General features: G+C 45.7%; 58 protein-coding genes and 1 riboswitch (2 of these 59 running past the window's edge). Of the genes, 7 read left to right on the top strand and 51 right to left on the bottom strand.

Translation table 11 applies throughout. The annotated features are described in order from the left end of the window. The 12 genes from fni to MTR82_RS02045 all read right to left on the bottom strand — a co-directional run. Positions 1–656 carry the 5' portion of a type 2 isopentenyl-diphosphate Delta-isomerase gene (gene fni, locus MTR82_RS02100; protein ID WP_246807529.1) on the bottom strand. 400 nt of this gene lie to the left of the window's left edge, so 656 of the gene's 1,056 nt are visible here — the first part of the coding sequence; it begins with the start codon at positions 654–656; its stop codon lies beyond the left edge, outside the window. A gap of 1 nt (position 657) precedes the next feature. After that, complete coding sequence (gene rpsA, locus MTR82_RS02095) at positions 658–1,803, bottom strand: 30S ribosomal protein S1 (protein ID WP_052651387.1); 1,146 nt, start codon at positions 1,801–1,803, stop codon at positions 658–660. 68 nt (positions 1,804–1,871) lie between these two features. Next, positions 1,872–2,462, bottom strand: a complete 591-nt coding sequence (locus MTR82_RS02090; protein WP_246807528.1) for a lysophospholipid acyltransferase family protein — start codon at positions 2,460–2,462, stop codon at positions 1,872–1,874. A gap of 1 nt (position 2,463) precedes the next feature. Next, positions 2,464–3,138, bottom strand: coding sequence for a (d)CMP kinase (gene cmk / locus MTR82_RS02085; protein WP_235196468.1), 675 nt, complete (start codon positions 3,136–3,138; stop codon positions 2,464–2,466). Between the two features lie 362 nt (positions 3,139–3,500). After that, positions 3,501–4,181: a glutamic-type intramembrane protease PrsW gene (gene prsW / locus MTR82_RS02080; RefSeq protein ID WP_052651384.1), complete on the bottom strand. Its 681-nt coding sequence runs from the start codon at positions 4,179–4,181 to the stop codon at positions 3,501–3,503. 81 nt (positions 4,182–4,262) lie between these two features. After that, the gene (locus MTR82_RS02075) at positions 4,263–5,231 is read right to left on the bottom strand and encodes an asparaginase (protein ID WP_246807527.1); all 969 of its coding nucleotides are present in this window, start codon (positions 5,229–5,231) and stop codon (positions 4,263–4,265) included. Positions 5,232–5,371: 140 nt separating this feature from the next. Beyond that, positions 5,372–6,340, bottom strand: a complete 969-nt coding sequence (locus tag MTR82_RS02070; RefSeq protein WP_246807526.1) for a YpdA family putative bacillithiol disulfide reductase — start codon at positions 6,338–6,340, stop codon at positions 5,372–5,374. Positions 6,341–6,358: 18 nt separating this feature from the next. Then, complete coding sequence (locus tag MTR82_RS02065; RefSeq protein ID WP_246807525.1) at positions 6,359–7,123, bottom strand: metallophosphoesterase; 765 nt, start codon at positions 7,121–7,123, stop codon at positions 6,359–6,361. A gap of 77 nt (positions 7,124–7,200) precedes the next feature. Continuing rightward, complete coding sequence (locus MTR82_RS02060; RefSeq protein ID WP_246807524.1) at positions 7,201–7,830, bottom strand: CBS domain-containing protein; 630 nt, start codon at positions 7,828–7,830, stop codon at positions 7,201–7,203. A gap of 71 nt (positions 7,831–7,901) precedes the next feature. After that, positions 7,902–8,648 carry a LysM peptidoglycan-binding domain-containing protein gene (locus tag MTR82_RS02055; RefSeq protein WP_246807523.1) on the bottom strand — a complete coding sequence of 249 codons (747 nt, stop codon included), beginning with the start codon at positions 8,646–8,648 and terminating at the stop codon, positions 7,902–7,904. Positions 8,649–8,727: 79 nt separating this feature from the next. Next, the gene (locus tag MTR82_RS02050) at positions 8,728–10,152 is read right to left on the bottom strand and encodes a RecQ family ATP-dependent DNA helicase (protein ID WP_246807522.1); all 1,425 of its coding nucleotides are present in this window, start codon (positions 10,150–10,152) and stop codon (positions 8,728–8,730) included. Beyond that, on the bottom strand, positions 10,149–11,174 hold the full coding sequence (locus MTR82_RS02045; protein WP_246807521.1) for a YpbB family protein: 1,026 nt from the start codon (positions 11,172–11,174) through the stop codon (positions 10,149–10,151). Before MTR82_RS02045 ends, MTR82_RS02050 begins: the two co-directional genes overlap by 4 nt. A gap of 106 nt (positions 11,175–11,280) precedes the next feature. On the opposite strand from MTR82_RS02045, the gene MTR82_RS02040 reads away from it, so the two are divergent. Next, positions 11,281–11,532, top strand: a complete 252-nt coding sequence (locus MTR82_RS02040; protein WP_052654464.1) for a ferredoxin — start codon at positions 11,281–11,283, stop codon at positions 11,530–11,532. A 96-nt stretch (positions 11,533–11,628) separates the two neighbouring features. On the opposite strand, the gene MTR82_RS02035 is transcribed toward MTR82_RS02040, so the two are convergent. The 11 genes from MTR82_RS02035 to MTR82_RS01985 all read right to left on the bottom strand — a co-directional run bounded on the left by MTR82_RS02035 (position 11,629) and on the right by MTR82_RS01985 (position 22,885). Further along, a complete protein-coding gene (locus MTR82_RS02035) occupies positions 11,629–12,210 on the bottom strand; it encodes an ECF transporter S component (RefSeq protein ID WP_052651376.1) in 582 nt (193 codons plus the stop codon). Positions 12,211–12,357: 147 nt separating this feature from the next. Continuing rightward, positions 12,358–12,491, bottom strand: a riboswitch (FMN riboswitch). 131 nt (positions 12,492–12,622) lie between these two features. Continuing rightward, entirely contained in the window at positions 12,623–13,825 is a 1,203-nt protein-coding gene (locus MTR82_RS02030; protein WP_246807520.1) for a hypothetical protein, read from the bottom strand. After that, complete coding sequence (gene sigX, locus MTR82_RS02025) at positions 13,815–14,348, bottom strand: RNA polymerase sigma factor SigX (RefSeq protein WP_052651374.1); 534 nt, start codon at positions 14,346–14,348, stop codon at positions 13,815–13,817. Before sigX ends, MTR82_RS02030 begins: the two co-directional genes overlap by 11 nt. 45 nt (positions 14,349–14,393) lie before the next feature. After that, positions 14,394–16,175, bottom strand: a complete 1,782-nt coding sequence (locus tag MTR82_RS02020; RefSeq protein WP_246807519.1) for an ATP-binding protein — start codon at positions 16,173–16,175, stop codon at positions 14,394–14,396. Next, positions 16,168–16,884 carry a response regulator transcription factor gene (locus MTR82_RS02015; RefSeq protein WP_052651372.1) on the bottom strand — a complete coding sequence of 239 codons (717 nt, stop codon included), beginning with the start codon at positions 16,882–16,884 and terminating at the stop codon, positions 16,168–16,170. The genes MTR82_RS02020 and MTR82_RS02015 overlap by 8 nt, the downstream gene beginning before the upstream one ends. 145 nt (positions 16,885–17,029) lie before the next feature. Next, positions 17,030–18,226 carry a c-type cytochrome biogenesis protein CcsB gene (gene ccsB, locus MTR82_RS02010; RefSeq protein ID WP_052651371.1) on the bottom strand — a complete coding sequence of 399 codons (1,197 nt, stop codon included), beginning with the start codon at positions 18,224–18,226 and terminating at the stop codon, positions 17,030–17,032. Beyond that, positions 18,223–19,872 carry a cytochrome c biogenesis protein ResB gene (gene resB, locus MTR82_RS02005; protein WP_052651370.1) on the bottom strand — a complete coding sequence of 550 codons (1,650 nt, stop codon included), beginning with the start codon at positions 19,870–19,872 and terminating at the stop codon, positions 18,223–18,225. Before resB ends, ccsB begins: the two co-directional genes overlap by 4 nt. A gap of 14 nt (positions 19,873–19,886) precedes the next feature. Further along, on the bottom strand, positions 19,887–20,441 hold the full coding sequence (gene resA / locus MTR82_RS02000; protein ID WP_407674801.1) for a thiol-disulfide oxidoreductase ResA: 555 nt from the start codon (positions 20,439–20,441) through the stop codon (positions 19,887–19,889). 85 nt (positions 20,442–20,526) lie between these two features. Beyond that, complete coding sequence (locus MTR82_RS01995; RefSeq protein ID WP_246807518.1) at positions 20,527–21,258, bottom strand: pseudouridine synthase; 732 nt, start codon at positions 21,256–21,258, stop codon at positions 20,527–20,529. A gap of 285 nt (positions 21,259–21,543) precedes the next feature. Next, positions 21,544–22,131: an SMC-Scp complex subunit ScpB gene (scpB, locus tag MTR82_RS01990; protein WP_425023866.1), complete on the bottom strand. Its 588-nt coding sequence runs from the start codon at positions 22,129–22,131 to the stop codon at positions 21,544–21,546. Next, the gene (locus tag MTR82_RS01985) at positions 22,112–22,885 is read right to left on the bottom strand and encodes a segregation/condensation protein A (RefSeq protein ID WP_246807516.1); all 774 of its coding nucleotides are present in this window, start codon (positions 22,883–22,885) and stop codon (positions 22,112–22,114) included. Before MTR82_RS01985 ends, scpB begins: the two co-directional genes overlap by 20 nt. Before the next feature lie 121 nt (positions 22,886–23,006). On the opposite strand from MTR82_RS01985, the gene MTR82_RS01980 reads away from it, so the two are divergent. Continuing rightward, the gene (locus MTR82_RS01980) at positions 23,007–23,513 is read left to right on the top strand and encodes a DUF309 domain-containing protein (protein ID WP_052651366.1); all 507 of its coding nucleotides are present in this window, start codon (positions 23,007–23,009) and stop codon (positions 23,511–23,513) included. 194 nt (positions 23,514–23,707) lie between these two features. Here the strand turns inward: MTR82_RS01980 and MTR82_RS01975 are convergent, their stop codons facing one another. The 7 genes from MTR82_RS01975 to MTR82_RS01945 all read right to left on the bottom strand — a co-directional run bounded on the left by MTR82_RS01975 (position 23,708) and on the right by MTR82_RS01945 (position 30,309). Next, positions 23,708–24,064, bottom strand: a complete 357-nt coding sequence (locus MTR82_RS01975; protein ID WP_052651365.1) for a GNAT family N-acetyltransferase — start codon at positions 24,062–24,064, stop codon at positions 23,708–23,710. A gap of 183 nt (positions 24,065–24,247) precedes the next feature. After that, entirely contained in the window at positions 24,248–25,567 is a 1,320-nt protein-coding gene (gene lysA, locus MTR82_RS01970) for a diaminopimelate decarboxylase (RefSeq protein WP_246807515.1), read from the bottom strand. A gap of 69 nt (positions 25,568–25,636) precedes the next feature. Continuing rightward, entirely contained in the window at positions 25,637–26,941 is a 1,305-nt protein-coding gene (locus MTR82_RS01965) for a pyrimidine-nucleoside phosphorylase (RefSeq protein ID WP_246807514.1), read from the bottom strand. An 18-nt stretch (positions 26,942–26,959) separates the two neighbouring features. Further along, positions 26,960–28,144, bottom strand: a complete 1,185-nt coding sequence (deoB, locus tag MTR82_RS01960) for a phosphopentomutase (protein ID WP_246807513.1) — start codon at positions 28,142–28,144, stop codon at positions 26,960–26,962. A 73-nt stretch (positions 28,145–28,217) separates the two neighbouring features. Beyond that, complete coding sequence (gene xerD, locus MTR82_RS01955; protein ID WP_052651361.1) at positions 28,218–29,120, bottom strand: site-specific tyrosine recombinase XerD; 903 nt, start codon at positions 29,118–29,120, stop codon at positions 28,218–28,220. 72 nt (positions 29,121–29,192) lie between these two features. Continuing rightward, positions 29,193–29,654: a ferric iron uptake transcriptional regulator gene (fur, locus tag MTR82_RS01950; protein WP_052651360.1), complete on the bottom strand. Its 462-nt coding sequence runs from the start codon at positions 29,652–29,654 to the stop codon at positions 29,193–29,195. A gap of 103 nt (positions 29,655–29,757) precedes the next feature. Continuing rightward, positions 29,758–30,309: an NUDIX hydrolase gene (locus tag MTR82_RS01945; RefSeq protein WP_246807512.1), complete on the bottom strand. Its 552-nt coding sequence runs from the start codon at positions 30,307–30,309 to the stop codon at positions 29,758–29,760. A 79-nt stretch (positions 30,310–30,388) separates the two neighbouring features. On the opposite strand from MTR82_RS01945, the gene MTR82_RS01940 reads away from it, so the two are divergent. The 3 genes from MTR82_RS01940 to MTR82_RS01930 all read left to right on the top strand — a co-directional run bounded on the left by MTR82_RS01940 (position 30,389) and on the right by MTR82_RS01930 (position 35,122). Next, positions 30,389–31,291, top strand: coding sequence for an aldo/keto reductase (locus tag MTR82_RS01940; RefSeq protein WP_246807511.1), 903 nt, complete (start codon positions 30,389–30,391; stop codon positions 31,289–31,291). A 730-nt stretch (positions 31,292–32,021) separates the two neighbouring features. Then, positions 32,022–34,526, top strand: a complete 2,505-nt coding sequence (locus MTR82_RS01935; protein WP_246807510.1) for an S-layer homology domain-containing protein — start codon at positions 32,022–32,024, stop codon at positions 34,524–34,526. A gap of 137 nt (positions 34,527–34,663) precedes the next feature. Further along, entirely contained in the window at positions 34,664–35,122 is a 459-nt protein-coding gene (locus MTR82_RS01930; RefSeq protein ID WP_246807509.1) for a hypothetical protein, read from the top strand. Positions 35,123–35,169: 47 nt separating this feature from the next. Here MTR82_RS01930 and MTR82_RS01925 read toward each other — a convergent pair whose 3' ends face one another. The 17 genes from MTR82_RS01925 to MTR82_RS01845 all read right to left on the bottom strand — a co-directional run bounded on the left by MTR82_RS01925 (position 35,170) and on the right by MTR82_RS01845 (position 52,476). After that, positions 35,170–36,108, bottom strand: coding sequence for a sugar-binding transcriptional regulator (locus MTR82_RS01925; RefSeq protein ID WP_246807508.1), 939 nt, complete (start codon positions 36,106–36,108; stop codon positions 35,170–35,172). Between the two features lie 158 nt (positions 36,109–36,266). Next, complete coding sequence (gene lpdA / locus MTR82_RS01920) at positions 36,267–37,649, bottom strand: dihydrolipoyl dehydrogenase (protein ID WP_246807507.1); 1,383 nt, start codon at positions 37,647–37,649, stop codon at positions 36,267–36,269. Positions 37,650–37,662: 13 nt separating this feature from the next. Then, positions 37,663–39,021, bottom strand: a complete 1,359-nt coding sequence (locus MTR82_RS01915) for a dihydrolipoamide acetyltransferase family protein (protein WP_246807506.1) — start codon at positions 39,019–39,021, stop codon at positions 37,663–37,665. An 18-nt stretch (positions 39,022–39,039) separates the two neighbouring features. Beyond that, positions 39,040–40,023: an alpha-ketoacid dehydrogenase subunit beta gene (locus tag MTR82_RS01910; protein WP_246807505.1), complete on the bottom strand. Its 984-nt coding sequence runs from the start codon at positions 40,021–40,023 to the stop codon at positions 39,040–39,042. Between the two features lie 25 nt (positions 40,024–40,048). Next, positions 40,049–41,032 (bottom strand): thiamine pyrophosphate-dependent dehydrogenase E1 component subunit alpha, encoded by a 984-nt coding sequence (locus MTR82_RS01905; RefSeq protein WP_246807504.1) that lies wholly within the window; start codon positions 41,030–41,032, stop codon positions 40,049–40,051. Between the two features lie 137 nt (positions 41,033–41,169). Next, positions 41,170–41,511 (bottom strand): hypothetical protein, encoded by a 342-nt coding sequence (locus tag MTR82_RS01900; RefSeq protein WP_052651350.1) that lies wholly within the window; start codon positions 41,509–41,511, stop codon positions 41,170–41,172. A gap of 79 nt (positions 41,512–41,590) precedes the next feature. Next, entirely contained in the window at positions 41,591–42,916 is a 1,326-nt protein-coding gene (locus tag MTR82_RS01895; protein ID WP_246807503.1) for an NAD(P)H-dependent oxidoreductase, read from the bottom strand. Between the two features lie 18 nt (positions 42,917–42,934). Further along, the gene (locus MTR82_RS01890; protein WP_246807502.1) at positions 42,935–43,300 is read right to left on the bottom strand and encodes a PTS glucitol/sorbitol transporter subunit IIA; all 366 of its coding nucleotides are present in this window, start codon (positions 43,298–43,300) and stop codon (positions 42,935–42,937) included. Positions 43,301–43,330: 30 nt separating this feature from the next. Further along, positions 43,331–44,383, bottom strand: coding sequence for a PTS glucitol/sorbitol transporter subunit IIB (gene srlE, locus MTR82_RS01885; RefSeq protein WP_246807501.1), 1,053 nt, complete (start codon positions 44,381–44,383; stop codon positions 43,331–43,333). A 39-nt stretch (positions 44,384–44,422) separates the two neighbouring features. Further along, complete coding sequence (gene srlA, locus MTR82_RS01880; protein ID WP_052654459.1) at positions 44,423–44,950, bottom strand: PTS glucitol/sorbitol transporter subunit IIC; 528 nt, start codon at positions 44,948–44,950, stop codon at positions 44,423–44,425. Between the two features lie 33 nt (positions 44,951–44,983). Continuing rightward, entirely contained in the window at positions 44,984–45,370 is a 387-nt protein-coding gene (locus tag MTR82_RS01875) for a transcriptional regulator GutM (protein WP_246807500.1), read from the bottom strand. Positions 45,371–45,607: 237 nt separating this feature from the next. Then, positions 45,608–46,591, bottom strand: a complete 984-nt coding sequence (gene guaC, locus MTR82_RS01870) for a GMP reductase (RefSeq protein WP_052651345.1) — start codon at positions 46,589–46,591, stop codon at positions 45,608–45,610. A gap of 138 nt (positions 46,592–46,729) precedes the next feature. After that, positions 46,730–47,764, bottom strand: a complete 1,035-nt coding sequence (locus tag MTR82_RS01865) for a zinc-binding alcohol dehydrogenase family protein (RefSeq protein WP_246807499.1) — start codon at positions 47,762–47,764, stop codon at positions 46,730–46,732. Positions 47,765–47,797: 33 nt separating this feature from the next. After that, positions 47,798–49,402: a pyruvate oxidase gene (locus tag MTR82_RS01860; protein ID WP_246807498.1), complete on the bottom strand. Its 1,605-nt coding sequence runs from the start codon at positions 49,400–49,402 to the stop codon at positions 47,798–47,800. Positions 49,403–49,522: 120 nt separating this feature from the next. Next, complete coding sequence (gene ilvA, locus MTR82_RS01855) at positions 49,523–50,812, bottom strand: threonine ammonia-lyase IlvA (RefSeq protein ID WP_052651342.1); 1,290 nt, start codon at positions 50,810–50,812, stop codon at positions 49,523–49,525. 257 nt (positions 50,813–51,069) lie between these two features. Further along, positions 51,070–51,279: a YqkE family protein gene (locus MTR82_RS01850; RefSeq protein ID WP_052651341.1), complete on the bottom strand. Its 210-nt coding sequence runs from the start codon at positions 51,277–51,279 to the stop codon at positions 51,070–51,072. A gap of 12 nt (positions 51,280–51,291) precedes the next feature. Further along, complete coding sequence (locus MTR82_RS01845; protein ID WP_246807497.1) at positions 51,292–52,476, bottom strand: acetyl-CoA C-acetyltransferase; 1,185 nt, start codon at positions 52,474–52,476, stop codon at positions 51,292–51,294. A gap of 78 nt (positions 52,477–52,554) precedes the next feature. Between MTR82_RS01845 and MTR82_RS01840 the strand changes: the two genes are divergently transcribed. Both MTR82_RS01840 and MTR82_RS01835 read left to right on the top strand, forming a co-directional pair. Then, entirely contained in the window at positions 52,555–53,454 is a 900-nt protein-coding gene (locus MTR82_RS01840; protein ID WP_246807496.1) for a hydroxymethylglutaryl-CoA lyase, read from the top strand. 12 nt (positions 53,455–53,466) lie between these two features. Beyond that, a complete protein-coding gene (locus tag MTR82_RS01835; RefSeq protein WP_246807495.1) occupies positions 53,467–54,420 on the top strand; it encodes an alpha/beta hydrolase in 954 nt (317 codons plus the stop codon). Between the two features lie 38 nt (positions 54,421–54,458). Here the strand turns inward: MTR82_RS01835 and MTR82_RS01830 are convergent, their stop codons facing one another. The 4 genes from MTR82_RS01830 to MTR82_RS01815 form a co-directional block, all read right to left on the bottom strand. After that, the gene (locus MTR82_RS01830) at positions 54,459–54,701 is read right to left on the bottom strand and encodes a YneF family protein (RefSeq protein ID WP_052651337.1); all 243 of its coding nucleotides are present in this window, start codon (positions 54,699–54,701) and stop codon (positions 54,459–54,461) included. A 130-nt stretch (positions 54,702–54,831) separates the two neighbouring features. Then, positions 54,832–56,832, bottom strand: a complete 2,001-nt coding sequence (gene tkt, locus MTR82_RS01825) for a transketolase (RefSeq protein ID WP_052651336.1) — start codon at positions 56,830–56,832, stop codon at positions 54,832–54,834. A gap of 171 nt (positions 56,833–57,003) precedes the next feature. Then, entirely contained in the window at positions 57,004–57,237 is a 234-nt protein-coding gene (locus MTR82_RS01820) for a DUF896 domain-containing protein (protein WP_052651335.1), read from the bottom strand. 57 nt (positions 57,238–57,294) lie between these two features. Continuing rightward, positions 57,295–57,671, bottom strand: the 3' portion of a protein-coding gene (locus tag MTR82_RS01815) for a YneB family resolvase-like protein (protein WP_246807494.1). 277 nt of this gene lie beyond the right edge of the window; only the last 377 of its 654 coding nucleotides appear in the window; the start codon falls outside the window, past its right edge; it ends in the stop codon at positions 57,295–57,297.

Raw genomic sequence — 57,671 nt, 5'->3', positions numbered from 1 at the left:
ATCGAAGCAAAATTCGTTCCGCCGAAGCCGCTGACATCAATCGCTGCGATTTGTGTGGCAGCTAACAATTCTGCTGTTTCTTTCGAAATGCCGAACCCGGTTTCTTTGACGATGACCGGCACTTTGACGGATTCCGCAATCAGGCCGATGCGATCCAGCGCACCTTTAAAATCCCGGTCGCCTTCTGGCATGGTCAGCTCCTGGATAACATTCAAATGAATTTGGAGTGCATTTGCCTCAAGCATATCAATCGCTTCCTGCGCTTGTTGGAGGCTCGCTTCACTCCCTAAATTGCCCATGATAAAGCCTGAAGGGTTTTCTTTGCGGACAATTTCATAGCTTGCCCTCTCGCTTGGGTCTTTTAAAGCAGCCATTTGCGAGCCGACTGCCATCGCCAAACCCGTTTCTTTTGCAGCTCTTGCAAGCATGCCGTTTAAATTTGCAGTTTCACTGCCGCCGCCGCCTGTCATGGCATTAATAAAAACAGGTGATTCAAATTGCAAATCACCTGTTTCCATATGAATGCTGACATCCGACAGACCGATCCCAGGCAAAGCTGAATGGACGAAGCGAATATCTTCGAACATCGTCTTGCTGCTTTGGCCAGTGGACAGTGCAAATTGAATATGGTCCATCTTTCTTTCTGCCCTCGACATATTATTCAGATTTAAATCCTTTTAATTTGTCGCCGATCACATCACTGATAGAGAACCCGCTTGACTCCTCAGGCATTTCGTAATTGGAAAAATCCTGTTCCCGCTCTTTTTCCTGGAGTTCCTTGATGCTAAGAGATAGGCGTTTATCCTCTTTATTGACATCAAGGACTTTCACTTGGACTTCCTGGCCTTCAGACAGCACTTCATGCGGCGTTCCGATGTGCTTATGGGCAATTTGAGAAATATGGACAAGGCCTTCTACCCCTGGCAATACTTCTACGAATGCTCCATAACTCACCAGACGCTTCACTTTGCCGTCATGGACAGAACCTTTCGGAGCTTTGTCTTCAATCGAATCCCACGGTCCAGGAAGCGTGTCTTTAATTGATAATGAAATCCGTTCTGAGTCACGGTCAACAGAAAGCACTTTTACTTGCACTTCTTGGCCTTCTGTTACAACATCAGAAACTTTTTCGACATGCTCGTGCGACAATTGAGAGATATGGACAAGGCCATCTACTCCTCCGATGTCCACAAAAGCGCCGAATGAAGCGATGCGCTGGACTTTGCCAGTCAGTACATCCCCAGCATGGATGGTTTCCATCACTTCAACTTTTTGGGATTCTTTTTCAGACTCTACTACCGCGCGGTGGGAAAGGATCAAACGGTTATTTTCCTTCTCCATTTCAACAATTTTAAAAGTCATGACTTTTCCTTTATAGTCCTCGAAGGACTCAACGAAATAATCTTCAACCAGTGAAGCTGGCACAAATCCGCGGACGCCAAGATCCACGACCAATCCGCCTTTTACGACATCCTTCACTTCCGATTCGATGATTTCGCCGGATTCGAACTTTTTCTCCAAGTCGTCCCACGCCTGTTCGGCATCGACTTTGCGCTTGGACAATACGAAGTTCTCATCTTCGACTTTTGTAATGACCAATTCCAGTTCATCACCTACTTGTACTGAATCTGATGCTTTTTCAATGTGGAGGCTCGACAATTCGCTAATCGGTATAACCCCATCAAAAGGTGCTCCTTCGATTGTCACGGTTACTGCTTTTTCTTCGATTTTAGCAACTATCCCTTTTACATGACTTCCGACTTGGAAATCACTGTTTTCCATCATATTCATTTCCTCAGACATAAGTAGCCCTCCTTCACAAACTATCCACTTCCTATTTTATTCGAATTCTCTAATAAAAACAAAAATAATCACTTATTTTTACTGTATTCATTCAGAATATCTTGGATGCTTGCCATAATCACTTCGGTCACTTCATCAGCAGAAGCTTTTCTCTCCCGAAATGGAGCCATTTGAATCGGATCACCGTAGACCACTTTCACTTTTCTAAACGTTTTATAGGGGCCGATAATCGCACACGGCATCACGTCCGCCCCGCCTCTCAAGGCAAAGAAACCCGCCCCGCTCAAACCTTTTTTCAAAACTCCGTCAGTTGATCGGGTGCCTTCCGGAAAAAGGCCGACCACTTCTCCGCTTTTCAGCACTTTTAATGCTGTCCGCATCGCTTCCCGGTCGCTCATTCCGCGCTTCACAGGAAAAGCATTCACTTTCGGCAAAATGCCGCCGAGCACCGGCAGCTTAAATAATTCTTCCTTAGCCATGAAATGGACAGTTCGTGGAGCTGTCATGCCAACGACCGGCGGATCCAGTGCATGAATATGATTCGAGCAAAGCAGGATTCCACCTTCTTTAGGGAATTTTTCAGCACCGATCACTTCAAATCGGTACAGAGGAGTTAATGCTGTTTTAACCAATGCTTTACCAAATGCATATAAGTTCACTTTAACTCAACCTTTCTTCTGCCAGTTTCAATATTTCTGAAGCCGCTTCTTGAATCGTTAACGTGGTAGTATCCAAAAAAATAGCATCTTCCGCTTTTTTCAAAGGCGCCACTTCACGTTCGCTGTCCATTTTATCGCGTTTGGCAATTTCAGCCTGAAGCTCATGAAGCGGCGTTTCGATTCCGCGCGTTTTGTTTTCCTTGAATCTTCTCGCTGCACGTTCTTCTACACTTGCTGACATGAAGATTTTCAGCGGAGCATTTGGCAGCACGTGTGTGCCGATATCACGGCCGTCCATTACGACACCGCGACCTTCAGCCAATTGCTGTTGCAACTCAACCATGCGCTCACGTACAAGCCCGTGTGCAGACATCTGCGATACGGCTTGTGTCACAACTTGTGTCCGGATTTCTTCCGTCACATTTTTTCGATCTAAAAATACTAGCTGTCCGTTCGTTGAAGGCTGAAGATCAATTGCCGTTTCTAAAAGCAAAGCCCCCGCCTCTTCATTGCTCGAAAGATCAATCCCTTGATTGATCGCTTTCAGCGTAATCGCACGGTACATCGCTCCCGTATCAATATATATATACCCTAATTTCTCTGCCACAATTTTAGCAATCGTACTTTTCCCTGCCGCTGCAGGTCCGTCGATCGCAATTTGTATCGGTTTAGCCAAAACAGTCACCTCATCATATGTATTCGATTTATTTTAACATATGAAAAGCGCAAGCGCCCGTGTAGATTCGACGAGCATAAGACAATTGCTCGAAGCGGCGTCTCTTCAGCCGCACAGAGGAATTGGCTTATGCCCTAGAGAATCTGGGCGCTGGAGCTAGACAAGAAAAGCGAAGGCGCCTATCCAGCACCGACAAGCGCTGGAGGGCTTTCAGCGAATGGCGCTTTTTGCCATTTGCCGAAAGGCTGAAGCGTCTCGAGGTGCTAGGCGCCCTGAGTCTGGAGAGATAAAAAGCGAAGGCGCCGAAGCCACTCGCGTGCTAAACCAACTCACCTAAAAATAAAAAATCGCTGCATCCATTGTTAAGGATGCAGCGACGTATGGTCGTGGTAATGGGTCAATGACAATTGATGCGCTTGTTTGACTTTCCGAAGGCCGAACCACCAAAGGAACAGCATGAACGGAATGACTCCATACGACCAACTTGTATTCGAATACAAGATCGAATTATAAAGAATGTGGAGCACCAATGAAGCCAATAAACTCCAGAAAAGCCATTTGCGGCCATCATTAGAATTTGTAAATTTTGCTCTTCCTAAATAATAACCCATTACTACTCCAAATAGCGCATGGCTTGAAACCGGAAGGAAAGCCCGGATAAAAGCTGTCTGTAGTCCGAATTCCAATAGGTAGAGCACATTTTCAACCGTCGCGAACCCAAGAGACACACTTGCCCCGTAAAGAATTCCGTCGTATGGGTCTTCAAAATCAATATGCCGATAAACTGCGATAATCAATACCAGCCATTTAAAAAACTCTTCTACAGTACTTGCAAAAAGAACATTTTGAGCAAACAAATGGGTAAAAACGCCTTCAGTCTGGAAAACGTATTGGATAAACATGATTGGAAAAGTTAAGACCGCCCCGTAAATAAAGCAATTTAGCAAGAGCCGGGAAGGTTCACTGGAAAATTGATCGCGAAGATAAAAATAACTAAACAAGGCTAAACTGGGAGCAATTGCAACTGTGAGTAAAATGATCATACGCCTGCTCCTTTGCTTAGAGTCTCTTTAGTATAACACGATTCACTGGAAAATTTTAGCCGAATCTATTGTCTTTAAAATTCAATAAGTAAAGCTATTGACATCGATTTCTTTCTTCTCCGACAACATGACCGCTAGTTTAATTCTTGCTTTTTTGCTGTCGTAATCGCTTCCCAAAAGAACGCCTTTCAGCAGCAAATCGTGCGCGCTGCCCGGATAGCCATAGCTCGGATACGCATTCCCTTCCTCAGCGCTCGTCGTTAACACGATTGTTACGCCATTTTTCACGGCGCGTTCGATAGCCTCGACCATATGCGGCGAAACCTGGCCTCTGCCTGCTGCTTCTAAGACAATCCCTTTAGAACCGCTTTCTGCCAGCAAATCGATCAGGCGGCCGTCTTGTCCGGAATAGCATTTCACAATATCCACTTTCGGAAGATCGCCGTTTAACGAATGGACTTCCCGTGAAATCGGCTTTTGATAAACACTCACCACATCATTATCGATAATCCCCAAATAGCCGTGGCCAAAAGAGTCAAAACCTTGAAGGTTGCTCGAGTGGACTTTCTTCACGTATTTCGCAGAATAGATCCGTTCATTGAAGACGACTACCGTTCCGACGCCGCGCAGCGTCTCATCGACTGAAACATAGATTGAATTCCGCAAATTTGAATAGACATCTGTCCCAACGTCATCTGGCGAACGCTGCGAACCCGTAACGACTACCGAACGGTCATCATCCACTGTCAAATCCAAAAAGTAAGAAGTCTCTTCCAGCGTATCCGTACCGTGGGTTACCACAATGCCATCGACGCTTTCGTCCTGCATTTCTTTATCGATCGCTTGTTTAATTATTTTCATTTCCTCGAAGCCGATATGCATGCTCGGCAATTGGAAAACATCGATCACTTTTACTTCGATTTCTTCCGGCAATTGGCACAATGCTGCCAATTCCCTTCCGGAAATCGCACCGGACTTCAACAACCCTTTCGAAATTTCCTTACTCGCGATTGTTCCCCCTGTAGTAATCAAAGAAACTTTTTTATTCATCGTATATACACCCTTTCCCCCCTATATTTTACACTATTCCAGATGCCAAAAAAGGCTTTCTTCATGAAATAAATAGAAAAAGGTTCTGGATAATTCCAGAACCTTAAAGCTCATCCTAAATTTAAGTAGCAAAGAAAGTTTTAAATGAGGTTTTCTTTTCTCGCAATGGACTCGGCAATCTGATCGCCGTGGAATCGCCCGTTTTCAATGAAGATTTCATTGGCATTATTGCCAGCTGCAATGACACCCGCGATATAGAGATCTGCCACTCCGGTTTCAAATGTTTCTTCGTTGATTTCGGGGCGGCCCGTTGCCCCGTCAATTGTAATACCGAGTTTCGTCAAAAATTCATGATCCGGATGATAGCCGATCATCGCAAAAACGAAGTCGTTTGGAATCACTTCTTTTTGGTCGTTTACTGTAAGCTCGACTTCCGTTTCTGAGATTCGGTCCACAATCGAATCAAATAGCATCTTAATTTCGCCTTTGCGTACTAAACTATCGAATTCAGGCAAGATCCAAGGCTTGATGCTTTTCGAGTAACTGGTCCCGTGATAAGACACCGTAACATGGCTGCCCGCTTTATGCAGTTCAAGCGCCGCGTCAACGGCAGAGTTTTTGCCCCCGATCACCAGCACGTTTTGGTCAAAATACGGATGGCCTTCTTTGAAATAATGCATGACTTTCGCCAACGCTGCCCCTTCTACGTCCAGTTGGTTCGGCTGGTCATAATAGCCTGTAGCGGCAATAACATATTTCGCTTCGTAAACACCTTTCGTCGTTTCCACTTTAAAGAGCCCGTCTTTAGTAACGCCCAACACTTTCTCAAAGGGTCGGACATCAATGCCACTTCGTTTTACAACTTCCCGGTAATAGACCAGCGCCTGGTTGCGCTTCGCTTTTCGGTCCTCCGTGATAAATGGAATATCGCCGATTGAAAGTTTTTCGCTGGAACTAAAAAAAGTCTGATGGGTCGGATAATGATAAATGGCATTGACAATATTGCCCTTTTCAATGACCACCGGCTGCAAGCCGATTTTTTGTATCGCAATAGCTGCAGCGAGCCCGCAAGGACCTCCACCAATAATTACAACATCTTTCGTTTCCACATCTAACATCTCCCAGATTTAAATCAATTTGGTGCTTTCTTTTGGTTTAATGGTCAATACATGATATTCAGCTTCGGCGCCTAAACGCAGCGGCAGATGGGTCGTGCCGTAGCCGTTGCTGACAAGCCGGTAAACTCCATTTTCTTTTGTAAGGCTCCCTTTTTTATAAAGCCCCCACTTCCCGATTCGGATCTGGCCTCCATGGGTATGGCCCGCGAGCACAAAGTCAACCGGATAATGTTCCATCACACGCGGAAATATGAAAGGCGTGTGCGAAACAAAAATGACTGTGTCATCAGCAGCTACGCCAGCAAACGCCGTATCCAACGGGTTTTCCCTGAAAGCGAAATAATCCAAGCCTACTAATTTAAGGCGGCTATTTCCGAAAAGTTCAATTGAGTCATTTTCAAGCAACTGGACGCCGTACCGGGAAAATAGGCGCCTCAACTCCATCTCATCCACTTCCCGGTCATTGTTGCCCCAGATGAAATATACCGGCGCAACAGCGCTTAACACCTTTAAATTATGTTCCACTTTTCTTAAAGGTACACCTTTTTCAGCTATATCGCCACCGATGATAATAAAATCGACTGGAAAGTCAATCAGATTTTCCGGAAGGACCCGATGGTGAATATCTGATATAAAAACCATTTTAAATGGTTTAAACGGCTGTATGGCTTCTAGGTGAAGGGTTTGGCGCTTTAACGTATGGACATGGGCATTCCTGAACATAAAAAGAAGCAGCCCGATAGCCGCCAACCCGAATTTCAGAATCAGTTTCAATTAAAGAATCCTTTCTAATCAATAAAGAGGCACAAGCAAAGCTCTGCTTCCGCCTCTTCGACTATTATTTAATGAGTTCAGTCTTCTGATACGTCGAGCACCCGGAATCCGGATTTCTCCAACTCTTTTCTAAATTTATCGACGTTGTCTTTTTTGCGTACTTTCAAGACGATCCGGCGGACCAACTTGTCCGTTTCGTCAAATGTCACCAAGGAGATGACCGACTCTTTATATTTTTCAATGATTTCACCGAGACGCCCGATTCTTCCTTCTGACTCAACAGACGTAAACGTGATGCGGACACCTTCTTTGTTCATGCCGAATGCGCTTTGCAGCTGATTCATCACATCATACCGTGTAACGATTCCGAGAAATTCTGATTTTTCAACTACCGCAATAATCGGAAAGTCATTCAATTCAAGAATCGCTTTTTCGTACACATCGTCTATCCCTAAAAATACATTTTGATTAACGACGACGTCGCGGACTTGAGCCGTCTTCATAAATTCTTCTTTCGTCTTGCCTGAGTGGAAATAAGCACGGTACGCATGGTACCACGTAAAGATTCCTTTATATTCTACTCCATCAATGACCGGAAGTGCATCTATTGTATGCTTTTCGAGTAGATCCATCCCTTTTTCAATGGAATCATCCATTGTCACTGTAATGCATTTTTCTCTTTTGACCATGACACTTTTCACAAACATGCAGTTCACCTCTACTTTAGATTCTTGACACTCTTAACTGTATTTCGACGTGCACCGCTGGATTTCCTTTATTAAGGCAAGACTAAAGTCTGGCCTACGCTGATTTCGTTCGAAGGCAATCCATTCGCCTGTTTGATCTTTTCTACTCCCGCGCTGGCTCCAGCTGCTCCATACGTATTCACAGCTATGCGGTAAAGCGTTTCGCCTGCTTGGACTGTGTGGGTTTTTCCGGATGCCGGAGGGGTTTGCTTTTGAGCTGCTTCTTTTTCAGCTTGTGCTTTTGCCGCCGCTTCTTTTTCGGCCTGTGCTCTTGCTGCTGCCTCTTTTTCAGCTTGTGCTCTTGCCGCTGCTTCTTTTTCAGCTTGCGCTTTCGCTGCTGCCTCTTTTTCAGCTTGTGCCTTTGCTGCCGCCTCTTTTTCAGCCTGGGCTTTCGCTGCCGCTTCTTTTTCAGCCTGTGCTTTCGCTGCTGCTTCTTTTTCCGCCTGTTCATCGGCCGCAGTTTCATCCTGTTCTTCATCTTCACCAGGAATCACAGCCACATCCGGCGAAGCCGATCCTGATTCCACACTTACTTCGTTCGCAGTTTCATCTGTCGGCAAGGTATCATCGGGTTCAAATAAGAAGGCCACATAAAACAGAATGGTAACAGGGATTAAAATGAAAATGAAAAATAAAGCCGGCAATAACATGTTCTTGGTTTTCTTCGGTTTTTCTTTTACTGCATTCCGCTGCGCTCTTCTTGACGGAGCGGCACTTCGTTCTACGGCAATTTCCTGTCGGTCTTTTTCAACTGATTCACGATAATTCTGTTTTCCCATAGTAGATTACCCCTATCTTAACTAATATCTTTATTATGCCGAAAAATATCCAGTTTGTAAACGAGGCTTCCATAGTTTGTCATAATGGCAATAGTGCATTTAGCCGATTTTGCCAACTCAGCAGATCCCGCTTTTTACCCGTCTCATTGCGCAGCTCGAAAACCTCATAATCGATCCAGTCGTTCACACAGCAGCTCTCCGGTTTTTGGTCCAGTTCCTGGTCAAAACTCTCTATAAGATATTGACGTATGCAGGAAGTAATGGTTACGAGTTTTTTTATTTTTCCGGCTTGCTTCATTTTTTCCTGTTGAAGCATCTCTATTTGCTTGTACGTCTCTTCAACAGTTAATTGTTTTAGCCAATAGTCAACGACCCGGTAAGCCGTTTCACGCACAATTCCATCGCTGATTAACCGTTTCGGGTCATGCGACTGGTGGACTTCGTAGATTTCATTTTTTGTCGGAAGGTCCTCCAGGACGATGCTTTCCATAAGCCCTTCGTCGCCTGGCGCCAGCAAAAGAGTGGCGAGGGCCCGTTTCCCATCGCGTCCCGCCCTTCCGACTTCCTGTACGTATCCTTCGATCGAAGTCGGCAATTGATAATGGATGACGTGGCGAATATCCGGGATGTGGACGCCCATGCCGAATGCATTTGTTGAACAGACCCACTCCAATTCCTTATTTTGAAATTGCTGCTGGACAAATATCCGGTCCTGGTGCTCCATGCCCCCATGATAATAAGCAGCTGAAATCCCGGATTCATTTAAAAGAGCAGCGAGTTCCTGTGATTTTTTTCGCGTTCCGGCATAGATGATGCCCGGCCCTTCAAACTTCCGCACAAACTCCTGGAGCCATTGAAGCTTTTCTCCCGTATTTTCAAAACGCTTGATATCATAGGCGATATTTTTCCGGTCCATCGGATGGGTATAGATAAACGGGTCGCTGATTTTTAAATACGTTTTTATTTCGTTCGTGACTTTGGCTGTAGCTGTGGCAGTTAATGCCAAAATTTGCGGATGGCCTAATGCGGGCAGAATTTCAGAAATCCGCAAATAATCCGGACGGAAATCGAAGCCCCATTGAGAAATGCAATGCGCTTCGTCAGCCACTAAAAGTGAAATCGTCAGCTGCTCCAATTGCCTCTTGACAAAAGGCTGTACGAGCATTTCCGGCGAAATGAAAATAAACCGGTATTGGTTTAGCGTCTGCCAAATTTTCTCTTTGTCTTCACGCTTCAAAAATGAATTGAGCGCCACCACGGATTTTTCGCCCATTTTCTTCAACTGCGCGACTTGGTCCTGCATAAGGGACAGAAGCGGCGACACGATCAGCACACTGCCAGGCAGCACATAAGCCGGCAATTGATAGCACATCGACTTGCCCATGCCGGTAGGCAGCAAAGCGATTACATCTCTTCCCGCTATAACTTGTTCAATGATCTCTTTTTGGCCAGGCCGAAAAGATGTAAATCCGTAAGTTTGATGGAGCAATTCTTCCAGTTTCATTGCGCGTCCTCCCTTATGGCCAATGCGAGGCGGATTTGGAAATAACTGGCCGCCGGAACTTTGTCTTTGATGTTCCGCAATCGTTTCGTCTGCTCGGCTTGGCTGATTTTTATGATTTCGCCGTACAATTCAGGACTGAGGAATGCCGAATAATCAAATAGGGGATCGTTCATGGCAAGTTCGACGAAATGGTCTTCAATCGTACTGGATTTTAAGTGCCGGATTGAAGAGATTTCAGCCAATGAATATCCTTCTTTGAAAAGTTTTTCTGTTCTTCGGGTGGATTCTGTCAATGAAGATAATTCGACGATATTTACTTTCATCGCATGTAAAAAGGGATAGCGTTTTTCTTCTATCACTTCCAGCCAGGCATGTAAGGCTTCAATCACACGCAATTGGGCATCCAAGACCTGTATCCCTTGAACATCCGCTATTTGCTCCCACGTCATCCCGCTCCGGCCAAAACCGCTTAGACGCTGCATCAGCGTATTTTTATGGTCATCGCTTAACGCCACAGCTAGCAGACTATCCAGAATTTCCGACTTGAATTTTGAGACTGAAGCCAACTTCCGAAACTGGATGGCCTTTAAATATCTTTTTACCCATGCCTGAATGACATCGGAATTATCGATCGGATCGAATTTATTGACCGATTGGCTCGTATGGGATAGGGTTTGAACCACTAAAGACAGGCGATTGAAAAATATCATTTCATTTCCCCTGTATTTCCAGCCGTTTAAGTTTGAGGAAGGTATGGGCATCGCCAACGCTTGCTCCGTCAAATCTATGACATCTTCATTGAAGCGTATGTATTTTTGGTCGATCAAGCTTCTAACCGTCTGATCGTAGACCTTTTTTTCCAATTTCGGCATCAGCGCAAAATAAGGATGCAAATGATAATACCCGATATCCTGGATGGTCTGGCCGGATTTTTTCCCTTTGATGATGTGATAAGGAGCCGACAATGTCCGCTCCAGATTTATGCTTTTCATGATGGTGATGACGAGTTCATCAAATAACAAGAGCGGTCCCCCTAGCTTTATTGGTTGAAAATCTCAACAAACTTCTTTAGAATGAATACGATAGTATAACTGAACTTGTTCGGAGATAAAGGAGAGGAAAATGATTATGGCTAAGTATACCATTGTCGATAAGGATACTTGTATCGCTTGCGGCGCTTGCGGAGCTGCTGCACCTGATATCTATGACTACGACGACGAAGGAATTGCATTTGTTATCCTAGATGATAACATGGGGACTGAGCAAGTTCCAGACGAATTGGAAGAAGACATGGAAGATGCATTCGAAGGCTGCCCGACTGACTCCATCAAAGTTGCAGATGCTCCGTTTGAAGGCAATCCGTTAAAATACGAAGATTAATTTACCATATGCGCATGCTCGGCTTTCCGCCTGGCATGCGTTTTTTGATGCCAAAATAAAAAAGCGGCGAAGGTCTCCCTTCGCCGCTTTGGTCATTTATGATTGATAATAAAGCCGCTGTTTTTCAATCCAGGAATACATGCTATTGAAGATCAATAAGACCACAGCAGCAAGTGCAATTCCTTTAATCAGATTGAACGGCAGGATGCCAAGAACGATTGTGCCAAACAACGCACTGCCTGTTTCAGCCGGCATATTTAAGAAATAAGTGTACATCGGCAAGAACACCAAGTAATTCAAGACGCTCATCCCGATTGCCATCGATAATGTTCCGGCAGTTAAACCGAGGATCATGCCTTTTTTAGAAGCGATTCTGCGATAGATCACGTAAACTGGCGTGATAAACAAGAGGCTTGTCGCAAAGTTCGCTAAATGCCCTACCGGCACTCCAGTCGGGCTTCCTGCAAATAGCCAGTCCAATACGTTTTTAAAGAATGCTACTAGGACACCGGCCACCGGCCCCATTGTAATGGCGGCGATTAACGCAGGCACGTCACTGAAATCCACTTTCAAAAACGCTGGCAATGCCGGCAATGGGAAGTTAAAGAGCATTAAAATAAATGAGATGCTGCTCAACATTCCGATTACAATCATGGATTGTAATTTTTTGTTCTTCATATTCCTCTCTCCTTGTCGTGATTCACCAGAAGAAAGGCTTGGACCATGCTGCTCCATATAAAATCCCTTAAGCGAAAAATCACTTAAGGGAGAAAAGGCACACTTAAAATAGCGTTCCGTTTATATGAAAACGATACACGTCCGCACCTTCACCTTCTCCCATCCAGACTATACTGTCGGCTTTGGAATCTCACCAAATCCTGCTTTTTACGGCTCGCGGGCTTAAGGACTGCTGTCCAATTACCGCCGGTAGGGAATTGCACCCTGCCCCGAAGATGAATCGATATTTTGTTATGTCCTAATATTAGTAGAAAAAAGGCATAATGTAAACAGAAATGCTTCACATTATGCCTAATAATTATATTTTCTTTTTATTTTTGTCCGCTGCCCCCATTTTCAAAGCAATCCAGACTTAATTCAAGGGCCACTGAAGCTGGTTAGGAGCTACCGGCACAGGAAGCGGTTCCTGCAAATTAAATTCTTGCCATTCGGTTTGCTCCATTCCGGAGAATTCGACCGGTTTTCCAAACGATTTCGCCGTCAATGAAACATTCTCAATCATTTGACGAACGGCCTGTTCATCAAAGCCGTTTAAATCCAACGGCTCAGAAAAAGTAACCGCCACTGATTCTTCTTTCTCCAAAACTTCAAATTCCAGCTCTTGCAAAATTGGATTTTCGAGAAAATCATTGGGCGAATTTTTCATTGCCAACAGTGCTTCAGGAGCAGATTCATAGTCCATTCCGTAATCCGGTACTGAATACGTGTCGCCGCCTGCAGTTGTATAGGAATAAAAAGCATGCTTTTCCGGAGCCGGTTTAACCGGCTCAAGGATCCCTACCTGACTGAATTCAGCCCGATTTCCCTGTTCATCGGCCACTACGATTTCATCCATGTCTTTGAACGTTTCCTTAAGGGTTCTGGTATAGACTTCAATGCTTGCTGAAGCCAAATCGTATTGATGGTCCTCCGGCAGCATATGTTCTGCTATGCGGCCATTTGCGGAAAGCCTTCCAAGCATAGGATGGTATTCTTCGAATCCGTAAGCCTGCTCATCCAATTGGCCCGCATAGCGATTGTATAAATCAACGGACGTCGGGTTTTCCTGAGAAAAATCACGGGCAATCTGAGCATCCGGAATTAAGAAAGAAACCGGAATGACAAAGGCATTTTCGGTTAATCCCATAGTGAACAGCGTGTTGCCCGCCAAATCCTCTTCGTAAACTGCCTGGATTCCGGCAGATGCGGCACTTTCTTCGGTTCCGAAACTTTCAATTGAATTAGCGTCATTTGAACTTTCCGCTTCCGGCGAGGCCTGATCATTCAGTCGACTCGTGTCTGAAGTAGCCGCTTCGTCTTTGGCACTTTCCGAACCGCTGGAATCGGACGCGGAGTCCATGCCATTTTGGCTGATAATAGATGCGATTAAAACACCGACTGTGATAAACGCCAAAGCCGCCACCAATAATGGCAGCCAACGTTTGGTTTTTGTTTTCACAGGTTTTTTTTCGTTTAGCCGCATGTACACTTCTTCCTTAGGCCGTTCATCCTTAATTTTTGGGAACTCTCTCAGCATACTTTCAATCTGGTCGTCGTCCCATTGCTTATTCGGCATGCGCTTCTCCCCCTTCCATAGAGGATAATTTTTCACGTAGCGACTTAATTGCACGGTGTTGCGTCGTCTTTACTTTCCCTTCGGTCCATCCAAGGACTTCTGCTGTTTCAGCAATCGATAAATCTTGGAAAAAGCGCATGATGATGACCATTTTTTGGTCACCTGTACACAAATCCAGCGTTTTATAGAGCAGAATTTTGTCTTCATTCAATAACGAAACTTCTTCCGGTATTTTCTCAGAAGAAACCAGTTGCTGGGTCTCCCAGTCAAAATAATCCATCGAATGCTTTTGGCGCACCGCTGTTTTCCGGAAATGATCAATTGCGACATTTTTCGCAATGGAAAAAAGCCACGTTTTTTCAGAGCTCTTCCCTTCAAACCGGTCGTATGCTTTAAACACGCGTATATAGACTTCATGCATCAAGTCTTCCGACAGATGCCGGTTTTTCACTAAGTATATTAGAAACTGAAAGACGTCCTGGTGATACTCATCGTAAAGCCGATGGAAAACGGAGTCATTCATATGCTCCCCCCGTTCTTAGATTCGTCGTTTTTCAGACCCGCAAAGTTACATCTTTTTCAAAGGCAACAAGAAAATGAAGGAAGTGCCTTCGCCTACTTTGCTCTCTGCGTAAATCTTGCCCCCGTGGGAGTCAATGATGTTGCTGGCAATCGCCAATCCGAGGCCGGTTCCGCCTTTTCCTAGCGTCCGAGCTTTATCGGCTTTGTAAAACCGTTCAAAGACATATTGAAGGTCTTCTTCAGGAATTCCGACTCCGGTATCATTGACGGAAATTTTGGCATATCCCTGCTCTTGTTCGACTTTCACCATGACTTCTCCGCCTTCTGGCGTATGGCGCATTGCATTGTCGATCAAATTCGTCATGACCTGTTCAATGCGGTCTTCATCAAGCTCGGCGGCAGCCCAATCATCCATCTCCGTTTCAAACGATAAGCGGATACCGTTTTCTTTTGCCGCTTGAGAAAACTTCATCGTCATTCTTTCCACAATCCCATTTAATTGGACCAATTCTTTATACAAGCGCATATGGCCGGATTCCATCCGGGCCAAATTTAGAAGGTCTGTCACCAGCCGGCCCATCCGCCGGGATTCTTCGTAAATGATTTTCGTCATTTCGCGGCGGTCTTCCTCAGAAGCTCCGACATCATCCAAAATGGCTTCGCTATAGCCTTGCAGCATGGCAATCGGCGTACGCAATTCATGGGAGACATTGGCGATAAAATCTTCTCTCAGCTTTTCCAGCCGGTGCTGCTCCGTCATATTGTGCAAAACGGCAACGGCACCCCGGATCGAGTTGCCGCTGTAAAGCGGGCTGAAAGAAACGCCGTAATAAGCACCTTTGATTTCCAGTTCCTCTTCGATTTCTTCTTCGAAATCGAGGACATGCTCAAGCATATGGAGAAGCTCTGCGGGAAGCGGCTGCCCTTTATCAGGGCCGTTTTTAAAGAGCCATTGCTGCAATAATTTCTCCGCCGGCGGATTGCTAAGCAAGATCGTCCGGTCCTGGTTAAAGGTGATGACCGCATCCGCCATCGAAGTTAAAATACTCGACAATTGCTCTTTCTCTTGCCCGATCACTTCCAGATGATGCTTTAACTGTTGGCCCATCTGGTTGAAGGCGGTTGCCAATTGGCCGATTTCATCCCGAGATGCAGCTTCGACTTTTGTATCAAAATTCCCTTTCGCAAGTTCAAACGCACCTTCACGCATTTTCCGCAAAGGGGACGTGATTCTCGAAGATAGAAAAAAAGCAAAAACTGTCGTTAAGATAAAGGCAATAAATGCGGAAAGAAAAACAATATTCGTGGTGCGGCTCGCTGTCCGGTCCATCACTTCCAGCGATTGATAGATAAAGACCGTACCGTGGACTTGATCCCCTGTTTGAAGCGGACTCGCCAATACAATAAAGGACTCCATCCGTTTTTCTTCAGTCAGCGAAGGCAAGAGCATTTCCTTCATGACGGTTTCATCCGTTTCAAAAACTTTTTGGAATGCAGGCTCATTCAGGATTTTCTCTCTTGTTTCATCGCCATTTTTGCCGTCATGGATATAATAGGAACTTTCAAAAGGCACTTCCGCGATGACGGCATTCGTTTCTGGACCCAGGATATCTTCGATGACCGTCAGCGAGATATTCAAGTTCCCGTGGTCATTAAAAATCCTGGCTATGGTAGCCGCTTCTTTGTTCAAAGTTTCTTCCACTGCTTCGCTGTGGTAATTCCCCAGAAATTCAAGCAGCAGCACCGTTACAATAAACAGCACAAATGAAACGAGAAGCAGTATGGTGATCCACAGCTTCCCGACAACACTATTCCATATTCTATTCATTGTTTACCTCGAATTTATAGCCGACGCCCCAAACCGTGACAATCATTTTCGCTGCAGATTCAGAGACCCGGTTTAATTTTTCTCTTAACCGCTTGACATGGGTATCGACGGTCCGCAGATCTCCAAAGAAATCGTAATGCCAAACTTCCTTCAGCAAATGCTCACGGTCGAATACTTTATCCGGTGATTTTGCCAGGAAATAAAGCAATTCATATTCTTTCGGAGTCAGATTCACTTCCACATTATCGGCTGTGACTCGGTGGGCATCGTGGTCGATCGTTAAATGAGGGAAGACGACCAAATCTTTCGAAACGGATGAATTGGCAATAGATGAATAAGCGGAAGATCGGCGAAGTATCGCTTTCACCCGCAGCACTACTTCACGCGGACTAAAAGGCTTGACGATATAATCATCTGCACCCGATTCAAACCCTTCCACCCGGTTCGCCTCTTCCCCTTTGGCTGTCAACATGATGATCGGAGTCATTTTTTTCTCACGCAATTCCGTACTGACTTCAATGCCGTCTTTTTCCGGCATCATCAAATCCAGCAAGATGCAGTGATAATCTTTTTCTATAGCCATTTCCAGTGCCTGCACACCGTTTTCAGCTTCTTCTACTATATAGCCTTCACGCTCTAAGTACATTTTCAATAATCTTCGGATTCTTTCTTCGTCATCTACTACCAAAATCGTAATCTCTTCTGACATCGTAACCCCTCCAACTTTTGTCTCTTCGTCTTCATTGTACCGTCAACATTTGTAAAAATAAATAAAAAGCCTTTTCCGATGGGAAAAGGCTTTTCATCATTTAGCGAAAGCAGCGAAACTAAATGGCTGCTTTCGCATTTCTCCATTATGCGTAAGAATGCAAACCGGCAATGATCAAGTTGACCGCTACCAAGTTGAACATGATAATCGCAAAACCGACCACGCCCAGCCATGCCGACTTCTCTCCGTGCCAGCCTTTTCCGAGGCGGAGGTGGAGATAAGCTGCATAGAACAGCCAAGTGACAAGCGCCCATACTTCTTTCGGGTCCCAGCCCCAGAAACGGGACCAGGCGATTTGCGCCCAGATCATGGCGAAGATCAATGCGCCTAATGAGAAGAGCGGGAAGCCGATAATGACGGCCCGGTAGCCGATTTCATCCATTAGCTGCAGGTTTACATTTTTGACAAACGGTTTAAAGATCGCTGCAATTCTTCTGCGCGCAATCAAACGGATCAACCAGTAAATGATGGTTCCGACAATTAATGACCACATTACCGTTGTCAATTTGCCGGCGTTGACTACTGCAGGTGTTTCCATGAGCGGCGTCATCTTGTCTTCATTAAGCTGTTCGTACTGGTGCATACCAAAAATAGCGGGCATGTGGTACGTAATTTCGGCATTTTTGCCTTCTTTATCCACATATGCAAATTCGGATTCATAGCCTGTCAATGAGAAATAAGAGCTGGCTACGACAAATCCGATGACAAGAATCAACGAATACATAATGGCTTCCAGCCAGAAGCGCTGTTTGGATTTTTTGTTCAAATCTACTACTTTCAACAAGTAGATCAATCCGGCAGCGGCACTGATGGCGAGCACTCCTTCAGCCAACACAACCGTGCTTACGTGGATCGCGAGCCAGTTTGACTGAAGCGCCGGAATCAATGGGCTAACTTCACTTGGGAACATGCTCGCAAATGCGATGATCAATAAGGCAACCGGCAAAACCACCATTCCGACAATCGGCGTTTTATAAATCGCATAAATGACGATGAATCCCGCTACAAGTGTCATGCCAAATGCCGTCGTAAATTCGAACATATTGCTGAGTGGCGCATGTCCAGTCGCGCCCCAGCGGGTAAAGAAATACCCTAAGTTGGCGAGAAAGCCAAGAATCGTGATGGCAAATGCAATATTGCCCCATCGGCTTTCGGACTTAAAAGAACCTTCACTGGTTCTTTCTTTATTTCCTTTTACGGCTCCTCCGAATACAATTGCCCCAATTAAATAGGCAAAAAAGGCAACGTATAGCAGATTTCCGCTTAAATCAGTTAAACTCATGATTGTTCCTCACTTTCCAGTTTCTCTGCTTTCTCGATTTCTTCCTGCTGGTCTACATATGCAGGAAGCGATGCATATTCCGTTACTTGGTCAAGATCTTTCTTCAAGCCAAACCAGTTTTTATTGGTATGGCCGGCTAAAATGATCTCGCCATCCGCTTTTTGCTGAATCCAGAAACGGCGGTGGTTAAAGTACATCCCTTGCGCAACCCCGATCATAAAGATCAATCCGCCTAAACCAAGAATCGGCAAAGTGCGGTCTTTGCGGATGGTCAATCCGGAGACATCACGAGTTTCCGCTGCTTGGAAAGCAAGTTTATATTGGTTTTCCCCAAACGGTTCCACCGTATTTTTGATGGTAATGAAACTGGTTTCCCCGTCCGGTGTCTCCGGTGTTGTCATTTCCACCAAAAAGCCTGGGTTGTTTGGCAGCGGCGTAGCCGTTTGAGGTTCGCCGTTTTCAAAACCGGAAAAATCAGGATAATAGCCCAACAATTTAACGGCTGCCCCATTTCCTAAATCATAGGTTTTTTCAGGGTTGATCAAATCGATCGTCAATTCGCCTAACGACTCTTCCGACTCTTTGTTCGTCAACTCAAAACGCATAGCCTTCAGCTCATCCAAACGAAAATCCATTTGATAAATAGCATATCCATCGAATTTCAACGGTTCGTTGACTCGGATGGAAGATTCCTTCACTTTTTCAAGATCCGCGGCTCCTGGCAAACTGTCTTCAGGCTTCTGATAAAGAACGATGTCTGTCTGATAATTTTTCGCTACTGACCCAACACGGTCAATTGCTTCATTAAAGACTGCTTCGTCATCTTCTCCTGTATAAGTCTCCATTTGGAATCCTTTGTTTTCTAGAGAATAACCCGGGGCTTCCGGAATGGCTCTTGTTTCCCCTTCACGAAGCCAAAGACTTTCGTCCACATAAAAGCCCGGCATCATCCGCAGCATGACCCCGAAAAGGAAAATAATTAATCCAATATGATTGACATAAGGGCCCCATCTGGAAAACCGGCCTTTTTCAGCCAATAGCCCGTTTTTGTCTGTCGTGACCTTGTATTTCAGTTCTTTCAGCTTCTCTTCCGCTTTTTGCATGGTGTCTTCAGCACCAGGTCCGTCTGCGAAAATCCGCTGTTTGTTCATGAAACTGATATGCCGAAGCACACGCTGGTTTTTCAATGAGCGGTAGAGCGGTACAAAACGGTCCAAACTGGCCACAATCAAGGAAATAGCCAGCAAACCGACTAATAGGATAAACCAGAAAGAGCTGTACATGTCATGGAATCCGAGAAAATGATAGACACGTCCAACGCTTCCGTAGACATCAGCATAGTAGGCTTTGATCTCTTCAGCTGTGGTAGCCGGAATATATGCTTTTTGGGGCAAGATGGTTCCGATTGCTGCTGCCACAAGCAACAGGACAATTAAACTGACTCCCACTTTTACGCTTGAAAAGAAGTTCCAGACTTTATCGATAATCGATTTGTTATACGTTTGCGATCTTCTGGCTGTTCCTTCGTATCGCATATCTACTAGCTTGCTTTTCTGTTCTTTTTCAGTCAACGAACGTCCGCACACTTCACACAATACTGTTCCAGGCGGATTTAGATGACCGCATTGACACTGCTTTTTCTCCATCCGAAAAAAACTCCTTATTCAGGTTTGATTTCTTCCATAAAACCTTTAATATCTTCTTCTGTCATTTCGCCCGTCACAATCCGTTCAATTTCACCTTCCGGATTGATCAATACCGTTGTCGGCAACGGCCGGATATTATAAGCAGTCATGACACTTTTGGTTTTATCGATCACAATCGGGAAAGATAAGCCGTATTGATCTGAAAAAGACTGTACTTCAAAATCGGACTGGGCAATATTCACAGCCAATACTTGGACGCCTTGGTCTTTATAAACATCAAACTGTCTATCCATCGCCGGCATTTCTTTCGCACATGGCTTGCACCATGTTCCCCAGAAATTCAAAAATACGCCTTGCCCTTTATAATCGGACAATTTATGATCATTGCCTTCAAGATCTGCCAATGCGAAATCAGGCGCTTTGTCCCCGACTTCCAATACGGTGACGTCGTCCGCAGTCGCACTATTGTAGATCGTATAGCCGATTGCAGCAATTAAAACAAGCAAAATCGCCGATCGCATGATGAGCCTATTTTGCTTTTTCTTATTTTTCTTTTCGTTCAATTTTATTCCTCCTTCGAGGTTTCGAATGCAAATCCAATTATAGCAAAGTTTCCTGCTTGTTATGGATGGAGTTTTGAAGGGTTTGTGAACGTTAGTGGCGCTTGCCGGTCTCTGCCATTACCCGCAGCAGCTTCACTTCATGGGCAGTCAATTCTCTTGATTCTCCTGCATTCAAGCCTTTCAGTGTTAAAAAGGCAAATTGTTCGCGGCTCAACTTTTGCACCGGGAACCCGATTGCGTCAAACATTCTTCTGACTTGGCGGTTGCGCCCTTCGTGAATGGTGATCTGTACAATCGCTTTGCCTGTTTTCTTATCCCCTGACAATAATTTCACTTTTGCCGGAGCGGTCATGCCGTCTTCCAATTTGATGCCGCGCTCTAATTTCTGCAAATCCTCTTTTGTCGGGATTCCTTTCAGGCGGGCTACGTATGTTTTATCGATTTCGAACTTTGGATGCGTGAGGATATTGGCAAATTCCCCGTCGTTTGTCATCAGCAATAGCCCGGAAGTATCGTAGTCCAGGCGGCCTACCGGATAGATTCGTTTATCAATATCATTAAAAAAGTCCGTCACCACTTTGCGGTTTTTGTCATCGCTGACTGCTGAAATCACGCCGCGCGGTTTATACAGCAAATAATAGACTTTCTGCTCTTTTTCCAATTGAACGCCTTCGACTTCAATCGTGTCTGATTGGGAAACTTTTGTGCCCAACTCTTTGACCACTTTTCCGTTGACCCGTACCTTGCCGTCTAAAATCAATTGCTCCGACTTCCGTCTTGAAGCAACGCCCGCATGCGCAAGCATTTTCTGTAATCTCTCCATAAGTTCACCTCATTGATATATTTGAAACTAGAAATGCTGCAGCTTGTTAAAATGAATTTGATTTTCAAATAAAACGTACTTGTTCCCGTAGTCTCACTCGGAATTATGTCACATTTCGAAGAAAAGAGAAAGTGCTCAGCATCAAGTAAGGCAAGAAAATGCTTTAGTCAACCGCTCGCAAAAAGCAATGTGAGCAGTTATCCTCCATTGCATTGCCAGAAATCCAAATGCTCTGCTTTTTGAATCAAACAAAAAGGCTCCCGGATATCGGCAGCCTTAAACTTTTTATGCTTTTACTTCTTCTTTGAAAGCCTCTTGGAAACGTGTCATAAACAGATCCGTTTCTTCTTCCGGGTTTTCAGCTGCCTCTTCCGGCAAAGCCGGCAGTTCACTGATGTCTTTTAAGCCGAAATAATTGAGGAATTCTTTGGTTGTGCCATAAAGAATCGCCCTTCCTGCACCTTCAGCCCGGCCCACTTCCTGAATCAGACCTTTGGAAGCTAAAGTATGGAGCGGCTTTTCACTTTTTACTCCACGCAAATCTTCCACTTCCAGCCGCGTCAATGGCTGTTTATAGGCGACAATTGCCAATACTTCCAATGACGCTTGCGATAGCGCTTGGCTTGTCGGGTTCTCGACCAGCTTCTGGATCGTTTCTGCCACTTCCGGTTTGGTCACGAGCTGGTACACCCCTGCCAATTCCTTCACCATAATTCCCGAATCGCCCTTGCTGTATTTCTGTGTCAATTCCTCGACACTTTCTTGAATTTCCTTTTCTTCAGCCTCTGTCAAAAATTGAAGCTGCTTCATATTCAAGCCGTCATCGCCTGTTACAAACAACAAGGCTTCTATTTTACTCGAAAGAGTCGTCATCTTCATCCCACGTCTCCTTTTTTAATTCCACCATTAAATCAGTAAAATTCTTCTCTTGTTCCACTTTTACCACTTGCCGTTTCATCAGCTCCAAAATGGAAAGAAACGATACAACCAATACCGCTTTATCATCGGAAGCAAAAAGATCGGCGAAATTGGTCCGGCCATTCGCTTTCTTCAGCCGATTGACAATCGAGCCCATTTGGTCTTTAATAGAGACTTCTTGGCGCGTGACTCGAGCCGATAACGGCGCTTTAAGCTGCTTTCGGCGAAGCATTTTTTGGAATGCCCCAAGCATATCATAAGCATTCACTTCCAAATCGATGTTCTCGAGGGAAGAATCTGCTTGAAGTTCGTTCAAATCCATCGGCGCTTTAGTATAAATGGCCGACCGATTTGCTTCCAGCTCTTTTAGCTTGATGGAAGCTTCTTTGAACCTCCGGTACTCGATCAATCTGGAAACCAGTTCATCCCGCGGGTCGGCCTCGTCGAATTCATAATCGATTTCTTCGATGTCCCCTTCATGGACCGGAAGCAGCATTTTGCTTTTGATGGCCAGCAGCGTGGCGGCCATCACCAAGTACTCGCTCGCTTCATTCAATTCAAGGACTTGCAGGGCGCGAATGTGTTCCATGTACTGGGAAGTGATCTCTGAAACCGGAATATCGTAAATATCGATTTCCAAACGGTGTATTAAATGCAATAATAAATCAAGAGGGCCTTCAAAAGCCTCTACTTTTACCTCATAAGACATGATTGACCACCTGACTGTAGATTTCCATAATATAAATAAAACAAATTGCCGCGGCTAACGCCTATTCCATATAAATGAAGTTTAACCAACTTCCTTATATTATAGTAGAAAGGGGATTAAAATGCACCCGCTCCATCACACACTTTTTATTGAATTTATAATCCATTTTAATTATGAAGAAGATTATTTCGAATGCCATGAAGTTGGCGAAGAATATTGGAAAATGGTAGCTCCAAAAGATAAAATGCATCCTTTGACCGGCTGGATCCAATTGGCAGTCGGCATGTACCACTGGAGAAGAAGCAATTATCCGGGCGCCTTGCGCTCATTTATCCGCTCCAGAGTAAAGCTCACAAACGCTGGCATCTGGACAGAAGGATTCGATGAAAAACAATTGATCCATTCTCTGACCCAGGCAATTGAAGCCGTTACAGAACGAAAACCTTTTGTGCCGTTCCAAGTAGCGATTACGTCAAAAGAACTTGAAAACATGATAGCGGATTACCGAAAACAACATCCAATAGATGCGCAAGATCCCTACTACCTCATGCATAAGCATCGCCTGCGTGACCGTTCCTCTATTATTAATCTTCGGGAACAGCGAAAGCGCAGAAACCTAGAGCTTTAATGGAGTGGCCCCAAAAGCCGCTAAATCTTTTTGACTAGAAAATGCACGCGCTCCTTGGCAGTGCTATTTTTAATTGTTGATAGCAACCCTTATCTATTATACAAATATAATAACTAGTGCATAGAAAAAAGAAAGTGCTATTTTAGCACTTTCTTTTCTTATTCTATCTTCATTTTCGAGACCCGCTTAACGTATCATTCAGCTTTCTGTTCAGGACATTTCTCTAAAAATGGCTGAGTTTCTTCTGTCGCCCGCATTTCCTTGCCTTGCATCATTTGCTGGATCTTTTCTACCATCGCCCGGCCGATCCCTTCGCCTCTATGCGACGGGTTTACTGAAACATGGTGGATGATGAAGTATTCTTCCTGCACTTCAATCCCTAAGAGCCCAACAAAGTCTTCGCCTTTTTTCCAGAGGTATAGCTGCCAATCCGGATTCTCTTCATATATATGCATCGTTTGCTGCAGTTTCTTCAACTCTCGCTCTTTCGGCATGAACGATAACAGCCCCATAGCGATTTTCTCAAATGATTTCTTATATCTGAATAACATATCCGATCCCTCATTTTCATGTTTAAGCGGCTTTTTTTATCCTACTATAAACTCGGAAATAACTCAAGTTCGGTCCGTGCTATCCGTTGATGACGCCTTCCGCAAAAAACAGCCAGTAGATGACGCCCCAGCCGATTGCCATTGCCAAGAGCAAAATCATCAAGAGGATATTGGTTTTTCTCATTATCGTTTCACCTGTTGTTTATAAGACATATCCTGTTTGATTAGATCATCCAAGTTTTCCCGTCTGACGACCAATTGATGCTCGCCGTTTTCAGCAAAGACAACAGCCGGGCGGGCAATCCGGTTATAATTGCTTGCCATCGAGTAGCCATAGGCGCCGGTGCAGAAGACCCCTAAAATGTCGCCAGATTCAATTTTTGGCAATGCTGCATGATCGATTAGCTTATCGCCCGATTCGCAGCATTTCCCGGCAATGGTGTAGGCTTCTTCAGCTGCTTCGCCAGCTCTATTTGCCAGGATCGAACTGTATTTCGCCCCGTATAGCGCCGGCCGGATGTTATCCGACATGCCGCCGTCAACTGCCGCGTACTTCCGGATTCCTGGAACTTCTTTCGTTGAGCCAATGGTATAAAGCGTTGTCCCGGCATCGCCGATCAAAGAACGGCCCGGTTCGATCCAAATTTCAGGAACCGGAAAATCCATCGCTTCCGTCGTTTCTTTAACCGTTTCAATCATTTCTTTCACATAGACGGAAGGTTCTAGAGGCTCATCGTCTTCTGTATAGCGGATGCCGAAGCCGCCGCCTAAATTCAGAACTGGGCATGTATAGGCAAATTCTGTTTTCCATTGCCCCATTTTTCCGACCAGCTTTTCAGCTGCCAAACGAAAAGCGGCGGTATCGAATATTTGAGATCCGATATGGCAATGCAGACCCAACAAATTCAAAAATTCATGCTGGTAAACTTCCTGAAACGCTTGATCCGCTTGTCCATTCAGTAAATCAAACCCGAATTTCGAGTCCTCTTGTCCCGTCGTGATGTAATCGTGGGTATGCGCTTCAATCCCTGGAGTTACGCGGAGCAAAATATTCATTGGCTGCCGCAGTTTCTCTGACAGCTCTTTGATGGCTTTGATCTCATAGAAATTGTCGACGACGATGCAGCCGACGCCTTCTTCAAATGCCATCCGCAGCTCTTCAGGGCTTTTGTTGTTGCCATGGAAGTGAATTTTCCGTTTCGGGAATCCGGCTTTAATGGCTGTGTATAATTCTCCGGCCGAAACGACGTCAAGCGATAAGCCTTCTTCAGCCGCCACTTGGTAAATCGCGATGGTCGAAAACGCTTTGCTGGCATATGCCACTTGGTAGCCGATCCCAGCTTCTTCAAATGTTTTCTGGAATGCTTTTGCACGGTCACGGAATAATTGAATATCGTATACATACAACGGGGTTCCGTATTCCTTCACCAGGTCTACAGAATCTGTGCCTCCGATTGTTAAATGGCCATCTTCATTAATCGTTTGTGTTCCGTATAAATACATGATTTCCCTCCTGTTGCGCGAATGGCAGATGTTAAAAAACCTTGCTGAGAATAATCTCAGCAAGATTTGTCAATCGGTGATCAGCGCTGAAATCAGCGGCGTCTTTTCAACCGGTTCGCTTGTATATTCGATACTATTATATATCATCTTCATGCATTCTGCGAGTTCTTCTGTATTCGAATAAATCGTGGCAATCGATTCGCCTTTTTTCACGAAATCGCCTACTTTCTTCTTCAATACAATGCCGACAGCCAAATCGATTTCCGATTCTTTTGTCGCACGGCCCGCTCCAAGAACCATAGCCGCGGTTCCAATTTCATCCGCTTCCATAAAGGAAATATAGCCTTCTTCCTCTGAAGGAACTTCATTTACGTATTTCGCCTGCGGCAATAAGTTGACATCGTCCACGATGGCAGGGTTTCCGCCTTGGTTCTCGATGAATTGCTTCATGATTTCAAGCGCTTTGCCGTTTGCAATCACTTCTTCCAGCATTGCACGGGCTTCTTCCAAAGTTTCCGCTTTTCCACCGACAACGACCATCTGGCTGCCGAGAACTAAGCATAATTCCGTTAAATCTTCCGGACCATTTCCTTGCAGCGTTTCAATCGCTTCTTTGACTTCAAGCGCATTGCCGATAGCAAATCCAAGCGGCTGGCTCATATCTGAAATGATCGCCATTGTTTTGCGGCCAGTCGCATTTCCGATCCCAACCATGGCATGCGCCAATTCCTTCGCATCTTCCGCAGTCTTCATGAATGCGCCTTCGCCTGTTTTCACATCCAGAACGATTGCATCAGCCCCAGCGGCAATTTTTTTGCTCATAATTGAACTTGCGATCAATGGAATGCTGTTGACTGTAGCTGTCACATCGCGCAAAGCATACAATTTCTTGTCTGCAGGCGTCAAATTCCCGCTTTGGCCGATAACCGCCAATTTAATATCGTTCACTTGCTTGATGAATTCTTCAGTCGATAATTCCACGTGGAAGCCTTCGATCGCTTCTAATTTATCAATTGTACCGCCTGTGTGGCCAAGGCCGCGTCCACTCATTTTCGCCACTGGAACGCCGCACGCCGCCACTAAAGGACCTAATACTAAAGTGGTTGTATCACCGACACCGCCTGTTGAGTGCTTATCCACCTTGATGCCGTCGATCGCCGACAAATCGATCTGGTCGCCTGATCCTGCCATAGCGAGCGTCAAATCCGCACGTTCGCGGTCTGTCATATTTTTAAAATAGATGGCCATAAGGAACGCACTCATCTGGTAATCCGGGATGTCTCCTGCTGTATAGCCAGTAACGATGTGCTGGATTTCTTCAGTAGACAGTTCAAAACCGTCTCTTTTCTTTTCAATTAAATCAACCATTCTCATGAACGATAACCGCCTTTATTAGTTTAGTTTAGATAAGAAGCTTGAACCGAATTTCGGCATCGGCGCTGCAAAGTTCTCAGCAATCGTGGCTCCAATGTCAGCAAAAGTTTTTCCTAATTCGAGTTCTTTGCCGCCGTTGAAGCGTGGCGAATATGCCAGCAACGGAACGTATTCACGTGTATGGTCAGTTCCCGGGAACGTCGGATCGTTGCCATGGTCAGCTGTAATGATTAATAGATCATCATCTTTCATTTGCTCAAGCACTTCCGGCAGGCGCTTATCGAAAGCTTCAAGAGCTTCTCCGTAGCCTTCCGGGTTTCTTCTATGGCCATAAAGCGCATCAAAATCCACTAAATTCAGGAAGCTTAAGCCATTAAAGTCTTCTTTTACGACTTCAACCAGTTTGTCCATTCCATCCATATTGTCTTTCGTCCGGATGGCTTTGGTTACGCCTTCCCCGTTATAGATGTCGTTGATCTTTCCGATAGCGATTACATCTTTGCCGATGTCTTTCATTTCGTTCATCACTGTGCGGTCAAACGGCTTCAACGCATAGTCGTGGCGATTTGATGTGCGTTTGAAGGCACCTTTTTCACCAAGGAATGGGCGGGCTATCACCCGGCCAACCAGAAATTCTGGAGAAAGCGTCAATTCACGCGCAATTTCACAGATTTTATATAGTTCTTCCAATGGAATAATTTCTTCATGGGCCGCTATCTGCAAAACCGGATCTGCAGATGTGTAGACGATGATGGCACCTGTTTCCATATGCTCTTCACCCAGCTCATCCAAAATTTCCGTTCCGCTCGCCGGCTTATTGCCGATGACTTTGCGGCCCGTTTTCTCTTCTAATTGCCGGATCAACGTTTCTGGGAAACCTTCCGGATATACTTTGAAAGGGGTATCAATATTCAAGCCCATGATTTCCCAGTGTCCGGTCATTGTATCTTTGCCAACAGATGCTTCCTGCAATTTCCCGAAATACGCGGAAGGGCTTTCAGAAGCTTCCATCCCTTTCACTGGCACAATGTTTGCCAGCCCTAATTTTTCCATGTTCGGCATAGTCAGTCCGCCTACAGCTTCTGCTATATGGCCAACCGTATTGGAGCCCACATCGCCAAATGCATCGGCATCAGGAGCTTCGCCAATTCCTACAGAATCCAGCACAATTAAATGTATACGATCAAACGGTTTATTAGTCATTTCTCTTCCTCCTTGTTTATGTGTCTATCGTAACATATTTTCGTTTATTGTCAGAAGTCTGACCTGTCTTTTTTTAAGCTCTTGGATGAAATTGTGTATAGACGTCTTTCAGCCTTGTTTTGCTGACATGGGTATAAATTTGAGTTGTCGAAATGTCTGCATGGCCGAGCATTTCTTGTACAGCCCTTAAATCTGCCCCATTTTCAATTAAATGAGTGGCAAATGAGTGTCTAAGTGTATGCGGTGTCAACTCTTTTTGGATGCCAGCTTTTTGGGCATGCTGTTTGAGCAGTTTCCAAAATCCTTGGCGAGTCAGCCGTTTCCCGCGTTGATTGATGAACAGGGCATCGGTTTTTGTTTCCGGTTTCACTAATTCTTGCCGCGGGCCATCCAAATAGAGTTTGCATGCATTCAAGGCTGATTTTCCGAGCGGAATGATCCGCTCTTTTCCGCCTTTGCCAAAGCATCGGACAAACCCCATCGTCAGATTAATATCGTCTATGTTTAAATTAATGCACTCGCTGACTCGCATGCCGCTTCCGTATAGGAGCTCCAGCATCGCCTGGTCGCGGATGCCGTTCGCTTTTTTTAGATCCGGTGCCTGGATTAATGCATCCACTTCTTCAATCGTTAAGACATTCGGCAATTTCTTTTCCATCTGCGGCATTTCCAAATGGACGGTAGGGTCGTTGTCGACTACGCGTTCTCTTATGAGAAATTGATGAAATGACCGAATGGAAGAGATATGGCGGGCTACCGTCCTTGACGTTTTTGTGTTTTCTTTTAAATGGCGCAAATGGTTTAAGATATGTACGCGTTCCACTTTTCTCAACGATTCCAATTGCTCGACTTCTTTTAAGTAATGCAAATAACTTTTTAAGTCACGTTCATAGGAAACAAGCGTATTGGCTGCCAGCTGCCGCTCAACCCGCAGGAAATGCAGATAATCATCTAACGCATCTTGTGCATATTTCATAGTATTCCCTCCTATTCAAAAATAGAAAAGGAAGGATGACCATTAAACGGCCGTCCTTCCTTTTCTCACCAATCATTGGGATGGATCTTGTGAGCTGCGGTCATGGCAACGCCAGCAAATGCCATGAAACGTGAGACGGTGGTCTTTAATTTGGAAATTCCACCGTTTTTCTACAACGGCCTCCACATCTTCAAGCAAGTCTTCCTGTATTTCGTCTACTGCTCCGCACTCTATACAAACTAAATGATGATGGAAGTGAGCTGCGCCTTCCTGGCGCAAATCGTAGCGTGAAACTCCGTCACCAAAATTGATTTTGTCGACAATTTTTAACTCAGTAAGCAATTCCAATGTCCGATAAACAGTGGCCAATCCGATTTCCGGTGCTATGTCTTTCACTAACAGGTAGACGTCTTCCGCACTTAAATGGTCCTCTTCATGGTTTAACAAGATTCGGACAGTTGCTTCCCGCTGTGGCGTCAGTTTGTAACTCGCAGCGTGCAACTGTTTTTTTATACGGTCAATCCTAGTTTCCATGCGACGCCCTCCCCTAAACTGCCTTCATTATATCAAAAGACAGTTCTCATTTACAACAAATACAACCATTCTTTATTAAGAATGATTATAAATAAGGAGGCGATCAATTCTCAGTTGAAATTTTTTGTTTTGCCCATAATACTGCAAAAGCCGTTTTGGCATCATAAATCCGGTTTTCCTTCATTAATTGCTCCGCTTCTTCAATTGTCACTTCCAACAGTTCCACAAATTCATCCTCATCCAACACCGCTCCCGAAGTAGATTTCTTAAGTCCCGTCGCGGAATAGAGATGAATCACTTCGTCTGCGAATCCCGGCGAAGTGGAAAACGATTGGATCAATTCAAGATGGTCGGCAGAGTAGCCCGTCTCTTCCTCCAACTCACGCATCGCCGTGTATTTCGGGTCTTCGCCTTTTTCGATTTTTCCAGCCGGAATTTCAATGATGGTCCGCTCTAACGCTTTCCGGAATTGTTCCACCATGATTATTTTATGGTCTTCCGTGATAGCCACCAACGCGACAGCTCCCGGATGTTCGATCAATTCGCGCTTGGATTGGTTGCCGCTCGGCAACATTACCTCATCCACTTTCAAGTTAATGATTTTCCCTTCGTAAATTCTTTCCGAGTGAATCGTCTTTTCTTCAAATTTGCTCATGTTCTGCCTCTTTTCATTTGTGATTTCTCTATGGCAAAGTATACCATAAGGAAAACGACAAATTAAACGAGGTGCAATGATGAAAAAAAGAACGTTGGGGACAAGCAATATCCAAGTGAGCGAAATCGCCTTCGGCTGCATGTCGCTGCCGCAGGAACTACAGGAAGCTCAGGCGATTATCGATGCCGCCGTTTCATCCGGCATCAATTATTTCGATACGGCCGATTTGTACAATAAAGGCAGGAACGAGGAATTGATCGGTAAATTGCTGAAGCCTCACCGCCAACACGTTGTCCTTGCCACAAAAGTCGGCAACCAATGGAACCCTGATTCGGAAGAGGTGAAATGGAACGCCACGAAACCCTATATTCTGGAACAGGTGCATAATAGCTTAAGACGCCTTCAAACGGATTATATTGACCTCTACCAGCTTCATGGCGGGATGATCACAGATTCAATCGACGAAACGATTGAAGCGTTCGAAGCCTTGAAAAAAGATGGATTGATCCGGGAATACGGCATCTCGTCGATCCGCCCGAATGTCATCATGCAATATCTTGAAAAAAGTGACATCCGCTCGATTATGATGCAATACAGTTTATTGGACCGCCGCCCTGAAGAATATTTGGAAGAGATCCAAAAGGCTGGCCGTTCTGTCGTTACGCGCGGCAGCCTGGCAAAAGGATTGTTAACCAACGAAGGAATAGCGCGCGCAATGAAAACAGGCAGCTATATGGCATATCAGGAAAGAGAGCTTACGAAGACAATAAAGCAATTGATGGAGATTCATCCGAACCTTCATGCACTTTCATTGCACAGCGTGCTCAAACAACCCGCCATCGCTTCCATTGTCGCCGGCGCAAGCTCCCCTTCCCAAATAGAAGATACGGTGAAAGCGCATGAAACAACCGTTTCGCCTGAACAGATCAAAGAAGCTTTAAGCCGCACGAAACAAGGCCGTTACCAAGAACATCGCGATTGAGCGGGTGCCCGCTGCTAATTTTGACTTATGGCCTTTCCAACCATTCAGTCAACCCTGTCGCAGTCAAAACAATCGGAGGTGTGCACGATGAAAAACCTTACTTCTATAGAAGACACCGCTCAGTTCATTCAACAACCCGGCTTGAATTTTCTTTACATCTTAAGCCCGTCTTGAAGCGTTTGCCATGCGCTGCTTCCTCAGGTTGAGGAAGTCTTTGAACAATTCCCGAAAATCCAGACCAGAACAGTGGATATCGCAGCTCTGCCAGAACTTGCTGGAGAACTTTCGATTTTTACCGCTCCAGTTCTGCTGCTTTTCGATCACGGAGCGGAATTAGTGAGAGAAGCCCGTTTTGTCCATATGGATGAGTTTGAACGAAAAATCGAGAGGATTTATCGCTCTTATTTTGAGTAAGCTTTACTTTTTGAAAATGACCGCAAACCATCGGCCTTTCAGGCCGGTGGTTTTTCTTCTTCCCCCTCGTTCCCACCCCTATTTTCATTTCAAAAAAGCTATTTATTTGATGAAAATGTCATTATAACTAATTCAAAAGAATCATTTTACGTAAAATTAACTAAATATTTTAATTATTTATAGGCTCTTTTATGTGGTTTTATGTTATTATCAAAAACAATAAGTTATTTGAATATTCAAAATAAACTTATCAATTTTTTACAGCTAGTTGATTCTTTTTTCTAAATGGCTGGATCACTTATAAGGAGGATGGATTATGATAAAAAAATTCTTTACTTATGCAGCAGCTGCCGCAATGACTTTTAGCCTTATTGTTCCCGTACCAGCTTTAGCTGCTGAAACAGCGTTTACGGAAGTTTCGCCGGCAAACGCTGCCACAGATGTCTACCGCAATGCTACTTTAGAAACAGTTGTTCAGAACGGCGAAACGGTAGAAACTGTCGAATTCATGCAAGGAGATTTCAAGGATGTTTCTACTGCCGGCATTAAAGCGAAATCGAACGTAGCGGGTGAAGAAAAAGAAGCTACCGATGCTAATAAAGCCGAGTTGGCTGCGGATGATGGCAAGTACTACACCACATCTTCCGATCAAGGAGATTCTTTCCAGACTTTCGAAGTTGATACCGGCAAACTTGAAAAAGGAGGATCTGCTGAAATTAATTGGCAAGGGAAAACATTGCCAGATTCAACGCTTTCCATTTCCATCTGGGACCATTCCAAAACCGAATGGGTGAAAGCCGAAGAAAAGAAATCCGACAGCAAAGGAAGCGAAATTAATTTCTCCATTAAAGTTTCGGATGCAAAATTTATGGATGCCGGCAAAATTCTCGTAAAAGTTCAAAACGAGCTGAAAAATACCGCTCCTTCTAAAGAAGAATTTTCGTTATTATGGTTTACAGATACCCAATTCTACGCAAGGCTCTATCCGGAAAATTGGGATAAAGTCACGGACTTCATCATCGATCAATACAACAAAGACCGCTTTGAATATGTGATCAATACCGGGGACTTGGTGGATACCCCGGACAGCGAAAAAGAATGGGCTGTCGCCAAGAAAAACCTGGACCGAATGGATGCAGCGAATATCCCATACGGCGTATTAGCTGGAAACCACGATGTGCAGCACAAATCCGATATGCGCATCGACTACACATACTTCCATAAGTATGCCGGCGCTGACCGGTTCGAAGGAAAATATTGGTACGGCGAGAATATGAACAATAACCAAAACCATTATGACTTGATGACCTTAAACGGCCACGAGTTCATCTTCGTCTACCTTGGATTCGGATTGGAGAACAAACCGGATACCCTCGCTTGGGCGAATCGCGTACTGGCTGAGCATGCGGATAAAAATGCCGTGCTGAATATGCACCAATATTTAGCTTATGACGGAAGCCTTGATCCTGGCATTCCTACCGTAGTTTACAACAACGTCGTCGTTCCGAATGAAAACGTTAAACTCGTGCTGTCCGGCCATTTCAATGGAGCGAAAAAGAAAATTTCCAAATTGAAAAATGAAGACGGTTCGAACCGGGAAGTGCTGCAAGTCATGGGGAATTATCAAGGCGTAGGCCAAGGCGGGGACGGTTATCTTCGATTCGTCGATTTCAAACCTGAAACTGAAGAAATTGAATTCACGGCGATTTCTGCGATCACGGGAGACATCGACCACTACGAACCCGAAGATTCCTTCACAGGAAAATACGATCTGGTCGACTGGGAACCGAATCAAGAAGCGATCGCCAAAAACAAAAAAGAAGTTTCAACCGATTATGTTTCTGCCGAAATCTATAAGGAAAAAGAAATTGGCATAGATGAGGAACTGGAAAAAGGCAAAGCTTCGGTAGAATGGAAGAAATTGGAACAAAAAACAAAATATTTCTGGTACATGAATGCTTATACGAAGGACAGCGAATTCCGATCAGCTATTTACGAGTTCACCACAGGCACTGAAATAGCGCCGCCAACTCCTGATCCGGATCCGGGCAACGGTGGCGGAACAACACCTGACCCTGGCACTCCTGGCGGCGGTGGAACAACACCTGACCCTGGCACTCCTGGCGGCGGTGGAACAACGCCTGACCCTGGCACTCCTGGCGGCGGTGGAACAACGCCTGATCCTGGCACTCCTGGCGGCGGTGGAACAACGCCTGATCCTGGCACTCCTGGCGGCGGTGGAACAACACCTGACCCTGGCACTCCTGGCGGCGGCGGTTCAACTCCGACCCCAGACCCTGGTCCGGCACCAATTACTTTTACCGACGTAGCGCAGAAATACATGCCTTCCGTCACCTATTTGATCCGCGAAGATATTACGAAAGGCTACTCGGATACTAAATTTGGTACAGGAGATCCAATAAAGCGTGTGGATGCTGCCATCATGTTGGCCAAGGCTCTTAAATTGGACTTGGATGATGAGCCATCCGGATTTAAAGATGTGCCGAAGCGTGGCATCGAATATGTAAATGCATTGAAAGCTGAAGGCATCATCAACGGGAAATCGGCTACAGAATTTGGTTCAAATGATTTGATTACGCGCGGTGAAATGGCGATTATGCTGACAAGAGCTTACCGCATGAATGCCGTTACGAAAGAAACAGCGTTCACCGATGTCGGCGGACGGTATCGGGAAGCTGTTGCTGCGTTAGTGGAGTATCACATCACTAACGGAAAAACGGCCACAACCTTTGGCACAGTTGATCCGATTACCCGCGGTGATTACGCGGTCTTCCTTTACAAATTGAATGATATGAATTGATGGCTTTTAAACAGCTTAACACGCAGCGCTTTTTAAAGGGCTGCGTGTTTTGATTTTGAAAATTCTACTCTATGTTGCACTATATTCTATAGAACAGGCAATTGAAGAATTGCCGAAACAAATTGGAGGGATGGCAAATGGCGGCGGCAGTTAGAACGTTCCCGGCAACTTATTCTAAGGCACCTATCCTTTACCACGGACCAAGAAAAAAGCCATTTTCGGCTGGAAAAGCGATATTGGCCAGTACAGCAGCACTCACTATTGTCGGGGGCTTTATCGCTGACAAGAATAGAACCACTCAAGCTAACCATTCGGATGCCCTGTCGATTTCACTTGGCGCATTTCTAGGTGCGGCCAGTTTATACTTCCTGACTCGCAAAACTTTCGATTCGACTCAGGACATCCAATTGTCCGCGCTTCTGCCTTCGATGTTTTGGGCAGCCCAAGGAATTTGTTCAACGTATAATTCGGATGCAAGAAATACACCCTCGATTTCAACAGATAAGAAAATATGGCTGGATGAAAAATTGGTTTCAATGGCTATGCTTTCCTTGGCCGGCATCGGCTATGCACTGGAAAATCAGCAAAGGGATTAAGCAGGCAAACCAAAAGCAAGGCCGCAAAATTTTTGCGGCCTTGCTTTTTAAGTGATCAAATCTGCAGTTATGTCGTCAATCACCAACACGTCCAAATAATGGCCATTCAATGCAGCCCTGATGCTTTCGACTTTATGGGACCCTTCTACAATGCCAATGACTTCTGGAATCTTTTTGTATTCATCGATCTCCAGGCCAATGACCAATTCATTTAACGGATGGATGATCTCCTCTCCGGATTGGCTATAGAAACGCGATCCGATGTCTCCGATTGCGCCAGCTTCTCTCAACGAATTTAAATCGCCCTCTGTTAAATACTGCATCGTCGTCATCGTCGAGCCTTCGTAAGGATTGCCGAGCCCCACAACTGCCATATCAACGTTGCGCCCTTCTTCCAGCACCATGGCAATATCTTCTGATTCGATTAAGCGTTTTTTCAATTCGGCATTTTCGACCATCGCTGGAGCGTATAGATAGGAACAGTTGGCATTCATTTTTTGGGAAAGCTGATAAGCCAGCAGATTAGAATGGATTTCTACCAGCCTTCTTCCCATCCCACCGACTAACGGAATGATTTTTAGCTGTTGGTGCTGCTCGTACGGGTATTCCTGAACAAACTTAGCCAATGTGCTCCCCCAGGAAATGCCAAGCGACTTTTTTCCATTAAGGTTTTTGGATATGTAAAAAGACGCCGCTTTTCCTAAAGAATGCTTAATCATTTCCGGATCCTTTCCTGCAGCCGGAACCACAATCGCTTCCTTCAAATGGTATTTCTTTTCAAGCCTGTGCTCCAATTCAACCGTATGTGCATTTTCATCTTTAATATAAATTTCAACGATGCCATTTTCACGTGCTTTGTTCAGCAATTTGGAAATCACCGGGCGGGAAACCCCTATTTTTTTGGCGATTTCCGCCTGGGTCAGCCCTTCAAAATAATAGAGTCTTGATACTTTTACAATTTGCCTGCGTTCGTCCCAATTCATCATCAATGCACCTTCTCATTTTAATAAAACTTACAAAGCGGATGGATGGTTACGGAAACCGCCTTTCTCAAAACGGTGTTTCGACCATCCTTTTTACTGCAACGGATTGCCCCTGTGCTATGTCTTGTTCTATTATAGGACGCAATGGCCACTTCTGGCAATTAATGGTGAACGCCTTTTTCAAGCCATGAAATTGATGCTTCATGCAGGCTTTCAGAAATAGTCGGATGCGCATGGATCAACGATGCCAGTTCATCGACTGTCCCTTCTAAGTGCATAAATGCAGAAGGTTCAGCTATCATTTCTGTTACGTGGGTGCCAACCATCAAAACACCCAAAATTTCGCCGTATTGGGTGCCGGCAATCAACTTAGTAAACCCTTCCTTTTCACCTTGCGCCAAAGCTCTCCCATTGCTCCTATGATCGATTCTTACCACCTTGTAATCTATTCCTCTCCTCTTCGCTTCTTCTTCCGTTATGCCGACACTGGCAATTTCCGGACTGGTATACACACATCTTGGCACGATTGAATAGTCAATGGTTTCCGATACTCCGGCAGCGTTCGCGGCGGCCACCCTTCCTTCTGCACTTGCTACATGGGCAAGCTGCCATCCTCCAACAATGTCTCCAATGGCATAAATTCCCGGCGCGCTGGAAGCCATCTGATTGTCCACTTTCACAAACGGGCCATTCATTTCGAGATTTAACGCTGCAAAAGAAGCCGTATTTGCGGCTCTTCCAACGGCAAGCAAAATCGTCTCCGCCTCTATTATTTCTTGAGCGCCATTTTCTTTTTCAATTTTCACAAACTGACTGGATTCCTGCGGTTCAATATGCGCAACTTTTGTGTTTGTTAGAACTGTAATCCCTTTCTTTTTCAAAGATTTTGCAAGTGCTTTAGACGCTTCCGGTTCCTCACTTGGTACGATTCTGCTGCCCATTTCGACAATGTGGACTCGGACTTGCAAACTGGCAAATATGCAAGCCAATTCCACTCCAATGATGCCGCCCCCTACAATAACCATTGACTCGGGAATTTTCTCGATATCAAAAATGGTGTCACTCGTGAAATAGGCAGCACTTTCAATGCCGGGAATGGGCGGGATCAGCGGCTTTGACCCGGTCGCAAGAATGAGGCGATCGCCTTTGATGAGCTCTTCCTTATCTTCCATGCGGATAGCGATTGTCCGGTCTTTCCTTACCTCGCCAAATCCTTCATAAACTTTGATTTCGCCTCTTTTTAATAAATAGGCGATTCCGTTTCTCAGCTGTTGAATAACCGCATCTTTGCGTGCAATCATTTTGGAGAGTGAAAAAGACACAGGCCCTGTTTCAATTCCCCATTCTTTCGCTTGTTCAATGGTTTCAATCACTTCTGCGTGCCGAAGCAAGGTTTTTGATGGGATGCATCCCCGGTTTAAACAGGTGCCTCCTAGTTCACGTGCTTCGATTAGCGCCACCCGTTTTCCGAGTTTCGCTGCCTGTATGGCAGCTACATAGCCTCCCGGGCCGCCTCCAAGTACTACCACTTCATAATTTTCCAAAGGAATCTACTCCTTAAACCAATAATTTAAAGGGCTGTTCGAGCACTTCTTTCAAGTCCGTCAAAAAAGCAGCAGCTGGAGCACCGTCGATTACACGGTGGTCAAAGGATAGGCTAAGAACCATCAATGGCCGAAGTTCTATAACGCCATTGTGCCCGACTGGCTTCTCGTTGATACGCCCTACCCCTAAAATAGCTGATTCCGGTTGATTGATGACTGGAGTAAAAGCATCGATGGCATACATGCCCAGATTGCTGATGGTAAAGGTGCCTCCCGACATTTCCTCGGGTTTTAAGCCTTGGCTTCGAGCCGCCGTCCCCAACCTTTTGCATTCAGCAGTCAAATCCGAAAGCCCCTTTTGATCTGCATTTTTCACTACAGGGACAAGCAATCCATTTTCCACCGCAACCGCTAACCCTAAATTGATTTCCTCATGGAAAACGATTTCATTGCCTTCCAGTGAAACATTTAAATTTTTATGAAGCTTTAGAGTGGATGCCGCCGCTTTTAAAATGATTTCGGTATAGGACAGCCGGAACCCGGTTTGTTTTTCAATCGGGCGAAGCAGTTGATTGCGCAACTGAATCGCCTCGGACATGTCCACTTCCGTCGTCAGCGTCACATGAGGAGCGGATGTTTTGCTCTCCAGCATGCGCGCGGCGACCACTTTGCGGATTCCTTCCATTTTCACTCGTTTGCTGCCACTTTCCGAAGCGGATGATGGCTGCTTCATTTTTTCCACATCAGCTCGGTATATTTTCCCTTTTGGACCTGAACCCGTTACGGTCTGCAACTCAATTCCTTCCGCTCCTGCCACTTTTTTAGCAAGCGGAGTTGCTGCCGGTGCAGCTTGTGAAAAGTCTGCCACATCTTTTTGGTGAATCCGCCCTTTTGGCCCAGATCCGGGAACTTTGGAAAGAGTAACGTTTTTTTCTTTGGCCACTCTGCGCGCTGCCGGCGTAGCGCGGATTTTTTCCATCTCCGGCACTCCATCTCCGTCGCCGGTTTCATTTATCGACGCAGTCTCGCTGATCTCTATTTCCTGTAAATCATGCTTAGAAGGCTGCCGGGAGTCGCCCAGTTCACTTAACGCTGCACCCGATTCGCCGGGAGAAGCTTCCGGAACCGTTTCACCGGCTTCGCCGATATAGCCGATCACCTGATTGATCGGAATTTCTTCGTCTTCGGCATAGTACTTTTTCAACAAGATGCCTTCTTCATAAGATTCCACTTCAATGTTGATTTTATCGGTCATGATTTCGAAAAGAGGCTCTCCCACATCAACAGAATCCCCTTCGTCTTTGAACCACTGCAGCAAAGTTCCCACTTCCATGGTACTGCTCAGTTTTGGCATGAAGATTTCTTTTGCCATTCCGTTGCTCCTCCTTCCCTACAATCGATTCAATGTTTCTTTTACCGCTGAGACAATGTCCTCGACGCTTGGGACAGCGGCTTTTTCTAGGTCCGGATTATAAGGGATCGGCACCGCTTTTCCGCCTAGCCGTTTAATCGGAGCATCCAAATAGTCGAATGCCTCGCTTTCTGCAATCATACTGGCTATTTCGCCGCCAAATCCGCCGCGTTTGACCGCTTCATGAACGACGATCAGGCGGCTTGTTTTTTTGACCGACGCAACAATCGTTTCTGTATCAAGCGGCACTAAGGTGCGTGGATCGATGATTTCGACACTGATGCCGTCTTTTTCAAGTTCAACAGCTGCTTCAAGCGCTTTATGGACCATGATGGCCGTCGCGACGATCGTGGCGTCGCTTCCTTCACGTTTGATATCCGCCTTTCCTAAAGGAATGGAATACGGTTCTTCCGGCACATCCGACTTCGTCTTGTAGCAAAGCTTATGTTCATAAAAAATAACAGGATTATCATCATCAATCGCTGCTTTTAATAAACCTTTCGCATCATAGGCGGTGGAAGGCTGCACCACTTTCAATCCCGGCACATGCGCCATCCACGCTTCTAAGCTTTGAGAGTGCTGTGCTGCTGCTCCTGTTCCAGATCCGGCAGGCGTACGAAGCACCATCGGCACTTTTCCTTTGCCTCCGTACATATAACGGATTTTGGCCGCTTGGTTGACCATATTGTCCATTGCAATTGTAATAAAATCAGAGAATTGAAGTTCAAGAATGGGCCGCATGCCGGTCAATGCCGCCCCTACAGCGGTACCCGAAATTGCGGCTTCCGAAATCGGCGTATTGCGGATTCGTTCCGGTCCAAATTCTTCGATCATGCCTCGCGTGACCCCGAATGCCCCACCGTAAACCCCTATGTCTTCACCTAAAATGAAAACGTCTTCATTTTCGCGCATTTCTTGGCTCATCGCTTCTCTCACAGCCTCTAAATACGTTAATTCTCTCATCGAATCCACTCCCCTTTCTTTCACCCTAAGCGTATATGTCTTCCATCAAGTCATCGAGAGTCGGCATGGGGCTATTTTTAGCAAATTCAACCGAATCCTCGATTTCCTTATTTGCTTCGGCTTTTAGTTTATCTGCGCTCTCTTCTGTCAACAATCCTTCTTCGATCAGCACACTCCGGAACTTTGCAATCGGATCTTTTGCCCGCCATTCCTGCTCTTCTTCTCGGGTCCGATACTTTTTCGCATCGCTTTTCGAGTGGCCTTTCCACCGGTAAGTTTTGGCTTCCACTATCGATGGTCCTTCTCCATCCCGTGCCCGGTCTACAGCTTCGCCTACTCCGCTCATCACATCCAAAATGTCATTCCCATCAACCACTTTCCCTGGAATTCCATATGCTTCTGCCCGCTTTGCCACGTCTTCAATATTCATCATTTCTTTTGCCGGGCCCGACATGCCGTATTGATTGTTTTCACAAATGAAGACCACCGGCAGCTTCCAGATAGATGCCAAATTGAGTGCTTCATGGAAACTTCCCTCATTCGATGCACCGTCTCCAAAAAAGCAAAGCACAACATAGCCTTCTTTTTTCAGCTGAGAAGTTAAGGCAGCGCCGGCTGCAATTGAAAATCCGCCGCCAACAATTCCATTTGCCCCTAAATTGCCTTGTTCCACATCCGCTATATGCATCGATCCGCCTTTTCCTTTGCAATAGCCGGTGGTGCGGCCGAATAATTCAGCCATCATCCGGTTGGCCTCGGCTCCTTTGGCGATGCAGTGGCCATGGCCTCTATGCGTACTGGTTATCTTATCCCGAGCTTCCAGCACAGCAATCGATCCAACCGCTGAAGCTTCCTGCCCCACCGCTAAATGGGTCGTTCCGTGAATCATGCCTTTTGCAAAAAATTCATCCACTTTTTCTTCAAAATACCGGATAAGCCACATTTGCTTCAGCAGTGCAGTCAAATCTTTCCCTTTGACTCCAGCCGGTAAATTCACTAACTGGTTCATTTTCATCCCTCCATCTTTACATTTGTTCACACAAGTTACATATGTAATATATTAAGACTTTTCAGTTAATTAGTCAAGCAGGAAAAAGGCTGAACTTCTCTCAAATGGAGATGTCCAGCCTTAGCAGAAGCGCATGATTACTTATTCTTTTTCCCTTTATAAGTCTGCATTACTTTCCTCGAAGAGTTCACGTCTTTCAAAAGCCGGTACGGTTTTTTGATGGTCCGGACCGGAAGAGAAAACAAAAGGTGGCCTAATCCTTCTTTTGACTCTTTTGTCACCCGTTTCGGTTTCGTTGCAATGCGCTCAACTATTTCTTTGTAAAACTCTTTTTTCAGATCCATTTTCAATTCTTTCGTCCGGCCGCATTGCAAACATTTTATGGATTTCATATCGCTGTTGATGTAAGTGATTTCATGATCAACTTCCTCTTTGCAATTAACGCAATATAGACCCGCTTCCATCTTTTTCACTTTCATATTTGAACACCTTCTCGCTCCGTTGTTTGCCTTCAGTAAAGGCCGAATAGGATCAATTTTTCAAACCGGCATCTTAGCTTTAGACATTGATCGGGTGTACCTTTTGCTCTTTTTCCGCAAACATTTCATCTTGCATCCTACGCAGCCGCCAGATCGTGGATTCCTTCGTCTGAACGACATCGCCATACGTAATAATTTCACCTTTTTTAATGGCACGCTTCAATTGGACATGGCGGTCCACCAGTCCCATCGGCAATGCTTGTTTATCTTTTGCCGCTTGCGCGGAAAGGATCGTTCCATAAACGGTGAATCCGCCGATGCTATCCAAAAATTGCCCTTCTTCCAAGTCTGTTTTGGCTACCGCTACTGTCTCAGCCTGCAGTCCTTTCCAAGGCGCAATGGTCGCTTCGTTGAAGATGAACGCTCTCGCAATGGAAATCGGCGTTTCCAGGCTAGTGAGATGATATGGGCGGTAAAGCACATAATTTGGCCCTTCTCCCATGCTCAAATAGTGCATTTCGTGATTCACTTCTTCTTTTTCGGATGCAACGATGGCAAAGACGCCTGGAGCGATGCCGTTGATGTATTCAACAATCCTTTTATGGTCCACTTTTCCGCCCTGCTCTTTCAATTTGAACAGTTCCGGAAGCCCTTTTACATCACTGACAAAGCCGTGCATGCCCGGCTTATCCGGAAGAAAACCTGTTGCATTAGCGACAGCCGTCATTTCCACCATGGTCTTTGTTCCATCTTGAAAAGAGGCGAGCATTTTAGGGCTAGCGCCTTTTCGTGCGGCTTCTTCTGCCGCCGTATCTGGATTGGCTGCCAAATTAAGCGGGTTGTTTTTTCCTTTTCCAAGTGCAACGACTTCAAACCCGAGCGCATCTGCAAAATCATAAAGCTCCATTATCGCGCCGGGTTCATCGCCAGCTGTCCCCGTATAGACAACGCCGCTGGCATCAGCCATTTTTTTAAGCAGCGGCCCAATGGTGACATCTGCCTCTACATTCAGCATAACAATGTGTTTTTTGTTGAGGATGGCGTCCCAGGCTATTTTGGCGCCGATATCCGGAACACCTGTAGCATCCACGACAACATCCACTTCCGGGAGTGCAGTGACAAGTTTTGCGTCTGTCGTCGCTACCACTTTTCCAGCCTTGACCGCTTCGGAAGCTTCAGCGGCCTGATCCGTCTTGACCACATCCAAAATGGCGACACCAGATTTTGTATAGGCCTTTGCAGCGTTCTCCAGTTGAATGTCTGCCGTAATGACGACACGCATACCTGCCATGCTTTCTATTTGCGAAACCATGCCTCTTCCCATCTGCCCTGCGCCTACGAGGCCGACTTTAATGATGGTTCCATTCTGCTCTAATTCTTGAAGTTTTCGGTTTATCCCAAGCATTTTTCAGTCTCCTCTCTGTCAGGCTTTGTAAATCTGAATTTTTGCTCCTACTGCCAATTCCGGCAGGGCTTTTTTCTCTACGCACATTGTTCCAGGCAAATCAGCCGAGGTTTCGCCATTAAAAGAAATCGTGCAATGCCCAATTTCATTTATTGTGTCGTTCACTTTGCTTCCGACAAATAAAATATCGTATGGTTCACCGGCAATTTCAAGCACATCGCCGATTTCAATATCTTCAAGAAGATGCACTTTTTCGTGAATGACCCCGAAAGTCCTTAACTCGATCGGCACGGAATCGTCAAAAATAACCATCATATTTTCTTCTGAAAAGATTTCCACTTCTTCCCCGATTTCAATTATTTTAGCTTCATATTTTTTAATCATGACATTCTCCACCTAGCTGCCCCCTTTAAGTTAACTGTACAAGCCAAAACTGAATAGATAAGCAATGATTACTGCCAGCGGCCCTGTAATCATCCGGGAAATCAAGACCGCCGGCACTCCGACTTCGATCGTTTCCGGCTCCGCCTCTCCAAGCGTCAACCCAACCGGCACAAAATCAGCCCCAACTTGCGGGTTGATTGCAAATAATGCCGGAAGCGCCAAAGCAGGAGGGATATTTCCACGGCCGATCTCCACTCCGACCAACACCCCGACGACCTGAGCGATAACGGCACCGGGTCCAAGCAGCGGCGACAGGATCGGGAGCGCACAAATGACCGAAAGGATGAGCAAGCCGAAAATATTGCCGGCAAGCGGTGAGACAAAGTTTGCTATGATGTCTCCAATTCCTGTAAACGTGATGATCCCAATCAGCATACTTACGAACGCCATAAACGGCAGGATATTCTTAAGCACTTGGTCCACTGTTTCGCGTCCAGCCTGGTACAGGACGCCTACTACTTTTCCGGCGCCGCGGCCCACTCTTTCGATAATGTTCATTTTCTTTGGCTGTTTATAGGTTTCGGCAGCTTTCCGCTTTGCCTCCTCTTTAATTTCCTGCGGCGTTTTGTGAGCAGCCGGCGCCTCCACTTCATCTACCGCTTTTTTCACTTGGTCTTGGTCTTCGTAAGGGGCGGCTGCAGCACTGATATCAGAAACCGTCACACCCGAAACAAAATTTTCTTCATTTATAAACTTCATCAGCGGCCCTGAAGGCGAGGTCGGGTTAACGTTGATAGTCAATACCCCCATTTTCGGATACACGCCGCAGCGGGCTGTCCCCCCGCAGTCAATAATGACGCAAGCCATCGTTTCTTTTGCATAAGAAGTTTTAAAGCCGTCGACGGCTTCCGCTCCAGTCAGACGCGCAATTTCTTCAGCTACCGGATGAATTCCGCCTCCAGTGACCGAAACGATGTAACGCTGCTCTTCGTTCGGACGAATGGTCAGCGGCCCACCCCAGCCCCCACGGCCTTTCGTGACGGAAATCGCCTTGAAATTTAATGGTGCATGCGTATTTGTCATATTCCTAGCCCCCTTTTAAGTTGAACACATCTATTGCGCTTAGACTTCCATGCCTTTTGATTTCATCATGCGAACCGTAATAATTTCTGTCACGATTCCGCGAATCAGGATAACGATGATCCCCACTAGGAAAAAGCGGATTGCCAACGGCCCAAGCGATAATCCCAATGTCGTGATTCCTGCGGAAATGCCCAGATAGACAAACAATTCAGCCGGGTTTGCATGCGGGAACAAACCAGTAATTGGATGTACAAAAGAGACAGCAGAGTCATAAAAAGCCGGTTTTTGTTTTTCCGGAAGAAATTTTCCGAATGTATAAGCCATCGGATTGGTCAAAAAGAAAACGGCCAAAACCGGGAAAAGCGTATAGCGCAGAATGATATTTTTGGTGCTTCGGCGTGCCAGCCTGTTGATCCGTTCTTCACCAATCATCCGGATAAGAGCATTAATGGCGGTAATCAGTACAATGAGCAATGGGATGATTCCTGTAACCAAGCCGGTAAACGTATCAGCTCCCGCTTGGAACATTCCGATAAAGCCTTCTGCGAGTTTAACTAAAAAGTCCATGATTGAATCTAAAACGCCCATATTCCTTCCTCCTTATACAGCCACAATGGCTTTCTTTTCCATTTGGCTTTCGATTTTTTCAATGGCCATTTTCACAGCTTGATCGACGGATTCGCCTCCTGTTTTCTTTTTAACCTCTTCAATATGAAGACCATCGTAAACCGTATACGGTTCAAACCGGCTAAAAACAGTGACGCCTTTCATTAATTGGCTTTCAAGAACCATCCCGTCATTGTTTACTACAATTACAGCGATCACCCCTATTCCTAATTTTTGTTTCTGGATGCCTACCCCTAAATAGCCTGAAGGCCTTTTGCTCATTTTATTAATGGTAAGCTGATAATTCTTCATTTGAATTTTTGTCATCATGATTTGAAGCAGCCATACTCCGGCAAATACGGCTATAAACCACCCCCACAAAAGAATCCCCCCATCCTTTTTTACATATGTTCTATTACGTAACATATGTTAATACCTTCATTATAAAAGCGCTTACATTAGAAATCAACCATTATTGAAAGAATATTAAAACTATTCAAACTCTCTTTCTATTCTACCCCCAATCGCCGTTTTTTGGAAACATGCACAATAAAAAAAGACAGCCGTTTAAGGCTGTCTAGACTCTCTTACCGATTAGTTTACCGGCTCATATGGGAGTTAGTAAACTTTATCTCCATTAAAGATGGAATTTTTGACAATGACATAATCCACAGTGCGGATAGCACTCAGTTTATCTCCTCCGGCATAGGAAATCGCTGACTGCAGATCTTGTTCCATTTCGACTAAAGTATCTTTCAGAGAACCTCGGTATTCGACAAACATTTTCTTGCCTTCGACGTTTTTCTTTTCGCCTTTTTGGAACTCTGAAGCTGACCCGAAATATTCTTTATAAAGTTTGCCGTCAGTCTCCACTGTTTGGCCAGGCGATTCTTCATGGCCTGCAAATAATGAGCCAATCATTACCATCGAAGCGCCAAAACGCACCGATTTCGCGATATCTCCATGTGTGCGGATGCCGCCGTCTGCAATAATCGGTTTGGTTGCCGCTTTTGCACACCAGCGAAGCGCCGCCAATTGCCAGCCGCCCGTGCCAAAGCCTGTTTTAATTTTCGTGATGCAAACTTTTCCCGGTCCAATGCCAACTTTTGTCGCATCCGCTCCAGCATGTTCGAGTTCACGGACTGCTTCAGGCGTTCCGACGTTCCCAGCGATGACAAAACTCGCAGGCAACTGTTTTTTTATGTACTGAATCATATTAATTACAGAATTTGCATGCCCATGGGCAACATCAATCGTGATATATTCCGGGATCAGCCGCTCTGCCGCCAATTGCTGAACAAATTCATATTCTTCCGGCTTCACGCCGACACTTATCGATGCATATAGGCCTCTTGCCTGCATATCCTTCACAAAATCAAGTCTTGTTTCCGGCTGGAAACGGTGCATAATATAAAAATAATTATTTTCTGCAAGGTTGATGGCAATGTTTTCGTCAATGATCGTCTGCATATTTGCAGGAACGACCGGCAACTTAAAAGTCCGTCCTCCAAAGTCAACGGATGTGTCGCATTCTGACCGGCTATTTACCACCGCTTTTGCTGGAATTAATTGAATATCTTCGTAATCAAATACATTTTCCATGTTATACACTCCTAAATACGAATAATAAATAAAATTATTTCGTCATTGTTCGTCCATAAGACAATGTACAATAATTAAAAATGTTTGTCAAAGGTTTTCAAATGAAAAACAGCCTGCGGAATTCGCAGGCTGCATTGGTCAATCCTCAAAAGGGCCTTCCACCACGATTTTTCCAATCGTCTTGTTGGTCAGCAACTGTTCATAGGCTTCTTTTAACGTATTGGCGTTCAACGGTTTCAACTTGTTGGCCATTGTTGAAACGACCGCTCCTTCATCTGCCCATTCGCTTATGCGGTTTAATGCTTTATGCTGATCTGCCATATCCTCCGTTTGATAGACGGAGCGCGTATACATCAACTCATAAACAAACGTGGCGCTTTTTGCAAAAAGCTGCATGTCGAGCGGCTTTTGCAGCGGCAAAATGGAACAGATTTTCCCTTGGGGAGCGATCGCTTCTGCCATATTCGCCATATGCCCATCCGGATCCGAAAGGCAGAAGATATAGTCTACTTCTTTTAATCCCTGCTCTTTGAGCTGAGGCCTCATTTTTTCATGATGATTGATGACGATATCAGCACCGTGCTTTTTCGCCCACTCTGATGTTTCCTGCCTTGAAGCGGTGCCGATTACTTTCAACCCAGCCAATTTAGCAAGTTGAACGGCAATCGAACCCACACCGCCTGCTGCACCGATGATCAGGATGGATTTCCCTTCATTTTGTGCTGCTTCATGCGAAACGCCTAATCGGTCAAATAAGGCTTCCCATGCTGTTAAACTCGTGAGCGGGAGAGCGGCGGCTTGTGCAAAATCCAATTGCTGCGGTTTTTTGCCGACAATCCGTTCATCCACGACATGCCATTCACTGTGCCCGCCCGGGCGGTTATTAGTTCCGGCGTAGAACACTTCATCGCCGACTTCAAACAATTCACAGGCTTCTCCTTTTTCTAATACGATGCCTGCCACATCTCTACCGACAATTGTAAACGAATCATCACTGTCTTTCTTTGCATCCCGTGTCCGCAAGTCGGTCGGATTAACTGAAACTGTTTTTACTTCCACTAATAAGTCTCTTCCAGCAACGGCTGGCTTCGGCACCTGCTCAGCCACGAATTCAGGTGGTTTTGTCCGGTCTCCCGGCTGGTAAAATCCATAGGCTTTAATCGTTTGGTCCATTTACCTCTTCCTTTCTTCGGACAACTATTCCATTTATTTTGTTTCAGGCGATATGTCCTCTACATAAACATCAATGACCGCAGGTTTAGTCGCGTCTTTTGCTTTTGCTAAAGCCTCTTTCAATTCAGCTTTTGTTTTCGCAGTGTAGCCTACTCCTCCGCAGGCAGCTGCAAAAGCGGCAAAATCGATATTGCCCAGTTCCACATTGGTCGGTTCATTGCCGATTTCCTGCTGTTCGTGTTCAATCAATTGGATTTTTTGATTATTAAAAATGACAAGCGTCATCGGTAAACAGTATTTCACGGCTGTCACAAAATCCTGCATGCCCATCGAAAATCCGCCATCTCCAATAATGCCAATCACTTGTCTGTCAGGGTAAGCGATTTTTGCAGCGATTGCCCCTGGCAATGCACACCCCATGGTCGCGAGCCAAGCAGAAGTAAGGAGTGCTTGGCCGTCCAGTTTCATATAGCGGGCAGTCCATATGGTCACACTCCCCACGTCTAAAGAAATCACCGCATCTTTCTCCAGCACTTGCTGGATTTCAGCAAGGACTTGCGGGGGCTGCAGTGTTTCTGTCTGCTGCTGGATATCTTCCTGCAATTGTTCATTCCATTTTTGCTGTTTTTCTTGGAACTCCCCTAAATATCGGCCTTCTTTTTCACGGCTATGCTCGGCTAGCCAAGAAAGAGCTGATTTTGCCTCAGAGACGATTCCGACTGTGGAAGGATAGTATTTTCCGATGACGCGCGGCTCTACATCAATTTGAATCGCAGGGGCATCTTCCGGCAAATAATCGCGGTAAGGATAAGCCGTCCCTGCCAGAACCAGCAAATCCGCTTCTTTCATTGCTTCTTTTGCGGGTTCTGTTCCAAGTTGGCCTAAGTGGCCAAGGTAATGAGGATGGCTTTCTGGAATCATCCCTTTTGACGGCAGCGAAGCAATGAGCGGCGCTTTAATTTTTTCCGCTAATGCCAGAAGTTCGGGCACTGCGTGTTTCGCCCCTTTTCCCGCCAAAATGATCGGGCGATTCGAAGCCGAGATCAAATCCGCCGCTTTCAGCAGATCTTCCTCGGCGCCTCTGATTTTCGGCATCGAATAGACGGGCGAACTGATTTCTTTGTCCCGCTTGATGTTCGTGCTGAACAAATCATCTGAAACAATCAACACAGCCGGCCCTTTTTCAGCGTAAGCCGTTCGGATCGCCTGGTTCAGCATGTCCGGCAATTGTTCAGCTTGCTGAACGCGGCGGTTGTAGACAGCGACGTCTTCGAACATCGATTCAAGTTTAAGTTCTTGAAAATTGTCCGTACCCACTTTTTCGCTTTCCACCTGTCCGACAATCGCAAGAACCGGTGTTTTATCTTTTTTGGCATCGTACAGGCCGTTTTGTAAATGGACTGCCCCTGGCCCGGCAATCGACATGCAGACGCCGATTTTGCCCGTAAGTTTCGAATACGCAGCAGCGGCGAGTGCACCGGTTTCTTCGTGGCGGATTTGAATAAAGCGGATAGACTCTTCCTTCCTTAACTCTTCCATAAATTCGTTGATGGAATCTCCGGGCATTCCATATAGATGATCGACTCCCCATTCCTTCAGCAAGTCGACGGCATAGGCACCGGCTTTATGTTCAAACATACAGTCCCTCCTCCGTTTGGTCTTCCCCTCCTTCATTTCCCTTCTCTCGAACAGCCATAAACAATTTCAGCCAATAAAAAAACACAAACCGAACTTTTTGAGAGTCCAGCTTGCGATCGGTCAAATTAATAGATTAAACAGCAGCGGATCGTGGTTGATTTCAACAAAAGGGAAGCCTTGTTCGGCCATCCGCTGGACAAGCGGGTAATAGTCTTCTTTTGACTGCAATTCAATCCCTACTACGACCGGCCCCGCTTCCCGGTTCGTGCGTTTTGTGTATTCAAAATGGGTGATATCGTCGGTTTCGCCAAGCACTTGCTCCATGAACTTCCGAAGGGCTCCGGCCCGCTGCGGGAATGTCACAATAAAGTTATGCTTTAAGCCTTCATGAATCAGCGAGCGCTCTTTGATTTCCTGCATGCGTTCGATATCATTATTGCCGCCGCTCACCACACAAACGACATTTTTCCCTCGAATCTCTTCCTGGTGCTGTTCAAGAGCAGCAATCGCAAGGGCTCCGGCCGGCTCGACCACTATGGCACTTTCGTTGTAAAGCTGCAAGATCGTCGTGCATACGCGCCCTTCCGGAATGATGGAGACCTGGTCCACCACGTTTTGGCAAATCTGCAACGTCAGATCGCCGACTTGTTTAACGGCAGCACCGTCTACAAATGTATCAATCGCCTCCAGACGCGTCACTTGGCCATGCTCCATCGATGTCCGCATGCCTTGTGCGCCTTCCGGTTCGACGCCTATTAGTTTGGTCGACGGGCTGATTCCTTTTAAATACGAGCCTACCCCAGAAGCTAAACCGCCGCCGCCGATGGCACAAAATAAATAATCGACCGGCGCTTGCATATCATTCAGGATTTCCATCGCTACCGTGCCTTGCCCAGCAATGATTTTCTCATTGTCAAACGGATGGACAAACACTTTGTTTTCAGAAGTGCAATAGTTCATCGCGGAAGCATAGGAATCATCAAACGTATCGCCGATCAAGACGACCGAAACTTTATCGCCGCCAAACCGCTCCACTTGGGAAACTTTTTGGCGAGGGGTCGTCAACGGCATGAAGATTTTGCCTTCAATGCCCAGTTTGAAGCATGAATAAGCGACCCCTTGTGCATGGTTCCCGGCACTGGCACAGACAACGCCTTGGCGTCTCTCTTCGTCACTCAAACTCTGAATAAAATTATAAGCTCCGCGCAGTTTAAACGAACGGACCGCTTGCAGGTCTTCCCGTTTTAAAAACACGTTGCAGCCATACCGGGCTGAGAGGATTTCATTTTTTTGCAGCGGCGTTTTAAGGACCACATCTTTCAATGCCTGATTGGCAATGACGATGTCTTCCACCGTTACTTTCGGAACTTTTACTTCGCGTTCTTTTTCTGCCATCATTCTTTTTGTCATAGGCCACACCATCTCCACTAAAATTATTTCTCCCCATCGTAACATATTTCTCGTAATTATCAGTCTTTTCTGTGAATTTTTTTCGACTTTTTTCATCCTTTTGAAATGTAAGCGTTTCATTTTCAGGTTCTGGAAGTTTACTCGAAATTCCGCTCTTGTTTTGACTAGATTTTCCGATCGCTTCTTTACTTTATTTTTTTGCACAAGAAAAAAGAACCTTCCGCCTCCGGTGGAAGACGAAAAGTTCCTGATTCAAGTTAATATTTATTTCCTTTGTCGCCATGCCGTTCGAGAAGTTCCGCAAACGATAAATTCTTTTCGCGTTCTTTCCGCTCAAACAGTTCCTGCGCGTGTTTTTCTTCTGCACGTTTCTGTTCTTCTTTTACCAGTGCTTTTTTTGTTTCCTGTAATTTCGCCAAAATATCTTCTGGTAAATTGCTTGATGCCTCTTCTCTTTTCTTCGCCATGCTGTTCTCTCCTTAAGGACGTTTTACGATGGTTGCAACGCCTTGCCCGCCGCCGATGCACAGCGTCGCGAGGCCGGTTTTCGCATCGCGCTTCTTCATTTCATGAAGCAAGGAGACAAAAACCCGCGCACCACTGGCGCCGATTGGATGGCCAAGCGCGATTGCACCGCCATTGACATTTAATATTTCGTGATTAAATTGAAGTTCCCGATCCACTGCAATTGACTGGGCAGCAAATGCTTCATTCGCTTCAATCAATTCGATATCCGCTAAAGCTAGATCTGCTTTCTTTAATGCATTTTTAACTGCTTGAACAGGTCCGATGCCCATGACTGCCGGGTCTACTCCCGCATTTCCATTTGCCGCGATGACTGCGAGCGGCGTCAACCCTAATTCTTCAGCTTTGGCTTTTGACATCACGACCACTGCCGCTGCTCCGTCATTGATGCCCGATGCATTGCCAGCCGTCACGCTGCCGTCTTTCCTGAAGGCTGGACGCAATTTTCCTAACTTCTCAGCGGTGGAATCGCGTTTTACGTATTCGTCAGTTTTGAAAATGACCGGATCCCCTTTGCGCTGCGGAATTTCCACTGGCACGATTTCGTCGTCAAAGCGTCCGGCATCGATCGCCGCTGCCGCCCGTGCCTGGGAACGCGCTGAGAATTCATCCTGTTCTTCGCGCGTAATGCCGTAGCGGTCGCACAGATTTTCGGCTGTGATGCCCATATGGTAATCGTTGAATGCACAAGTCAGCCCGTCTGTGATCATACTGTCGATGACTTTTTGATCGCCCATCCGGAAGCCGCTTCGCGCATTTTGCAATAAGTAAGGCGCTTGGCTCATATTTTCCATTCCGCCGGCAACCACAATTTCCGCATCCCCTGCATAAATTGCCTGATAAGCTAAATGCACAGCTTTTAAACCGGATCCACAGACTTTATTGATCGTCATAGCTGGAACCGTTTCAGGCAAGCCCGCTTTGATCGATGCTTGCCTCGCTGGATTTTGGCCAAGGCCAGCCTGCAGCACATTGCCCATGATGACTTCCGAAATTTGATCTGCCGCAATTCCTGCTTTTTCAACAGCTTCTTTAATGACGATGGCTCCTAGTTCAGTTGCCGGAACGTCTTTCAATGCCCCTTGGAATGATCCGATAGCCGTACGGACGGCGCTGATAATTACGATTTCTTGTGACACATTATTTCCCCCTTGTTAGCGTTTACTTGTTGCTCTTTTATCCCCCCTCTAGATACAATGATTAACAGGGGGGATATTATGTTCAGTTTACCAAAAAATGCAACAATTATCGAGGTTGGGCCGCGTGATGGCCTTCAAAATGAAGGGCGCATCGTGGCAACAGACTTTAAACTGCAATTTATCGAGGGGCTGCAAAAGTCCGGCATCCATGAAATGGAGCTTACTTCTTTCGTATCGCCGAAATGGGTGCCGCAAATGGCGGATGCCAAAGACATTATGGCCAATACCGACAAGCAGGGCCGCCAGTTTGTGTTAGCGCCAAATGAAAAAGGGATTCAGGCAGCTTTGGACTCGGGAGCAAGAGCCATTGCCGTATTTGTCGGCGTTTCCAATTCTTTCAATAAAAAGAATGTCAACAAAACAACTGCCGAGAGCATGAAAGCGCTCGAACCGCTGGTAGCCAAATTGAAAGAAGACGGCATTTTCGTTCGAGCCTGCATTTCCACTGCCTTCTATTGTCCATTTGAAGGAGCGGTGGATCCAGAAGCGACACTCGCGCTCTGCCGGCAATTCGTCGATTGGGGCGTGGATGAGCTGAGTGTGGCCGATACGATCGGCATGGCAGCACCGAACGAGAGTTATGCACTGTTCAAGAAAATCACCGAAGCATTTCCGGATACACTCATCACAGCCCATTTCCACGATACGCGCAAAATGGCTTTAGCGAACATCTATGCTGCGCTCCATGCCGGCGTTACGCGGTTTGACAGTTCGGCTGGCGGGCTTGGGGGATGCCCGTTTGCACCCGGCGCTACAGGAAACGTGGCAACCGAAGACGTTGTCAATATGCTGCACCGCATGGGCATCGACACCGGCATCGACCTTGACCAATTATGCGATGCCGTCCAAAAAATTGAACACCATATATCCACTCCCGTACAAACCGGGATGTATAGCCTCTATAAAAACCGAGCGTAAGGAGCCAATGCCTTGAAGAAAAAATTATTATGGGCAACGGGAGCCGTTTCCAGCATCTTAGCAGCGACGACAACGGTCTTCGGCATTGCTTTATCGAACCGCATCATGTACATGAAGACAAAAGACGATGAACTAATCTTAGAACGCGAAATCACCTCGAAACGAATTGACGAACATTGGTATGCCACTGCCAATAAAACCGAGAAATGGATCGATTCCGAAAACGGCTATCCCATCAAAGCCATTTTTTTGGAGCCGCATCAAACGAACCGCTATGTTATCATTTGCCACGGCGTAACGGAATCGAAAGTGAATTCTTTTAAATATGCCCGAATGTTTGAGCGCCTCGGCTACAATTCAGTCGTCTATGACCACCGCCGCCACGGTGATTCCGGCGGGAAAACGACCAGTTTCGGCCATTATGAAAAAACGGATTTGAAAGCGGTAGTGGCAGCTTTGAAGATGCATGCAGGCGATGATGTAGTTTTTGGCATCCACGGCGAATCGATGGGCGCCGCGACAACGCTCCTATATGCCGGCATGGAAGACTCGGCCGATTTCTATATTTCCGACTGCGGCTTTTCGGATATTTCAGAACAGCTGCTGCATGTCATGAGAACGACGACGCCTCTTCGCACTACGCTTTCTTTGAGAGTGGCCAGCCTGTTTCTTAAATTGCGAGACGGCTATTCCATCAGCACCGTATCGCCGCGACAAGCGGTTGGACAGATCGAAAAGCCTGTTTTGTTCATTCATAGCCTGCAAGACGATTTCATCTTGCCGGCCATGACACAGGAAATGTATGATTTGAAACCGGATAAGAAAAAATTGAAGTTTTTTGAAGAAGGCGGACATGCGCAGTCCTTCAATAAAAACCCAGAAGCGTATGAACAAACAGTAGCCGAATTTTTAGCGGAATTTGGCTTGGCCTCTTCTGAAGCGGGTATAAGCACGGCTAGCAATTAATTTCGTCCAAACAAAAAAGCGCTCACGATGAGCGCTTTTTATTTTTTAGCTGGTTTTCCAGGTTTTGTTGACGCTTTATTCATTTGAGCCATCATTTGATTGATTTTTTTCTGAGATGGTTTTTGTCCCATCTGCATCATCATGATTCGCAGCATTTCTTCGTTAATCGGCGGGTTGTCCTGCAAATATTTCATCATGTATTGACGAGCGATGAAAAAGCCAAGCGCAACACCGGCGAGCAAAGCCACGATAACGATTACGATCCAAATCCATGTAGACATTCAAGTTACCTCCTTCGTGTTGCATAAATAAGTAGTGCACCACAATGGATTATACTATAAATCCGGAGTGGTGACTATACACAGAAATAGATAAAAAAGAGAAGGGACAGAGCTCCCTTCTCTTTGCTGCTTATTCTTCGATCAATTGTTTAACGCGGGCTGCCACATTTTCAGGAGTGAAGCCAAATTCCTTCATGATGCGTTCTCCTGGAGCGCTTGCGCCAAAGTGGTCAATGGCTAAAATATCGCCTTCATCGCCTGTGTATCGTTCCCAGCCGAATGAAGTCCCCATTTCAATTGCCAAACGCTTCTTAACCGTTTTTGGAATAACGGATTGCTTGTATTCTTTATCCTGTTTTTCGAAACGGTCCCAAGACGGCATCGAAACAACAGAAACGGAAATGCCTTCTTCCGCTAATTGCTTCTGTGCCTCTACAGCTAAGCTGACTTCAGAGCCTGTCGCCAACAACAACGCTTGCGGGTTTTCTGCCGGAGAAACGACATATGCCCCTTTTTCAACGCCTGTTTCAGCCATTTCGCCGCTCTTCTCAAGCACTGGCAAGTCTTGGCGTGAAAGCACCAATAGCGTCGGCGTTGATTTTGCAGTCAACGCTAAACGCCACGCAGCTTTCGTTTCATTTGCATCAGCCGGGCGGACAACGCTCAAGTTTGGCATGGCACGAAGAGAGGCTAAATGTTCAACCGGTTCATGCGTCGGGCCATCTTCTCCTACAGCTACGCTGTCGTGAGTGAAGACGAATGTGACCGGAAGGCCCATCAATGCAGCCAAACGGATTGCAGGGCGGACATAATCGCTGAATACGAAGAACGTACCGCCGAATACATGCAGACCGCCGTGAAGCGCCATACCGTTTAGAGCAGCGCCCATTGCGAATTCACGCACACCGAACCAGATATTGCGTCCAGCTGGATTTTCAGCATCAAAATCGCCGCCGCCTTTAATATTCGTTTTGTTTGATCCTGCTAAATCCGCACTTCCACCGAAGAATGAAGGCACCGCTTTCGCAATCGCATTGACCATGTCGCCTGATGAAGCGCGAGTCGCTTGCTTTTTGCCCACTTCATATGTCGGGAATTCAGCATCAAAGTTTTCTGGAAGCTCTCCAGCAATCGCTTTTTGCAATTGCTCAGCCAATTCCGGATATTGTGATTCGTACGTTGCATACAACTCGTTCCAAGCGCTCTCGGCTTTTCCGCCTAATTCTTCCGTCGCTTGTTTGAACGTTTCATAGACTTCTTCCGGCACGTGGAAATCTTGATCGAATGTCCACTTGTAATATTCTTTCGCCAATTTCATTTCGTCTTCACCAAGCGGTGAGCCATGTGCATCAGCTTTGCCTGATTTATTTGGGGCACCATAGCCGATGACCGTTTTCACTTCAATAAGCGTCGGTTTGTCTGAAGATTTTTTTGCTTCTGCAATTTTAGCAGATAGGTCGTCCAGTTCGTTGCCGTCATCTACGCGCAAGTAATTCCAGCCATATGATTCAAAACGTTTTTTGATATCTTCAGAGAAACTCATGGCGAGGTCGCCATCAAGGGAAATGTCATTGCTGTCATATAAGACAACCAATTTATTCAGTTTCAAGTGGCCGGCAAGCGAAATGGCTTCACCCGCAACCCCTTCCATCAAATCTCCATCTCCGCAAAGAGCGAACGTGTGATGGTCAACGATGTCCAAGTTTTCTTTGTTGTAGGTAGCAGCTAAGTGGCGTTCGGCCATTGCCATGCCGACTGCCATGCCGATTCCTTGCCCAAGCGGTCCAGTTGTCGCTTCAACGCCGACTGTATGGCCGTATTCCGGGTGTCCAGGAGTTTTTGAATCCCACTGGCGGAAGTTTTTGATTTCTTCCAATGACAAGCCATACCCGCTTAAGTGAAGCAAGCTATATAAAAGCATGGAACCATGTCCAGCCGACAAGACGAAGCGGTCACGGTTGAACCAAGTCGGGTTTTTAGGGTTATGGTTCATATGTTTTGTCCATAATGAGTAAGCCATAGGAGCAGCGCCCATCGGCAAGCCTGGGTGACCAGAGTTTGCTTTTTCGATTGCGTCAATAGAAAGCGTTCTTATCGTGGTTACTGCAAGTTGATCTGCATGGTTTGACATGAAAAACATCCTCTCTTCTACAAAAAAATATAGATCCTTTTCTAGTGTAGTCAACAATAGAAAAGAATACAACTAGTAAACCGCATGCAGCGGTGTTTATCGGTAATTTGGGCGAAGTTATGTCGTGAAATGTCCAGTGGTTTAATCGAAAACAAAAAAAGAGAATAAGTATTAATTCAAATACTTATTCTCTCGAATATTTTTGACCTTTTCCGGCGTCACGTCATTGCCGTTCGGGTCGATGACTTTTACATTTTCAATTGTGCCGCGCATCGTTTTGCGGAAAGTCTGCAAATATTCCTGGCGAAGCAGCGACTGTTCTTTCGCTTCTTCGATAGACAAACCGTCCGTTTTCGATTTGCGCGACAATTCATTAATGCGATTTAATTTATCCGGTGGTAACATAAAATCCCGCCTTTCTTCTATCATATCGTACAAAAGAAGGGCAGTTTCTGCAATAGATTAGCCTTGTTTCAGGCTTTCAAATTCTTTATAGCGCCGGTGGACGGTCGCTTTGCTTGCTTGATAGCCGAACCCTTGCAACGTCACAGCAATTTCATGGAAAGTTAATCCGTTTTCTTTCAAACTGACAATTTGCTCGATTGGAAGGTCCAGCCGTTCGCGCCCTTCAGGATTGCCTTTTCCTTTTAAGTTCTTTTCAGGTTTATAGCCGTTTTCGACCGCCCGCTTCATTCCGCGCTTGATCTTAGCATTATGTATTTTCCGCTGATACTCCTCGACAATCGCGAGAATCTCCAGGACCATGTCATCCATATCGTTCAGTGCGATGGGGCCTCTGTCGGATAATGTATAAACTTCGACACCGTATTTTTTCATGA

The sequence above is a fragment of the Planococcus ruber genome, from assembly GCF_022819085.1.
GTDB classification, from domain to species: Bacteria; Bacillota; Bacilli; order Bacillales_A; family Planococcaceae; genus Planococcus; species Planococcus ruber.
Note: the sequence above shows the minus strand (reverse complement) of the source record. Positions and strands in the feature narration are given on the sequence as shown.

What these genes read in the sequence shown, in the direction of transcription:
- rpsA (WP_052651387.1), bottom strand. Translation starts at nt 1,803, where the DNA reads ATGTCTGAGGAAATGAATATGATGGAAAACAGTGATTTCCAAGTCGGA.
- prsW (WP_052651384.1), bottom strand. Translation starts at nt 4,181, where the DNA reads ATGATCATTTTACTCACAGTTGCAATTGCTCCCAGTTTAGCCTTGTTT.
- MTR82_RS02075 (WP_246807527.1), bottom strand. Translation starts at nt 5,231, where the DNA reads ATGAATAAAAAAGTTTCTTTGATTACTACAGGGGGAACAATCGCGAGT.
- MTR82_RS02060 (WP_246807524.1), bottom strand. Translation starts at nt 7,830, where the DNA reads ATGTTTGTGAAAAGTGTCATGGTCAAAAGAGAAAAATGCATTACAGTG.
- MTR82_RS02055 (WP_246807523.1), bottom strand. Translation starts at nt 8,648, where the DNA reads ATGGGAAAACAGAATTATCGTGAATCAGTTGAAAAAGACCGACAGGAA.
- MTR82_RS02050 (WP_246807522.1), bottom strand. Translation starts at nt 10,152, where the DNA reads ATGAAACTGGAAGAATTGCTCCATCAAACTTACGGATTTACATCTTTT.
- MTR82_RS02040 (WP_052654464.1), top strand. Translation starts at nt 11,281, where the DNA reads ATGGCTAAGTATACCATTGTCGATAAGGATACTTGTATCGCTTGCGGC.
- MTR82_RS02035 (WP_052651376.1), bottom strand. Translation starts at nt 12,210, where the DNA reads ATGAAGAACAAAAAATTACAATCCATGATTGTAATCGGAATGTTGAGC.
- MTR82_RS02030 (WP_246807520.1), bottom strand. Translation starts at nt 13,825, where the DNA reads ATGCCGAATAAGCAATGGGACGACGACCAGATTGAAAGTATGCTGAGA.
- sigX (WP_052651374.1), bottom strand. Translation starts at nt 14,348, where the DNA reads ATGAATGACTCCGTTTTCCATCGGCTTTACGATGAGTATCACCAGGAC.
- MTR82_RS02020 (WP_246807519.1), bottom strand. Translation starts at nt 16,175, where the DNA reads ATGAATAGAATATGGAATAGTGTTGTCGGGAAGCTGTGGATCACCATA.
- MTR82_RS02015 (WP_052651372.1), bottom strand. Translation starts at nt 16,884, where the DNA reads ATGTCAGAAGAGATTACGATTTTGGTAGTAGATGACGAAGAAAGAATC.
- ccsB (WP_052651371.1), bottom strand. Translation starts at nt 18,226, where the DNA reads ATGAGTTTAACTGATTTAAGCGGAAATCTGCTATACGTTGCCTTTTTT.
- resB (WP_052651370.1), bottom strand. Translation starts at nt 19,872, where the DNA reads ATGGAGAAAAAGCAGTGTCAATGCGGTCATCTAAATCCGCCTGGAACA.
- MTR82_RS01995 (WP_246807518.1), bottom strand. Translation starts at nt 21,258, where the DNA reads ATGGAGAGATTACAGAAAATGCTTGCGCATGCGGGCGTTGCTTCAAGA.
- scpB (WP_425023866.1), bottom strand. Translation starts at nt 22,131, where the DNA reads ATGACGACTCTTTCGAGTAAAATAGAAGCCTTGTTGTTTGTAACAGGC.
- MTR82_RS01985 (WP_246807516.1), bottom strand. Translation starts at nt 22,885, where the DNA reads ATGTCTTATGAGGTAAAAGTAGAGGCTTTTGAAGGCCCTCTTGATTTA.
- MTR82_RS01980 (WP_052651366.1), top strand. Translation starts at nt 23,007, where the DNA reads ATGCACCCGCTCCATCACACACTTTTTATTGAATTTATAATCCATTTT.
- MTR82_RS01975 (WP_052651365.1), bottom strand. Translation starts at nt 24,064, where the DNA reads ATGTTATTCAGATATAAGAAATCATTTGAGAAAATCGCTATGGGGCTG.
- lysA (WP_246807515.1), bottom strand. Translation starts at nt 25,567, where the DNA reads ATGTATTTATACGGAACACAAACGATTAATGAAGATGGCCATTTAACA.
- MTR82_RS01965 (WP_246807514.1), bottom strand. Translation starts at nt 26,941, where the DNA reads ATGAGAATGGTTGATTTAATTGAAAAGAAAAGAGACGGTTTTGAACTG.
- deoB (WP_246807513.1), bottom strand. Translation starts at nt 28,144, where the DNA reads ATGACTAATAAACCGTTTGATCGTATACATTTAATTGTGCTGGATTCT.
- xerD (WP_052651361.1), bottom strand. Translation starts at nt 29,120, where the DNA reads ATGAAATATGCACAAGATGCGTTAGATGATTATCTGCATTTCCTGCGG.
- fur (WP_052651360.1), bottom strand. Translation starts at nt 29,654, where the DNA reads ATGGAAACTAGGATTGACCGTATAAAAAAACAGTTGCACGCTGCGAGT.
- MTR82_RS01945 (WP_246807512.1), bottom strand. Translation starts at nt 30,309, where the DNA reads ATGAGCAAATTTGAAGAAAAGACGATTCACTCGGAAAGAATTTACGAA.
- MTR82_RS01940 (WP_246807511.1), top strand. Translation starts at nt 30,389, where the DNA reads ATGAAAAAAAGAACGTTGGGGACAAGCAATATCCAAGTGAGCGAAATC.
- MTR82_RS01935 (WP_246807510.1), top strand. Translation starts at nt 32,022, where the DNA reads ATGATAAAAAAATTCTTTACTTATGCAGCAGCTGCCGCAATGACTTTT.
- MTR82_RS01930 (WP_246807509.1), top strand. Translation starts at nt 34,664, where the DNA reads ATGGCGGCGGCAGTTAGAACGTTCCCGGCAACTTATTCTAAGGCACCT.
- MTR82_RS01925 (WP_246807508.1), bottom strand. Translation starts at nt 36,108, where the DNA reads ATGATGAATTGGGACGAACGCAGGCAAATTGTAAAAGTATCAAGACTC.
- MTR82_RS01915 (WP_246807506.1), bottom strand. Translation starts at nt 39,021, where the DNA reads ATGGCAAAAGAAATCTTCATGCCAAAACTGAGCAGTACCATGGAAGTG.
- MTR82_RS01910 (WP_246807505.1), bottom strand. Translation starts at nt 40,023, where the DNA reads ATGAGAGAATTAACGTATTTAGAGGCTGTGAGAGAAGCGATGAGCCAA.
- MTR82_RS01905 (WP_246807504.1), bottom strand. Translation starts at nt 41,032, where the DNA reads ATGAACCAGTTAGTGAATTTACCGGCTGGAGTCAAAGGGAAAGATTTG.
- MTR82_RS01900 (WP_052651350.1), bottom strand. Translation starts at nt 41,511, where the DNA reads ATGAAAGTGAAAAAGATGGAAGCGGGTCTATATTGCGTTAATTGCAAA.
- MTR82_RS01895 (WP_246807503.1), bottom strand. Translation starts at nt 42,916, where the DNA reads ATGCTTGGGATAAACCGAAAACTTCAAGAATTAGAGCAGAATGGAACC.
- MTR82_RS01890 (WP_246807502.1), bottom strand. Translation starts at nt 43,300, where the DNA reads ATGATTAAAAAATATGAAGCTAAAATAATTGAAATCGGGGAAGAAGTG.
- srlE (WP_246807501.1), bottom strand. Translation starts at nt 44,383, where the DNA reads ATGACAAATACGCATGCACCATTAAATTTCAAGGCGATTTCCGTCACG.
- srlA (WP_052654459.1), bottom strand. Translation starts at nt 44,950, where the DNA reads ATGGACTTTTTAGTTAAACTCGCAGAAGGCTTTATCGGAATGTTCCAA.
- guaC (WP_052651345.1), bottom strand. Translation starts at nt 46,591, where the DNA reads ATGGAAAATGTATTTGATTACGAAGATATTCAATTAATTCCAGCAAAA.
- MTR82_RS01865 (WP_246807499.1), bottom strand. Translation starts at nt 47,764, where the DNA reads ATGGACCAAACGATTAAAGCCTATGGATTTTACCAGCCGGGAGACCGG.
- MTR82_RS01860 (WP_246807498.1), bottom strand. Translation starts at nt 49,402, where the DNA reads ATGTTTGAACATAAAGCCGGTGCCTATGCCGTCGACTTGCTGAAGGAA.
- ilvA (WP_052651342.1), bottom strand. Translation starts at nt 50,812, where the DNA reads ATGACAAAAAGAATGATGGCAGAAAAAGAACGCGAAGTAAAAGTTCCG.
- MTR82_RS01850 (WP_052651341.1), bottom strand. Translation starts at nt 51,279, where the DNA reads ATGGCGAAGAAAAGAGAAGAGGCATCAAGCAATTTACCAGAAGATATT.
- MTR82_RS01840 (WP_246807496.1), top strand. Translation starts at nt 52,555, where the DNA reads ATGTTCAGTTTACCAAAAAATGCAACAATTATCGAGGTTGGGCCGCGT.
- MTR82_RS01830 (WP_052651337.1), bottom strand. Translation starts at nt 54,701, where the DNA reads ATGTCTACATGGATTTGGATCGTAATCGTTATCGTGGCTTTGCTCGCC.
- tkt (WP_052651336.1), bottom strand. Translation starts at nt 56,832, where the DNA reads ATGTCAAACCATGCAGATCAACTTGCAGTAACCACGATAAGAACGCTT.
- MTR82_RS01820 (WP_052651335.1), bottom strand. Translation starts at nt 57,237, where the DNA reads ATGTTACCACCGGATAAATTAAATCGCATTAATGAATTGTCGCGCAAA.